General features: G+C 69.5%; 44 protein-coding genes (2 of these 44 running past the window's edge). 21 read left to right on the top strand and 23 right to left on the bottom strand.

The features are described from left to right. Positions 1 to 971, top strand: the 3' portion of a protein-coding gene (locus tag ACQPZQ_RS18340; RefSeq protein ID WP_433297326.1) for an AMP-binding protein. It extends 175 nt beyond the left edge of the window; only the last 971 of its 1,146 coding nucleotides appear in the window; its start codon lies beyond the left edge, outside the window; its stop codon occupies positions 969 to 971. A gap of 100 nt (positions 972 to 1,071) precedes the next feature. On the opposite strand, the gene ACQPZQ_RS18335 is transcribed toward ACQPZQ_RS18340, so the two are convergent. Genes ACQPZQ_RS18335 through ACQPZQ_RS18325 form a run of 3 tightly spaced genes read right to left on the bottom strand, consistent with a single transcriptional unit; the run spans position 1,072 to position 4,644 of the window. Further along, a complete protein-coding gene (locus ACQPZQ_RS18335) occupies positions 1,072 to 3,246 on the bottom strand; it encodes a xanthine dehydrogenase family protein molybdopterin-binding subunit (protein WP_433297324.1) in 2,175 nt (724 codons plus the stop codon). Continuing rightward, positions 3,246 to 4,205, bottom strand: coding sequence for an FAD binding domain-containing protein (locus tag ACQPZQ_RS18330; RefSeq protein ID WP_433297322.1), 960 nt, complete (start codon positions 4,203 to 4,205; stop codon positions 3,246 to 3,248). Before ACQPZQ_RS18330 ends, ACQPZQ_RS18335 begins: the two co-directional genes overlap by 1 nt. Further along, complete coding sequence (locus ACQPZQ_RS18325; RefSeq protein ID WP_241036530.1) at positions 4,192 to 4,644, bottom strand: (2Fe-2S)-binding protein; 453 nt, start codon at positions 4,642 to 4,644, stop codon at positions 4,192 to 4,194. The genes ACQPZQ_RS18330 and ACQPZQ_RS18325 overlap by 14 nt, the downstream gene beginning before the upstream one ends. Positions 4,645 to 4,870: 226 nt before the next feature. On the opposite strand from ACQPZQ_RS18325, the gene ACQPZQ_RS18320 reads away from it, so the two are divergent. Then, positions 4,871 to 5,449 carry a TetR/AcrR family transcriptional regulator gene (locus ACQPZQ_RS18320; RefSeq protein ID WP_433297320.1) on the top strand — a complete coding sequence of 193 codons (579 nt, stop codon included), beginning with the start codon at positions 4,871 to 4,873 and terminating at the stop codon, positions 5,447 to 5,449. Here ACQPZQ_RS18320 and ACQPZQ_RS18315 read toward each other — a convergent pair. Continuing rightward, positions 5,437 to 6,711: an MFS transporter gene (locus tag ACQPZQ_RS18315; protein ID WP_433297318.1), complete on the bottom strand. Its 1,275-nt coding sequence runs from the start codon at positions 6,709 to 6,711 to the stop codon at positions 5,437 to 5,439. The genes ACQPZQ_RS18320 and ACQPZQ_RS18315 overlap by 13 nt on opposite strands. A gap of 196 nt (positions 6,712 to 6,907) precedes the next feature. Between ACQPZQ_RS18315 and ACQPZQ_RS18310 the strand changes: the two genes are divergently transcribed. The 6 genes from ACQPZQ_RS18310 (at position 6,908) to ACQPZQ_RS18285 (ending at position 14,883) form a co-directional block, all read left to right on the top strand. Beyond that, complete coding sequence (locus ACQPZQ_RS18310) at positions 6,908 to 7,858, top strand: lactate/malate family dehydrogenase (protein WP_433297316.1); 951 nt, start codon at positions 6,908 to 6,910, stop codon at positions 7,856 to 7,858. A gap of 149 nt (positions 7,859 to 8,007) precedes the next feature. Beyond that, entirely contained in the window at positions 8,008 to 9,333 is a 1,326-nt protein-coding gene (locus ACQPZQ_RS18305; protein ID WP_433297314.1) for an ABC transporter substrate-binding protein, read from the top strand. 95 nt (positions 9,334 to 9,428) lie between these two features. Further along, positions 9,429 to 10,358, top strand: a complete 930-nt coding sequence (locus ACQPZQ_RS18300; protein WP_433297311.1) for a carbohydrate ABC transporter permease — start codon at positions 9,429 to 9,431, stop codon at positions 10,356 to 10,358. Continuing rightward, positions 10,355 to 11,176, top strand: a complete 822-nt coding sequence (locus ACQPZQ_RS18295; RefSeq protein WP_433297309.1) for a carbohydrate ABC transporter permease — start codon at positions 10,355 to 10,357, stop codon at positions 11,174 to 11,176. Before ACQPZQ_RS18300 ends, ACQPZQ_RS18295 begins: the two co-directional genes overlap by 4 nt. Positions 11,177 to 11,223: 47 nt before the next feature. Beyond that, complete coding sequence (locus tag ACQPZQ_RS18290) at positions 11,224 to 14,052, top strand: family 78 glycoside hydrolase catalytic domain (protein WP_433297307.1); 2,829 nt, start codon at positions 11,224 to 11,226, stop codon at positions 14,050 to 14,052. Positions 14,053 to 14,097: 45 nt separating this feature from the next. Next, the gene (locus ACQPZQ_RS18285; protein ID WP_433297305.1) at positions 14,098 to 14,883 is read left to right on the top strand and encodes a nucleotidyltransferase domain-containing protein; all 786 of its coding nucleotides are present in this window, start codon (positions 14,098 to 14,100) and stop codon (positions 14,881 to 14,883) included. Here ACQPZQ_RS18285 and ACQPZQ_RS18280 read toward each other — a convergent pair whose 3' ends face one another. Together ACQPZQ_RS18280 and ACQPZQ_RS18275 are read right to left on the bottom strand one after the other, a co-directional pair. Continuing rightward, positions 14,884 to 17,484 (bottom strand): glycosyl hydrolase, encoded by a 2,601-nt coding sequence (locus tag ACQPZQ_RS18280; RefSeq protein ID WP_433297303.1) that lies wholly within the window; start codon positions 17,482 to 17,484, stop codon positions 14,884 to 14,886. It lies immediately after the preceding gene. 89 nt (positions 17,485 to 17,573) lie between these two features. Continuing rightward, positions 17,574 to 18,008: an Rrf2 family transcriptional regulator gene (locus ACQPZQ_RS18275; RefSeq protein ID WP_433297301.1), complete on the bottom strand. Its 435-nt coding sequence runs from the start codon at positions 18,006 to 18,008 to the stop codon at positions 17,574 to 17,576. A gap of 129 nt (positions 18,009 to 18,137) precedes the next feature. Here ACQPZQ_RS18275 and ACQPZQ_RS18270 point away from each other — a divergent pair, with 129 nt between their 5' ends. Beyond that, a complete protein-coding gene (locus tag ACQPZQ_RS18270) occupies positions 18,138 to 18,893 on the top strand; it encodes an SDR family NAD(P)-dependent oxidoreductase (RefSeq protein WP_433297299.1) in 756 nt (251 codons plus the stop codon). A 71-nt stretch (positions 18,894 to 18,964) separates the two neighbouring features. On the opposite strand, the gene ACQPZQ_RS18265 is transcribed toward ACQPZQ_RS18270, so the two are convergent. After that, the gene (locus tag ACQPZQ_RS18265) at positions 18,965 to 20,560 is read right to left on the bottom strand and encodes a PLP-dependent aminotransferase family protein (RefSeq protein ID WP_433297297.1); all 1,596 of its coding nucleotides are present in this window, start codon (positions 20,558 to 20,560) and stop codon (positions 18,965 to 18,967) included. A 508-nt stretch (positions 20,561 to 21,068) separates the two neighbouring features. Here ACQPZQ_RS18265 and ACQPZQ_RS18260 point away from each other — a divergent pair. Further along, on the top strand, positions 21,069 to 22,349 hold the full coding sequence (locus tag ACQPZQ_RS18260) for an MFS transporter (RefSeq protein WP_433297294.1): 1,281 nt from the start codon (positions 21,069 to 21,071) through the stop codon (positions 22,347 to 22,349). Positions 22,350 to 22,382: 33 nt separating this feature from the next. Here the strand turns inward: ACQPZQ_RS18260 and ACQPZQ_RS18255 are convergent, their stop codons facing one another. After that, a complete protein-coding gene (locus ACQPZQ_RS18255) occupies positions 22,383 to 22,967 on the bottom strand; it encodes a helix-turn-helix domain-containing protein (protein WP_433297292.1) in 585 nt (194 codons plus the stop codon). Between the two features lie 120 nt (positions 22,968 to 23,087). On the opposite strand from ACQPZQ_RS18255, the gene ACQPZQ_RS18250 reads away from it, so the two are divergent. After that, positions 23,088 to 23,681 (top strand): class I SAM-dependent methyltransferase, encoded by a 594-nt coding sequence (locus ACQPZQ_RS18250; RefSeq protein ID WP_433297290.1) that lies wholly within the window; start codon positions 23,088 to 23,090, stop codon positions 23,679 to 23,681. A 212-nt stretch (positions 23,682 to 23,893) separates the two neighbouring features. Here ACQPZQ_RS18250 and ACQPZQ_RS18245 read toward each other — a convergent pair whose 3' ends face one another. Beyond that, positions 23,894 to 26,599 (bottom strand): helix-turn-helix transcriptional regulator, encoded by a 2,706-nt coding sequence (locus ACQPZQ_RS18245; protein WP_433297288.1) that lies wholly within the window; start codon positions 26,597 to 26,599, stop codon positions 23,894 to 23,896. Between the two features lie 322 nt (positions 26,600 to 26,921). Here ACQPZQ_RS18245 and ACQPZQ_RS18240 point away from each other — a divergent pair, with 322 nt between their 5' ends. From ACQPZQ_RS18240 to ACQPZQ_RS18220, 5 genes are all read left to right on the top strand, one after another. Further along, the gene (locus ACQPZQ_RS18240; RefSeq protein ID WP_433297286.1) at positions 26,922 to 27,953 is read left to right on the top strand and encodes a DUF4331 family protein; all 1,032 of its coding nucleotides are present in this window, start codon (positions 26,922 to 26,924) and stop codon (positions 27,951 to 27,953) included. A gap of 41 nt (positions 27,954 to 27,994) precedes the next feature. Continuing rightward, complete coding sequence (locus ACQPZQ_RS18235) at positions 27,995 to 29,059, top strand: lactonase family protein (protein ID WP_433297284.1); 1,065 nt, start codon at positions 27,995 to 27,997, stop codon at positions 29,057 to 29,059. Between the two features lie 120 nt (positions 29,060 to 29,179). Next, positions 29,180 to 30,391, top strand: a complete 1,212-nt coding sequence (gene manD / locus ACQPZQ_RS18230; protein ID WP_433297282.1) for a D-mannonate dehydratase ManD — start codon at positions 29,180 to 29,182, stop codon at positions 30,389 to 30,391. Between the two features lie 208 nt (positions 30,392 to 30,599). Next, positions 30,600 to 33,026: a GAF domain-containing sensor histidine kinase gene (locus ACQPZQ_RS18225; RefSeq protein WP_433297280.1), complete on the top strand. Its 2,427-nt coding sequence runs from the start codon at positions 30,600 to 30,602 to the stop codon at positions 33,024 to 33,026. Positions 33,027 to 33,365: 339 nt separating this feature from the next. Next, a complete protein-coding gene (locus ACQPZQ_RS18220) occupies positions 33,366 to 34,388 on the top strand; it encodes a DUF4331 family protein (protein WP_433297278.1) in 1,023 nt (340 codons plus the stop codon). Positions 34,389 to 34,413: 25 nt separating this feature from the next. On the opposite strand, the gene ACQPZQ_RS18215 is transcribed toward ACQPZQ_RS18220, so the two are convergent. Then, the gene (locus ACQPZQ_RS18215) at positions 34,414 to 35,760 is read right to left on the bottom strand and encodes an LLM class flavin-dependent oxidoreductase (RefSeq protein ID WP_433297276.1); all 1,347 of its coding nucleotides are present in this window, start codon (positions 35,758 to 35,760) and stop codon (positions 34,414 to 34,416) included. 408 nt (positions 35,761 to 36,168) lie between these two features. On the opposite strand from ACQPZQ_RS18215, the gene ACQPZQ_RS18210 reads away from it, so the two are divergent. Beyond that, complete coding sequence (locus tag ACQPZQ_RS18210) at positions 36,169 to 37,689, top strand: GMC family oxidoreductase (protein ID WP_433297274.1); 1,521 nt, start codon at positions 36,169 to 36,171, stop codon at positions 37,687 to 37,689. 78 nt (positions 37,690 to 37,767) lie between these two features. Here the strand turns inward: ACQPZQ_RS18210 and ACQPZQ_RS18205 are convergent, their stop codons facing one another. The 8 genes from ACQPZQ_RS18205 to ACQPZQ_RS18170 all read right to left on the bottom strand — a co-directional run bounded on the left by ACQPZQ_RS18205 (position 37,768) and on the right by ACQPZQ_RS18170 (position 47,311). Continuing rightward, on the bottom strand, positions 37,768 to 37,971 hold the full coding sequence (locus ACQPZQ_RS18205) for a hypothetical protein (protein ID WP_241036308.1): 204 nt from the start codon (positions 37,969 to 37,971) through the stop codon (positions 37,768 to 37,770). A gap of 274 nt (positions 37,972 to 38,245) precedes the next feature. Further along, positions 38,246 to 39,493, bottom strand: coding sequence for an NAD(P)/FAD-dependent oxidoreductase (locus ACQPZQ_RS18200; RefSeq protein WP_433297272.1), 1,248 nt, complete (start codon positions 39,491 to 39,493; stop codon positions 38,246 to 38,248). Next, positions 39,490 to 39,693, bottom strand: a complete 204-nt coding sequence (locus ACQPZQ_RS18195) for a hypothetical protein (RefSeq protein WP_433297270.1) — start codon at positions 39,691 to 39,693, stop codon at positions 39,490 to 39,492. Before ACQPZQ_RS18195 ends, ACQPZQ_RS18200 begins: the two co-directional genes overlap by 4 nt. A 24-nt stretch (positions 39,694 to 39,717) precedes the next feature. Continuing rightward, positions 39,718 to 42,435, bottom strand: a complete 2,718-nt coding sequence (locus ACQPZQ_RS18190) for an ATP-binding protein (RefSeq protein WP_433297267.1) — start codon at positions 42,433 to 42,435, stop codon at positions 39,718 to 39,720. A gap of 226 nt (positions 42,436 to 42,661) precedes the next feature. Further along, a complete protein-coding gene (locus tag ACQPZQ_RS18185; protein WP_433297265.1) occupies positions 42,662 to 43,021 on the bottom strand; it encodes a cupin domain-containing protein in 360 nt (119 codons plus the stop codon). A 233-nt stretch (positions 43,022 to 43,254) separates the two neighbouring features. After that, positions 43,255 to 43,572, bottom strand: a complete 318-nt coding sequence (locus tag ACQPZQ_RS18180) for a sigma factor (RefSeq protein WP_433299275.1) — start codon at positions 43,570 to 43,572, stop codon at positions 43,255 to 43,257. A 127-nt stretch (positions 43,573 to 43,699) separates the two neighbouring features. Continuing rightward, positions 43,700 to 44,365 carry a nitroreductase gene (locus tag ACQPZQ_RS18175; protein WP_433299273.1) on the bottom strand — a complete coding sequence of 222 codons (666 nt, stop codon included), beginning with the start codon at positions 44,363 to 44,365 and terminating at the stop codon, positions 43,700 to 43,702. Positions 44,366 to 44,479: 114 nt separating this feature from the next. Beyond that, positions 44,480 to 47,311: an ATP-binding protein gene (locus ACQPZQ_RS18170; protein WP_433297263.1), complete on the bottom strand. Its 2,832-nt coding sequence runs from the start codon at positions 47,309 to 47,311 to the stop codon at positions 44,480 to 44,482. Positions 47,312 to 47,698: 387 nt separating this feature from the next. On the opposite strand from ACQPZQ_RS18170, the gene ACQPZQ_RS18165 reads away from it, so the two are divergent. Continuing rightward, complete coding sequence (locus tag ACQPZQ_RS18165; protein ID WP_433297261.1) at positions 47,699 to 50,461, top strand: ATP-binding protein; 2,763 nt, start codon at positions 47,699 to 47,701, stop codon at positions 50,459 to 50,461. A gap of 64 nt (positions 50,462 to 50,525) precedes the next feature. On the opposite strand, the gene ACQPZQ_RS18160 is transcribed toward ACQPZQ_RS18165, so the two are convergent. Then, entirely contained in the window at positions 50,526 to 50,834 is a 309-nt protein-coding gene (locus tag ACQPZQ_RS18160; protein ID WP_433297259.1) for a WhiB family transcriptional regulator, read from the bottom strand. 474 nt (positions 50,835 to 51,308) lie between these two features. Between ACQPZQ_RS18160 and ACQPZQ_RS18155 the strand changes: the two genes are divergently transcribed. The 3 genes from ACQPZQ_RS18155 to ACQPZQ_RS18145 all read left to right on the top strand — a co-directional run bounded on the left by ACQPZQ_RS18155 (position 51,309) and on the right by ACQPZQ_RS18145 (position 54,128). After that, positions 51,309 to 52,199 (top strand): sigma-70 family RNA polymerase sigma factor, encoded by an 891-nt coding sequence (locus ACQPZQ_RS18155; RefSeq protein WP_433297257.1) that lies wholly within the window; start codon positions 51,309 to 51,311, stop codon positions 52,197 to 52,199. Between the two features lie 340 nt (positions 52,200 to 52,539). After that, positions 52,540 to 53,349, top strand: a complete 810-nt coding sequence (locus tag ACQPZQ_RS18150; protein WP_433297255.1) for a class I SAM-dependent DNA methyltransferase — start codon at positions 52,540 to 52,542, stop codon at positions 53,347 to 53,349. Positions 53,350 to 53,792: 443 nt separating this feature from the next. Continuing rightward, on the top strand, positions 53,793 to 54,128 hold the full coding sequence (locus ACQPZQ_RS18145; RefSeq protein ID WP_433297253.1) for a hypothetical protein: 336 nt from the start codon (positions 53,793 to 53,795) through the stop codon (positions 54,126 to 54,128). A 125-nt stretch (positions 54,129 to 54,253) separates the two neighbouring features. Here ACQPZQ_RS18145 and ACQPZQ_RS18140 read toward each other — a convergent pair whose 3' ends face one another. The 4 genes from ACQPZQ_RS18140 to ACQPZQ_RS18125 all read right to left on the bottom strand — a co-directional run. After that, positions 54,254 to 55,279 (bottom strand): methyltransferase, encoded by a 1,026-nt coding sequence (locus tag ACQPZQ_RS18140; RefSeq protein ID WP_433297250.1) that lies wholly within the window; start codon positions 55,277 to 55,279, stop codon positions 54,254 to 54,256. A gap of 201 nt (positions 55,280 to 55,480) precedes the next feature. Continuing rightward, positions 55,481 to 56,134: a maleylpyruvate isomerase family mycothiol-dependent enzyme gene (locus ACQPZQ_RS18135; RefSeq protein WP_433297248.1), complete on the bottom strand. Its 654-nt coding sequence runs from the start codon at positions 56,132 to 56,134 to the stop codon at positions 55,481 to 55,483. Between the two features lie 329 nt (positions 56,135 to 56,463). After that, positions 56,464 to 57,468: an ABC transporter substrate-binding protein gene (locus ACQPZQ_RS18130; protein WP_433297246.1), complete on the bottom strand. Its 1,005-nt coding sequence runs from the start codon at positions 57,466 to 57,468 to the stop codon at positions 56,464 to 56,466. Next, positions 57,465 to 57,671, bottom strand: the 3' portion of a protein-coding gene (locus tag ACQPZQ_RS18125) for an alpha-hydroxy-acid oxidizing protein (RefSeq protein WP_433297244.1). Its footprint extends 93 nt past the window's final position; the window shows 207 of its 300 coding nt (coding positions 94–300); its start codon lies beyond the right edge, outside the window; the stop codon is at positions 57,465 to 57,467. Before ACQPZQ_RS18125 ends, ACQPZQ_RS18130 begins: the two co-directional genes overlap by 4 nt.

Here is a 57,671-nt window from a genome sequence, read left to right as displayed (position 1 = left end):
ATGCGGGAGTGGCAGCCGACGCCGTCGGGATCACGGACCGATTCGCGCTCGGCGAGGCCGATGGCTTCCGTCCGTTCTCCGAACTACTGACGGAGAGGGGCGACCCTCCTCGGCCGGCGGTGGATCCGAGGAGTTCGCTCGCCGTGCTGCCCTTTTCCAGCGGGACGACGGGCCTGTCCAAGGGCGTGATGCTCACCCACCGCAACGTGGTGGCCAGCATCGAGCAGAACAGGACCGGCTGGCCTGTCACCGACGACGACGTACTGGCCGCAATACTGCCCTTCTTCCACGTCGCCGGCTTCACGTGCGTCCTGAATGCGGCGCTGCGAGCCGGCGCGACGGCCGTGACGCTCGCGCGCTACCAGCTCGAGGCACATCTGCAGATGCTGCAGAACCACCGCGTCACCCGGGCCTACCTGGTGCCGCCGATGGTGCTGGATCTGGCCACCGCATCCGTTGTCGACGATTACGATCTTTCCTCTGTCCGGTTCGCTCTCTGTGGTGCGGCACCGCTCGATGTCGACCTCGCGAGGCGGGCCGAGGCCCGGCTGGGATTCCTCATCCGTCAGGGCTACGGCATGACCGAGGCCAGTTCGATCACGAACATGGTGCCCGACGCGGAGTTCGCCACCATCCCGGCCGGCGCGATCGGCCGGTTGGCGCCCTCGACGGAGGCGCGCCTGGTGGATCCGGAAACCGGTGCGGACGTCGCGGCCGGTGAGCCCGGCGAGCTGTGGATCCGTGGTCCGCAGGTGATGGCCGGGTACCTCGTTCCGCACCGCGAAGGCGGCGAGGCTCCCCGAGCTTTCGTGGTCACCTCCGGGCCGATCGACGCGGAAATGCTGATGGCCTGGGTCGCCGAACGGGTCGCGCCCTACAAGAAGGTACGCAGCGTCGAGTTCGTCGACACGATCCCGAAGTCACCGAACGGGAAGATCCTCCGCCGGTTGCTCGCCGCGCAGCCGACATGACGTGGACGGTTCCCGCAGGAATGCCGATGGGCGGCTCCCCGGCGTGGGGAACCGCCCATCGTGCAGTCGGGACGGCACGCGCAGGTGCCGCACCCAGGCGTCACTCGACCAAGAGGTCCTCGATCACGATGGGAATGTGACGGACGCGGACACCGGTGGCGTTGTAGATGGCGTTGGCAACAGCTGCCGCCATGCCGACCGTGCCGATCTCGCCCACGCCCTTCGCGCCGACGGCGTTGTGCAGCGTGTCCGGGTACTGGACGAAATGGACGTCGACCTCCGGGATGTCCGCGTTCACCGGGAGCAGGTAGCCCGCGAAGTCACCGTTGGCCAGCCGGCCGTTCCCCTCGATCTCCATGCCCTCGTGCAGCGCTGCGGACACGCCCCAGATCATGCCGCCCATGATCTGGCTGCGGGCCGTCTTGTCGTTGATGATCCGGCCGGCGTCGAACACGCCGAGCATGCGGGACACCCGGGCCTCGCGCGTCCACTTGTGCACGCGGACCTCGCAGAACTGAGCACCGAACGAACTGAACGAGTGCTTGGTCAGCTCCTCGCCGGGCGCCGACGAGCCGATGGCGGAGATCGACGGGCGGCCCACGGCCCGCAGCACTTCCCCGAACGTCATCGTCCGGCCGCCCGCGAGCACGCGACCGTCCGTGTACGAGACCTCCATGCCATCGAACGGGGAGCCGGGAGAAGACGCCACGGCCAGCAGATCGTCGATCACCTTGGTGGCGGCGATCATGATGGCCGTTCCCGCGCTCGCTGTAGCGGTGGAGCCGCCGGACATGCCACCAGGTGGCAGGGCCGAGTCGCCCAGCCGCGGCGTGATCCGCTCCGGCGGGATGTCCAGCGACTCCGCTCCCACCAGCGAAAGCACGGTCAGGAGGCCGGTGCCCGGGTCCGCGCCGCTGGTGGCGACCACGGCCGTGTCGTCGGCCTGCAGCCTGACCTCGACCGAGGCCGGGAACCGCAAGGCCGGGAACATCGCGGTGGCCGTGCCGAGACCCACGAGCCAGTCGCCGTCGGTGTGGCCGCGCGGCGTCCGGTTCGCCCAACCGAACCGGGCCGCGCCGACGCGGAAGCACTCGTCGAGATGCTTGCTCGACCACTGCAGATCCTTGCCGGGCGGCGCGGTCGAGTCGTTCCGGAGGCGCAGCTCGATCGGGTCCATGTTCAGTGCGACCGCCAGTTCGTCGATCGCGCTCTCCAGCGCGAAGGACCCGGGTGCCTCGCCCGGCGCCCGCATGAACGTGGTCGGCGGGATGTTCAGCGGCACCATCTTCTGGCTGATGGCCAGGTTCGGGGTGGCGTACCACTCCCGCGAGGTGCCGTGCGACGTCGGTTCGACGAACGACCGGTCCGCCGCCGTGCTGCACCACGAGTCGTGACGCACGGCGATCAGCGTGCCGTTCGTGTCCGCGCCGAGGGCGATCTTCTGCACGGTCGCGGCGCGGCCCGCGGTCGCGGTGAAGACCTGCTCCCGGGTGAGCGCGGCCTTGATCGGCCGATCGAGGGCCCTGGCTGCTGCTGCCGCCAGGAACGCGGGCGCGGACGTGCGACCCTTGCCGCCGAACGCCCCGCCGACGAACGGGTTCAGTGCGTGGACCGACGCCGGATCGAGGGCCAGCGCAGCGGACAGCTCCGCAGCCTGGAGATCCGACCCCTGGTTTCCGCTGTAGACGGTCAGTCGCCCGGATTCCCATACCGCGACCGCGGAGTGCGGCTCCATCGCGGCGTGGTTCTGGGTCGCGGTGCTGTACGTCGCCTCGACGACCACCGGGCTCGCCGCCAGCGCGTCCTCGATGGACTCGACTCCGGGGGCGAGAACCGTGTGGGTCTGAGGTGAACCGTCGAAGGCGGGCGGCGCGTCCTCGGCCGAGTCCAGGCCGTCCTCCAGCGAGGTCAGGGCAGGCCGCGGCTGGTAGGTGACCTCGACGAGCATCGCCGCGTCCCGCGCCTGTTCGAAGGTCTCCGCCACCACGAAGCCGATCGGCTGGCCGTAGTACGTGACTTCCCGGTCCTGCAGGGGAACCCAGGTCTCGCCGAAGACCGGGGAGTTCGGCGTGTGCAGCTCGAGCGGGTCGAACGGCGAGTACACGCCGATCACACCGGGCGCGCTCTTCGCCGCCGTGGTGTTCATGGCCTCGATCTCGCCGTGGGCGATCGTGCTGAGCACGATGTATCCGTAGGCCAGGCCGGGGAAGTTGTGGTCCGCCCCATACCTGGCCTGGCCGGTGACTTTCAGCGGCCCGTCCAACCGGCTGACCATCAACGGCTCCCCTCGGTCAGTTCGAGCAGTGCGCGGACAACGGTCCGCTTCAGCAAGGACACCTTGAACTCGTTCTCGGCCAACGGCCTGGCACCGTCGGCCGCGACCGACGCGGCGGCCTCGAAGGCCGTGGGAGTCGCGGGCGCGCCGCGCAAGGCCTCTTCGACCGCGGTGAGCCGCCACGGCACGGTCGCCACGCCGCCGACCGCCACCCGAGCGTCGACGATCTGCGAGCCCTGGATGTCGAGCGCAACCGCGGCGGAGCACAGCGCGAACTCGTAGGACTGCCGATCCCGCACCTTGACGTACGTCGAATGTGACGCCCAGTCCAGGCGCGGCACCAGGACCTCGGCGATCAGCTCTCCGGGGCGCAGGTCGTTCTCCACCTCGGGCGAGTCGCCCGGCACGCGATAGAAGTCGCTCAGCCCGACGGTGCGGCTTCCCGTCTTGCTGACCAGGCGGATCTCCGCTCCCAGCGCGACGAGCGCGACTGCCACGTCGCTGGCGTGGGTCGCCACGCACGAGTCGCTCGTGCCCAGCACGGCGTGCATCCGGTTGGCTCCCGAGATCGCGGGGCAGCCGCTGCCGGGATCCCGCCTGTTGCACGGTGTGGCGACGTCACGGAAGTACGTGCAGCGGGTGCGCTGCAGCAGGTTTCCGCCGATGCTGGCCATGTTCCTGAGCTGCTGGGAAGCGCTCAGCAGCAAGGCGCGCGAGATCGCGGGATACACGCCGGGGTGGACGGCGATGTCGCTCATCCGCTCCAGCGCGCCGATCCGCAGACCGTCGCTGGTGTCGATGCCTCGCAATGGCAGCTCGTTGATGTCCAGCACATGCTGTGGCGTCAGGACGTTGAGCTTCATCAGGTCGACGAGGGTGGTGCCACCGGCCAGGAACGTGCCGGGTGACGCGAGAGCGTCCTCGACGGTGGCCGGTGCTGTGAGTTCAAAGGGACGCATCGGCGTGCCTCGCCTGTTCGATCGCCGCGATGATGTTCGGGTAGGCAGAGCAGCGGCAGATGTTGCCGGACATGAACTCCCGCACGTCCTCGACGCCATCCTTGACCGCGGCGACTGCCGACATGACCTGCCCGGGAGTGCAGAACCCGCACTGCAGGGCGTCCTGGTCGAGGAACGCCTGCTGGACCGGGTGCAACCGATCCCCGTCGGAGAGTCCCTCCACCGTTGTCACCGGCTGCTTCACGGTGCCGGCCAGGGTCAGGCACGAGAGCACGGGCCTGCCGCCGACGTGCACGGTGCAGGCGCCGCATTGTCCTCGGTCGCACCCCTTCTTCGGACCGGTTATGTCGAGCCGTTCGCGCAACGTGTCCAGCAACGTCACACCGGGATCGATACTCAGTTGTTCTACCTTGCCGTTGACTTCGAGTGAGATGTCCACTGGACCTTCATTTCCCCAGATCGTCCATGTTGGAAGCCTGACGGCATGGGTCGCGGTGGCGGCTACGTCGAGCCTCCGCAACACTGAAGCGGATGCTCATCCGCTTCAGCCGTCCAAGCTAGCGGATTATGATCCGCTTCGCAACGAGGGCACGCGGGACCTACTCCGATTCAGGACGTGCTGCACTACATTTTGGACGAACGAGGCGAACGACCCGGGAGAGACGATGACGACGACGGGATCGGTCAGTCCCCGACGTGCGGACACCCGGCGCAACCACGAACGCATCCTCGCCGCAGCCGCCGAGTCACTGCGTAACTCGGACGAGCTGTCCTTCAATTCCATCGCGAAGAAGGCCGAGGTGGGGGTCGGCACGGTGTACCGGCACTTCCCCACCCCGGAGGCGCTCATCCTGGCGGTCTACCAGCGCGAGGTACGACATCTCGTCGACGTCGTGCCGAGCCTGCTCGAGACCCACACCCCCGAGCAGGCCTTCCGCACATGGACGACCGAACACCTGGCCCATTTCCTCATGACCAAGCGAGGCCTGGCCAACGCGCTGCGCGCCGCCACGCCGTCCCACGGAGAACTGCCCGCGAGCGCCTACGAGACCCTGGTCGGCGCGGTCGCCACACTGCTGAAGGCCAACGTCGAGGCCGGAACGGTTCGTGCCGACCTCCACCCCGAAACCGTCCTGCGCGGCCTGGGCGGCCTGCTGTACCTCGACCGCAGCGGCGACTGGAAGAACCAGACCGCGTGTCTCACCGACCTGCTGTGGCGAGGCATGTGCGATCACTCGAATTGAGCGCTCGGTGCGCTTTCGGCCGGTGGCTGGTCGTCGCGGCTTGCTGTGCGGAAGCCGGAGACTCCCAGTAGGAGCGCCACGGTGGCGATGCCGGCCGAGCCGAGCCAGAGCGCGGGTCCTGGACCAGCGGCGTCGGCCAGCAACCCGCCCAGCGGGGCGCCGACCACGACGACGGCGCGGTTGAGCGAGCGCATTGTGGCGTTCGTCCGGCCTTGCAGCCGATCCGGCGTGACGGCCTGGCGGTAAGCGAGCTCGATCGGTCCTTCGGCACCGAATCCCAGTCCGTACACGAGCTGGCCTGCCGCCGCGACCACGACGACGGCGGTCCCTTCCGTCGATCCGGCAAGGGCGATGACCGCGATCCCGCCCGCCTCGAGCACGCGGGAACCCGCGATCGTCCCGGGGATGCCGACGCGGCGGCCGAGCAACTCCGACACGGAACTGCCGAGCAGAGCGCCGACCCCGGCCAGGGCGAACGTCACGCCCAGGCCCGTCGCGCCGATGCCCAGCTCCAGGTAGGCGTAGGGCACGTAGACCGTGACGAACACGGCGTTGAACAGGAACCAGCCGTGCGTGGAGAGCGCGAGCGGCCGCAGCGTGGGGTGCCGGTAGACCCAACTCGCGCCCTCGCGCAGCTCGGCGAGAACCGACATGGCGGTGGGTCGCGGCGCCGGGTCGCGCACGGGAACGGCGGCGATGAGCAGGCCCGACAGCGCGTAGCTCACGGCGTCGACGAGGACGGTGAGCGGTGCCCCGATCGCGGCCACCAGACCCCCGCCGAGCAACGGGCCGGTCGTCTGGGCCACCGCGTCGCTCTGCTGGAGGCGGGCATTGGCGCGCGGCAGGAGTTCGCGCGGCAGCAGGCGGGGCAGGAAGGACTGGTGGGCGGCGGCGTTCAGCACCGACAGCAGACCGAACACCACCATCAGCGCGGCGAGCACCGGAACGTTCAGGTGTCCGGTGGCGGCGAGCAGGGGCACCCCGGCCAGCACGACCGCGCGGCCGAGGTCCGTGCCGACCAGCAGCGGTTTGCGGCGGACGCGGTCGGCCAGCACGCCTGCGAACAATCCCACCGCGAGGTAGGGGACCACGCCCGCGCCTCGGACGATTCCGACGTCGGTGGCCGTGCCCCCGAGGTCGGCGACGATGAGCACACCGACGGCGAAGACGCTGATGTAGGTGCCACCGTCGGAGATCGTGGAGGCAGCCCAGAACCGGCGGAACCCGCGATGGCGGCGCAGCGGCACGGTCTGGTCCGTCATGTGGACCAGCCGATCATGAGGCGAGCGTAGCCGTGCCCGCCGACGACGGGTGCCGGGCCGACGCCGTATGTGTCCACGCTGGACGGCCCGCCACAGGATCTGGGATCACGCAGTCCTCATCGGCGGGTGAGGCACCACCGCTGATGTGGGTACAGCCTTCGAGAGGCGGGTCCGGATACGGGAGGAGCGTGTTGCCGTGAAGGTCGGTGTGGTCGGTGCGGGTGCGGTCGGAGCGGCGACGGTGTTGTCGCTGGTCGAACGCGGCGGGATGTGCCGGGAGATCGTGCTGGTCGACAAGGCCGCCGAGCGGGCCGCAGGCGTGGCCACCGACATGCGCTACGCCGCCCCGCTGTCCCCCGTGGTGGACGTGCGCGCGGGTGGATATCAGGACCTCGACGACGCCGCGCTGGTGATCATCACGGCCGGAGTGAACGAGAAGACCGGCGGCGCCACCGATCGCTCCGATCCGCAGGGCCGCCTGCGCCTGCTGGACACCAACGCGAAGGTCTACGCCGACGTCGTGCCGCGGATCGTCGCGGTCGCGCCACACGCGGTGTTGATGGTGGTCACCGATCCCCCGGACCCGCTCGCGGATCTCACCCGCCACCTGGCCCACCACGACCGGGTCTTCTCCACCGGCACGCTGATCGACAGCCTGCGCTTCCGCGTGCACCTGGCCGATCGGCTGCGGGTTCGCCCGTTGGACGTCCACGCGATGGTGGTCGGTGAACACGGCACATCCGAGGTTCTGCTGTGGTCGTCGGCCGAGATGGGCGGCATCCCCGTCCTCGACCTGCTCGACGACGGCGAACAGCCTCTGGATGCGGTGCGCGCGGAGGTCGAGGAGAGCATCCGATACGCGAACATCACGATCATCGAGGGCACCGGGGCCAGCCAGTACGGCATCGGGGCCGTCTCCGCGCGCCTCGCCGAGGCGGTGCTACGGGACGAACGGGCCGCCCTCCCGGTGGCCGCCTACAACCCCGAGTTCGACGTCACCCTGTCCTTGGTCAGCGTGCTGGGCGCCGGCGGTGTCATCGAGATGCACCAGCCCCGGATGACACCGGAGGAACGGGCCGCCCTCGACCGCAGCGTCTCGACACTCCGCGACGCAACACGCCGCGCCCTCGCCGCCGTCGACCAGTAGCCCTCCCCCGGCGCCAGCGCCCTCGGGTTGGCGGTGGCGATGCGCTGTGTAACCAGATCTTGACCGTTGGACAGGTCCACGCCTAGCATCCCAGGTCACATCTTGAAACGATTCAAGACCGCAGCCACGTCTGACAAAGAGGTCAAACGATGCGCAAGCCAGCGTCCCAGCGAGCGCGGGCGCTCGTCGCCCTCGCGGCAGCTGCCGTCGTCGCCACCGGGTGCAGTGCCGGCAGTCTCACCTCCAGCGGGGGCGACGGTGAAGGCGTCACACTGTCGTTCCTCACCAGCAACGGCCCCGAAGACATCGCAACCGCCGAGGGCCTGGCCAAAGCCTTCATGGCCCAGAACGAAGGCGTGACCGTCGAGGTCGAGCAGCGCCCCCAAGGCACCGAGGGCGACAACCTCGTCAAGACGCGACTCGCCACCGGAGACATGGCGGACGTCTTCGTCTACAACTCCGGGTCGCTCCTGCAGGCCCTCGACCCGGCTCAGACGCTCGTGCCGGTCACGGACCAGCCGTGGACCAAGGACCTCGACAAGACTTTCGTCGACGCGGTGTCCGGCAACGGCCAGGTCTTCGGCGCCCCGGTCGGCACCGTCCAAGCGGGCGCCGTCATGTACAACAAGGCGGTCTACGCGCAGCTCGGCCTCAAGATCCCGCAGACCTGGGACGAGTTCATGGCGAACAACGCGGTGATCGCCGAGCGCACCGACGCCGCGCCGGTGATCCAGACCTACCGGGAGACCTGGACCTCACAGCTGTTCGTCCTCGGCGACTTCCGCAACGTCCTGCAGGCCGAGCCGAGCTTCCCCGAGCAATACACAGCAGGGAAGGTGAAGTACGCGACGTCCGCGGCCGCGTTGCGGGGCTTCCAGCACCAGCAGGCGGTGCACGACGCCGGCTACATGAACGAGGACTTCGGGTCCGCCACCTACAACGACGGGCTGCGGATGCTGGCCGAGGGCACGGGCGTGCAGTACCCGATCCTCACCAGCGCGATCGGCGAGCTCGTCGCCAGCCACGCGGACGCGATCGACAACATCGGCGTCTTCGCGCTGCCGGGCCCCGACGCGGCGACGAACGGCCTCACCGTCTGGACGCCCAATGCCGCGTACACACCGCAGACGACGCAGGGCCCGGTGCGCGACGCGGCGCTGCGCTTCCTGGCCTTCATCGCCAGCCCTGCCGGCTGTCAGGCGATGACCGAGGCTGCAACGCCGACGGGCCCGTACGTGGTGAAGGGCTGCGAGCTCCCCGCGGACGTGCCGCCTGCGGTGCAGGACGTCCAGGAATACCTCAGCCGGGGCGCCGCGAGCCCGGCGCTGGAGTTCCTCTCCCCCGTGAAGGGGCCGAACCTCGAGAACCTCACGGTGGAGGTCGGCTCCGGCATCCGCTCCGCGGAGGACGCCGCAGCTCTCTACGACCAGGACGTCGCTCAGCAGGCCCAGCAGCTCGGCCTCGAGGGCTGGTGACCGGGCCGCGCTGAAAGCCCGCAGACCCGACCGGGTCGTCGAGCCGGCTCGTCCGAGGGCCGGCTCGGCGCCCGGACCCGCGCAGGGAGGCGCACATGGCGACGAACACGATGGTCGAACCTGCGGCGCCGCCCGGCCGCAGCGCCCGACCCGTCAAGGCGGGCGGCAAGCGGAAGAGTCCGTACCCGCACTGGTTCTATCTCCCGGCGGCGATCGTCTACTCGGTGCTCTTCCTGGTGCCGACCTTCGCGTCCTTCTACTTCAGCCTCACCCGTTGGACGCTCTTCGACACCGAGTTCATCGGCTTCGACAACTTCGTCACGTTCTTCGAGCAGCCACAGCTCGTCACCGGCCTGGTGAACACGATGATCTACGCCTTCGTCACGTCCGGGGCGAAGGTGGTGCTGGGCCTGCTCCTCGCGGTGTTCCTCACGTCGCAGATCATCGCCCGCGGATTCCTGCGATCGGTGATCTTCTTTCCCGTGCTCGTGAGCACCGTCGGCGTCGGTATCGCGTTCCAGGTCCTCATGGATCCGCAGGAAGGGCTCATCAACGACTCCCTTGCGCTGCTGGGAATCGACGGACCGGGCTGGCTCACTGATCCCGACCTCGCGCTGCTGTCGATCGCCGCAGTCGACGTCTGGAAGGGTGTCGGCCTGGCGACCGTCATCTACATCGCAGGCATCGTCTCGATTCCGCAGGAGTACCACGAAGCGGCGAGGGTCGACGGGGCCAGCTCATGGCAGAACTTCCGGCACATCATTCTCCCGCTGGCTCGGCCCGCCACCGCCACGGTGATCATCCTGTCGCTCATCGGAGGGCTGCGGTCCTTCGAGCTCATCTGGGCGATGACCCGCGGCGGGCCGGGCTACACCTCCGACGTGATCGCGTCCGTGATCTACAAGCAGTACCAGGCCGGCTTCTACGGAATCTCCACCGCGGGCAACGTGGTGCTGTTCGTGGTCGTCACGGCGATCGTCCTGCCACTGACTCTCTTCCTCAACCGGCGAGAGGTGGAGATGTGAACCGCACCTACCGCTACTGGGCCAGCACGCTCGGACTCGTCCTCACGGGCATCATCTTCGTGGTCCCGTTCGCGTTCATCCTGCTCACGTCGCTGAAGACACGGCAGGAGGCCAACCTCCTCGAGTTCTCCTGGCCCACCGAGATCGCTTTCGTCGACAACCTCGTCGACGTGATCCAGGCTCGCGATCTGATGCTCGTTATTGCCTTCATCAACAGCACGGTTCTGACGGTCGCCAGCGTGGCCGGCATCGTGGTGCTCTCCGCGATGGTGGCCTTCGTGCTGCAGCGGCGGAAGACGCGCTGGAACCCGTTCATCAACTTCCTCGTGCTGTCCGGGCTCATCATCCCACCGGCAGTGGTTCCGACGATCTGGGTGCTCCAGGGGATCAGCCTGTTCGACACCATGCTCGGGCTCATTCTCGTCGAGGTGGCGTTCGGCCTGTCGTTCTCGATCCTGCTCTTCCGGGCCTTCATCTCGACGATTCCGCGGGAGATCGACGAGGCCGCCATCATCGACGGTGCGGGCCCACTGCGGGTCTTCTTCCGGATCATCCTGCCGCTGCTGAAGCCGGTGGTCGTCACGGTGATCGTCGTACAGGCGGTGCAGGTCTTCAACGACTTCGTCAACCCCCTGTACTTCCTCCCCGGCAATCCCACCGTGCAGCTCACGCTCTACAACTTCCAGAGCCAGTTCCAGACGAGCTACAACCTGCTCTTCATGGACATCCTGCTCATCACCATTCCGCCGCTCGTCATGTTCATCTTCTTCAACCGCCAGATCGTCGCCGGGATGACCTCCGGCGCCGTGAAGGGCTGAGCCAGAGCAGCCCACTCCCCCGTCGAGCCGTTCCAGGAAGGACGTCCGTGACCGCTGCGCCGTCGACCCGCGTCATCCGCACCACCGCCGAGCACGCCACCGACCGCAGCACGGTCCCCACACCGACACCGCGCCTGTCCTGGGTGGTCGAGACCGACGTGCCGGACTGGCGGCAGGCGTCCGCCGAGGTGGAGCTCACGCCCACCGGTGGCGGGGACACGACGACCGTCCGGCTCGACGGCCCCGACTCGGTGCTCGTCGGCTGGCCCTTCGAGCCGCTGGCAGCCGGTGACGAGGTGACCGTCCGGGTGCGGGTCACCGGCGCCGACGGTGGAACCTCCGCCTGGAGTGCCCCACTGCCCGTCGTCGCGGGCTTTCTCGCCGACGGTCAGTGGAACGCGCAGATGGTCGGACTCGCCGACCCGCAGCAACCGGCACGACCGGTGCTCGTGCGGCACGCCTTCACCGTCGACCGCCCGGTCCGGCGGGCGCGCCTGTTCGCGACCGCGCACGGCGTCTACCAGGTCGCGGTCAACGGGCACGACGTCGACGACGAGGTGCTGAAGCCGGGCTGGACCGCGTACCAGTGGCGCCTCGTGCACGAGACGACCGACGTCGCCGACCTCCTCGTCCACGGGGAGAACGCCGTCGGCGTCCGCCTGGCGGGCGGCTGGTGGACCGAGCGCTTCGGCTTCCGGGACGCCGCCGCACGCGTCTACGGCGAGCAGCCCGCGGTCGCGGTGCAGATCATCCTGGACTACACGGACGGCACGAGCGAGACGATCGCCAGCGGCGAGGGCTGGCGGGCGAGCGGTGACGGGCCGACGACGCGCAGCGGGATCTATCTCGGCGAACGCTTCGACGCGCGGCTCGAGCCCGCAGGCTGGTCGAGCCCCGGCTTCGACGACCACGCCTGGTCGCCGGTGCGGGTCGACGGGGACGTCCCGGTTCCGCAGGCGCGCCGCTCGCCGGGCGCCCGCCGCGTCGCCGAGCTGCCGGTCCGGGAGGTCATCACGACGCCGAGCGGCAAGACGGTGCTCGACTTCGGTCAGAACCTCGTCGGGTGGCTGCGCCTCACCGCGCGCGGCGAGGCCGGGACCACGATCACGCTGAGGCACGCCGAGGTACTCGAGAACGGTGAGCTCGGCACGCGACCACTGCGCGCGGCCGAGGCCACCGACACGTTCACACTCGCCGGTACGGGAGAGGAGACGTGGGAGCCGTGGTCGACGTTCCACGGGTTCCGCTACGCGCAGGTCGACGGCTGGCCGGGCGAGCTCGACCCGTCCGACGTCGTCGCCGTGGCGGTGAGCAGCGACATGCGCCGCTCCGGCGAGTTCGAGTGCTCCCACGAGCAACTGCAGCAGCTGCACGAGAACATCGTCTGGGGGATGCGCGGCAACTTCCTGCACGTGCCCACCGACTGCCCGCAGCGCGACGAGCGGCTCGGCTGGACCGGCGACATCCAGGTCTTCGCGCCGACCGCCACCGACCTCTTCGACTGCAACGGGTTCCTGGCGAGCTGGCTGCGGGACCTCGCGCTCGAACAGGAAGCGGCGGGCGGCATCGTGCCGTTCGTCGTGCCGCACGTCCTCGGCAGACCCATCCCTGCGGCAGCCTGGGGAGACGCCGCCACGGTGGTCCCGGCGGTGCTCCACGAGCGCTACGGCGACCGGCAGGTGCTCGTCGACCAGTATCCGAGCATGCGCTCGTGGGTGGAGACGATCCTGGGGCTCGCGGGCGAGCGCCGGCTCTGGGAGGGGAAATTCCAGTTCGGCGACTGGCTCGACCCCGCGGCGCCGCCCCAGCGGCCCGGGGAGGCGAAGACCGACCCCGACGTCGTCGCGAGCGCCCACGTCTTCCGCTCCACCGACATCCTCGCCCGCACCGCGGCGATCCTCGGGTACACCGACGACGCACAGCGTTACCGGCGCATCGCCGAGGAGGTGCGCGCCGCCTTCCTGCGCGAGTACGTCACGGGCGCCGGTCGGATGCTCTCGGACACCCCGACCGCGTACGCGATGGCCATCGAGTACGGCATCGCCACCGACCCGCAGATGCGCAGGCAGATGGGAGACCGGCTCGCGGATCTGGCCCGCGCAGCCGGGTACCGGGTGGCCACCGGCTTCGTCGGCACCCCGATCGTCTGTGACGCGCTGACGAGCACGGGGCACGTCGACGTCGCGGGCCGGCTGCTGCTGCAGACCGAGAACCCCTCGTGGCTCTACCCCGTGACGATGGGGGCGACCACTGTGTGGGAACGCTGGGACAGCATGCTCGAGGACGGTTCGATCAACCCGGGCCAGATGACGTCGTTCAACCACTACGCGTTCGGCGCGATCGCCGACTGGATGCACCGCACCATCGCCGGCCTGGCACCCGCCGCGCCCGGATACCGGGAGCTGTGGATCGCGCCGCATCCGATCGCCGGGCTCGACTTCGCCCGGGTCACGCACGAGACCCCGTACGGGCGGGCGGCCGCCGGCTGGGAGCGAACCGCAGGCGGCGTCGTCGTGACCGCGGTGGTGCCGGCCGGCACGACCGCCACCGTTCACCTGCCCGACGGGTCGGACCCGCTGGTCGTCGGTTCGGGATCGCATTCCTGGACGGTCGCCGTGAACGGCCGGTCCGCGCCCGACGGCGCCGTCTCGCTCGACTCCGAGCTCGCCGACATCGTCGACGACCCGGCGGCGTATGCGGCCGTCATGGGCACGCTGCGCGAGTACGACGAGGAGCAGGCGCGGGAGTTCCGCGACACCACCCGGTGGGTGCGTGGCAGCCGGCTGGTCGACGTCATGCGGCGGATCCCGCCGGTCGTCCAGACCGAGGTTGCCGAGGCCCTCGCCGGCGTGACCCGGGCCCGCAGTGTGGGATGAAACGTTCCATCCGTTGATCACGAGCTCCCGAGGCGAGGCCTGAGGGTGCGTCACCACGAGGAGACGCTCGCGGCGTTCGTCGCCGACGTCCGCGGTGAGCCGGACGCCGTGGGTGTCGTCGTCGTGGGGTCGGTTGCCCGCGGCACCGAGCGGGCGGATTCCGACGTCGACGTGTACCTCGTCGTCACCGGCGACGCGTTCGCCCGCGCGGGCGAGCAGAACCGGCTGAGCTACGTCCGGCGGGACGTCGCCACGTACGCGGGCGGGTACGTCGACGTGAAGGTCGCGACGGAGCACTACCTCGCGGTGGCTGCCGAGCGCGGTGACGACCCCGTGCGGGCGTCCTTCGCCGGGGCCCGTGTGGCCTGGTCGCGCCGCGACGACCTCGATGATCTCGTCGCGCGCGTCCCCGTCGTGCCCGACAGCGCGTGGGACGCGCGGGTGGTCTCGTTCATCGCCCAGGCCCGGCTGTACGGGGAGTACTTCCTGCCGCAGGGCGCGAAACTCGCCAACGACTTTCTCCGCCACCACGCCGCCGTCCATCTGGTGACAGCCGCTGGCCGAGCCCTGTTGGCGCACCACCGCGTGCTCTTCCGGGGGCCGAAGTACCTCGAGGAGACCCTCCGGACGCTCGACCGGCTCCCGGAGGACTACCTCAGCCTCATGTCCCGCGTGCTGACCGATCCCACACCGGACGCCGGGGCCGCGCTGCTGGCGGCCGTGGAGGCCTTCCACCCGTGGCCGTTGCCGGCCGCCGAGACGCTGTCGGTGTTCGTCCGCGACAACGAGCTCGCGTGGTTGACCGGCACCCCGCCGCCCGAGTTCTCCTGACTACCGTCGCTCGAACTGCAGCGACGGCACCGCCCGTAGCCCCGACGTCGTGGGCCGCTGTGCGAGCTCCAGGTCCTGCATCGTGAACCGCTTGCCGTCGATCGAGGTCACCGCGTCGACGGTGGTGGCGAGCTCGGTGTTGGCCCGCAGCGCGCCGAGCCCGGTGCCGAGGACGCGCACGACGACGGTGTTCTCGCCTGCGCGCAGCGCGTCGGTGACGTCGACGGCGTAGGGCGGCGCCCACGCCCAGCCGCAGACGACGTCGTTCACGATCACCTGGGCGACCTCGCCCACCGGTGCGGCGACGTCCGCCCGGTACGACGCTCCGCGCAGTGCCGGCTCGCCGGGGACGTCGCGTGGCTCGGCCCTCACGGGACCGAGGTCGAGCAGCACGCGCCCGCCGAGCCGATCGCCGTCGACGATCACGGTCGTCTCGTAGGAGGCGCCACCCGAGTAGTCGGCCCGCCCGGGGTCGTCCTCCCAGCGGTGCGGCACTGCCACGTCGTTCGGCTCCTGGGGAGCGTCCTCGTACGCGACGGTCCACGGCCCGGTGAGGTCGACGGCGTCGGCGGGGCCGTCCGCCGAGGCGGCCGGGACATCCTGGTCGGGCGCGGGCAGCGCGACGAGGACGGCCGCCTCGTACGGCTGAAGGTCCAGCGGCACCCCGCCGTCGACGACATCGACCCGGTGCGCCCGACCGGTGCGCGCGTCCCACCGCTCAAACGCGGCGGCGTCATCGCGGGTGCGCAGCACGAAGGACTGAGGGTGCGGACCGGTGTTCGCGACGAGATAGACGTCGGCCTCCCCGGCACGGCGGTGCACGACGCCGACGTCCGGCGTCACGGGACTCGTCGGGGCGTCCGGCGGCACGACCGCGGCGAGCGCGGGCAGCAGCGCGTCGACGTCGTCCACGGCGACCCAGCCGTCCCGCTGGACGGCGCCGCCCACGGTGACGACGGCACCGCCCGCGGCGACGTGCTTCTCGAGCAGCCGTGCCGTCTCCACCGGCAGGTCCCGGACGAACGGCAGGACGACGACGCCGTACCGGCTCCAGTCGGCCTCTCGCAGCGCGGTGTCGTCGACGAGGTCGTAGTCGTACCCGGCCTCACGCAACGCCGCGGGAAGCTCATCGCCGATGTGGCCTCGGGTCGCGCGCCACAGGTCGAGGTAGCCGCGCGTGCCGGGTTCGAAGCGCAGCGCGGCGTCGCGGCTGGGCACGTAGAGAGCGACGTCGACGACCGGGTGGCCCTGCCGCAGCAGCCAGCACAGGCGGTGCAGGTAGCTCGCGAGCGCGGGCATGGCCGGCCACCACGGGTTCACGTCGCTGAGGGCACCGGCCGCGTAGAAGATCCAGCCAGGTGGCTGCGCGCTCGGCGGCGAGTACGGCCAGCCGTGCCCGATGAGCTGGTTGACGCCCAGGAGCAGGTGCTCGTGCGCCTCACCGACCAGATCGAGCGGCGTCGCGGCCAGCGACGGCGAGTGCACCCAGGTCCAGGTCTCCGACGAGACGACGGGCCGCTGGTACAGGTGCGCCGCCGACGTGGCCCACTTCGTCTGCGTGACCGACCGCCACCCCCAGCCCTCCCCCTCCGGCAGGTCCGCGTGCCGGTACGCGCTCAACGCGCCGGGCGGCTGGCCGTAGCTCTGGATCCGGAACAGGACGTCGTGCCGCTGCGCCCATGCACGCACCACGGCGACGAAGTTCTCCTCGTAGAGCTCCCCGAGCGTCGTCACGACATCGGAGCGGACCCGCTCCGAGCCCGCACCGCGGATGTGCAGCAGCGGCAGCTCGGGCAGGAGGTCGTAGCCGCGACGGGCGCGGAACTCCTCCGGCAGCGAAGGCGTCCAGTCCGCGCCGTACACCTCGAGGCTGTCGCAGAACACCGCGGTGACGAGCTCGCTCGGGACCGCGGCGAGGATCGGGTCGGCGACGGCGCGCAGGTGCGTCTCGGTCGCCGCCCGACTGAGGTGGTCGAGTACCGGTCCTTCCGCGCCGAGGGCCGCCCGCTTGACGTTCTGGCCGGTCGGGCTCGACAGCGCGAGAAGGACGACGCGCGGCCCGGCCCCGTCCGGAATCTCGACGGCGCCGTCCCGGACCGGCAGCTGCCACCACCGCACGGGCGGTTCCTGCAGAGAACCGTCGCCGATGTACGCGGCGATGAACCGATCACCGGGCCAGGGCTGCGCGACGGGGATCCGAGCGGCGCGTGGCGGTACCTCGCGCATGTCCCATCGCAGCTGCCGCGCAGCGGTCTCGTCCGTGATGTGCGGGCCGCCGAACGACCACCCGCTGCCGATCGTGACGTCGAAGCGCAATTCGAGCCGGGATGCCGTCTCGGCGGCGAACCGCAGCCGGGACAGGAACCGCTCGGAGAGGAAGCCGCCGTCCGCCCGGTCCACTTCGGACGTCGACAACGGATACGTCGAGCAGACCTCGACGCCGCCGATGCCTGCGGCCGCCATGGCCTCCAGCTCGCGGGCGAGCTCGGCCTCCTCGACGAAGGGGCCGAACCACCACCAGCGCATCATCACGCGGCTGTCCGGCGGTGGGGCGGCGAAGCCCGCTCGCAGCGTCGGGATGGTCGGCTCGGCAGACGTCATCGTCGCGGGCTCCCTTGATCAGCGTGTGTGAAACGTATCAAGGTCACACTGCGCGTGGCAGGCTCGATCGACGTCTCCGATCAGTACAGCTAGCGAGGCGCCGCGAGGACGTCCCGGACGACGTCCTCCAGCGTCACGCGGGCCAACTCGCGCTTCAGGGTCCCCTCGATGCCCTCGTAGATGCCCTGCATCGCCGGCTGGATGCCGTAGCCCACCGTGCACCCCTGGTCCGGGGTGGCGCGGTGCATCGCGAACAACGGGCCGGGTTCCACCGCCTCGTACACGTCCAGCAGGGTGATCGACTCCAGCCCGCGCGCGAGCACCCAGCCTGCGCCCACACCCCGCCGGGACTCCACGAGCCCCGCCCTGCGCAGCTCGCCGAGCAACCGCCTGATCACCACGGGATTGGTGTTGGCGCTGGTCGCGATCTGCTCGGACGTGGCGACCTCGTGGCCCTGTCGCTGGTAGAGCCCGATCCAGGCGAGAGCGTGAGCGGCGATGGTCAACCTGCTGTTGGCGCTCATGAACCCTCTCTCTCCGCTGCAACGATCCATGTTACGACCGTCCTGTCGTAACAGAAGTTGTTGCGATCGACTGTCGTAACAGCTAGCGTTACGACAGTCAGGGAAGCTCGATCAGCGAGGTGGAAAGAAATGAACAAGCCGCTCACGGGCAAGGTCGCCCTGGTCACCGGGGGATCCCGCGGACTGGGAGCCGCGACCGTACGGCTGCTGGCCGAGCGGGGCGCCGACGTCGCGTTCACCTACGCCAGCTCCGAGAACAAGGCGCAGGCCGTCGTCGACGACGTGCGCGGCACGGGCGCGAAGGCCGTCGCCTTCAAGTCCGACCAGGCGGACATGAGCCAGGCGCAGGTGCTGATCGACAACGTGGTCGCCTACTTCGGCGGCCTGGACATCCTCGTCAACAACGCGGCGATCTCGGCGGGGCAGGGCCACACGGTGGACGACCCGGATGTCGACACTGCCGCGCTGGACCGGATGCACGCCACCAACTACCTCGGCGTGATCGCCACCATCCGGGCCGCCTCCCGGGTGATGCGCACGGGCGGCCGAATCGTCACGGTGAGTTCGGGACTGGGCACCCGGGTCGGTTTGCCGGGCGTTGCCGACTACGCGGCGACCAAGTCGGGGGTCGAGAGGTACACCCTGGGCGTCGCGCGGGACCTCGGGCGTAAGGACATCACGGCCAACGTCGTGGAAGCCGGATTGATGGAGAGCGGAATGGAGCCGCCGGACGCCGAGACCCTCAAGGCCTTGCTCAGCTCCCTCTCCCTGCAGCGCATGGGCCACCCCGACGAAATCGCCGCGGCGATCGCCTTCCTGGCGAGCCCCGAGGCGTCCTACGTCACGGGCGCGGTGCTGGACGCCCACGGCGGCTACAACGCCTGAACCGGAGCCCGGCCCCGCACCTCGAAGGGCATCGCGCCTTCGGGGTGCGCGGCCGTAGGAATCGCCTCGCTCTAAGCGCGATCCGCCCCCGGCGAGATATGGGCCGCAGTCGGCCGCACCGCGGGCTCCGCTCGGGGGAGCACTCGGCACAGCGCGTCCAGCGCGCCGGACCAGGCGCTGTCCGACGGGGTGGCATAGCCCACGACCAGCGCGTCCCCGCGCCGCACGGGCTCACTGCCCGATCCCGGGTCCCCGTCCGTAGCCGGTGCCGCGGCCCCGTCCCGTGCCGGCTCCCGCCCTCCGGTCGACCGGAGGGCGAAGGACCCGAGACCTTCCACGGCGAGACCCTGCGCGGCTGCCGCGGAGACCACGGACCGCTCGGTGCCCGGCGGGAGTTCGACGACGGCGTGCAGCCCCGCCGCGATGCCCGACACGCTGATGCCGGGTGCGTGCTCCGCGATAGCCGCGACCAACTGGTCGCGGCGGCGCCGGTAGCGCAGCCGCATGGCCCGCACGTGCCGGTCGTAATCCCCGGACGTGATGAACTCCGCGAGCGTCAGCTGGTCGAGGGCACCGGGAGCCCAGTCGACGTGCCCCTTGGCCTCGACCGCATCGTGCGCCACCGATCCGGGCAGCACGATCCAGCCGATGCGTAGCCCCGGCGCGAGCGACTTGCTCGCCGTGCCGAAGTACACGACCCGCTCGGGATCGAGCCCCTGCAGCGCACCGACGGGCTGACGGTCGTAGCGGAACTCGCCGTCGTAGTCGTCCTCCAGGACCAGTCCGCCCGTGGCACGCGCCCAGTCGACCGCGGCGGCCCGCCGGTCGGCGCGCAGTGCCCCGCCGATGGGGTACTGGTGCGCCGGCGTCAGCAGGACCGCTCCTGCGCGCTGGAGAGGGAGCTCCTCCGTGCGCGTGCCGTCCTCGTCGAGCAGGAGGGCCTGGGTCCGCAAGCCCGCTTCGGTCAGCAGGTCCTGGTACTGGGGGACGCCGTACGCCTCGATGGCGACGGTTCGCACGCGGCGCGCGTTCAGTACCCCGCCGATCAAGCGCAGCCCGTGTACGAAGCCCGCGCAGATCAGCATGCGGTCGGGCCCGGCGTACACACCGCGGGCTCGGGCCAGGTAGTCGGCGAGGGCAGTGCGCAGTTCGATGCGGCCCCGCGGGTCGCCGTAGCCGAACGCCTCGTGCGGCGCGGCCGTCAGTGCGCGCCGGGCCGCGGCCAGCCATTGTGCACGCGGAAAGCTCGCGAGGTCGGGGTTGCCGGGCAGCAGGCTGTAGGTGGCGCCCGCCGTCCGGATCGGCGAGGGCCGCTGGTGCACGATGCGATCCGCGCCGCTCGCCGGTGCCCTGCGGGGCTCGGCACGCTGGGCGACGCGGGTGCCCGAACCCTGCTGCGAGGTGAGCCAGCCCTCGGCGACCAGCTCGGCGTAGGCATCGGCGACGGTGTTGCGGGCGATGGACAGATCAGCGGCGAGGGTGCGTGACGAGGGCAGCCGGGCGCCGGGCGCGAGGCGGCCCGTGCGGACGGCATCACGCAAAGCGTCCATCAGGGAAGCCCGCAGGCCGTGGCCGCCGCGCAGGTCCAGGTGATCCAGGTACAGATCCGCTCCGAGGCCCTCGGAAGACGCGTTGCCCCCCGGCGAATTGGCCCGCTTCCCTGCCATGGAAATGCACCATACCCCTGGCCCACTGGCCACTTAGCCTGGGAGCCATGACGACGAACGAACGCCTTCCGGAAAGGGTCCGAGAATCGATCTCGCCAAGCCGGCACCCGACGTCTCCAAGGCCCTGATCCGGATGCACACCAAGGACACCCGTCTGATCGGGGTCATCACGGTGATCAATGCTGTCAACCGCGCGGGTGTGACGGCACGGAACGTGCCGTGCTGCTGCACCCCGGCACAGGCGCACTGAGCCGCCCAACCACCCGCGGCGAGCGATCCGCCGCCGTCGTGCCCGGGCCGCGGGAAGCGGCCCCGCACAGCTCATGCAGACAGCTGGGATCTGCGCTCGTCACGCCCCACCGCTGAGAGCCACTCCAGCCTCTGCTGTCGTTCGGTAATTCCGAGGTTCGAATCAATCCCCCTCGGCTCGACCCTGCTCGTTTTCCACCACCTCACCGGCCGTGCCGATCTGTTCATTCCGGCCGCGCCAGTCACCAAGGAGAGATCCATGAGTTCACCCATCGTGCGGGAAACCGTCGGCGAACCATCGCCGGGAATCAGCAGCAAGCTCGCGGTTCTGCTGGCTGTCGCCAGCGGGGTGGCGGTGGCCAACATCTACTACGCCCAGCCTCTGCTTGACCGGATCGGACGCGACCTCGGGGTGGGGCCGGCAGGGCTCGGGCTGGTCACGACCGTGACCCAGGTCGGCTACCTGCTGGGCCTGATCCTGATCGTGCCACTCGGCGACCTGATCAACAGGCGGGTCCTCATCGTGGCGGGGTGCGTGATCGCCGCGGGGGCCCTGGTCGGTGTGGCGGTGTCACCGCAGCCCCTGATGTTCCTCATCGCCAGCGGCGTCGTGGGAGTGGCGTCCGTCGTGCAGCAGGTGATCATCGCCTACGCGGCCGTGCTGAGCAGTCCCGAGTCGCGTGGCCGCGTCCTCGGCATCGTGACCAGTGGTGTGGTCATCGGCATCCTGCTCGCCCGGACCGTGTCCGGTCTGCTCGCCGATGCCCTCGGCTGGCGCTCGGTCTACGTGGTCTCGGCGCTCCTCATGCTCGCGGTCGCGCTCGTCCTGGCCCGCAAGCTGCCGCCGGAAACCACTCGGAGCACTGTTTCGTACCGCCGCCTGATCACATCGGTCGTCAGGCTGACGGTTCACGAGCGCGTGTTCCGCGTCCGCAGCCTGATCACGCTGTTCATGTTCGCCGGATTCGGCGCCCTCTGGGGTTCGATAGCGCTGCCGCTGACGGCGGCGCCGTGGAACCTGTCCACCAGCGCGGTGGGCCTGTTCGGTCTCGTCGGCGCCGCGGGAGCGATCGGGGCCGCACGCGCCGGCACCCTGGCCGACCGCGGACTGGCCCAGTGGGTCAGCGGTGTCTCCCTCGTCCTGTTCCTCGCTTCCTGGGTACTGATCGCCTGGCTGCCGACCTCTCTGATCCTGCTGATCGTCGGAATCATCGTCATCGACCTGGCCGGGCAGGCCATCCACGTCACCAACCAGCAGTTGATCGTGGAGATCGACCCCCATTCCAGCAGCCGCCTCATCGGCAGCAACATGGTCTACTACGCGATCGGCACGGGCCTCGGAGCGATCGCGGCAACCATCGCCTACAGCGCATGGGGCTGGACCGCCGTCTGCATTCTCGGCGCAGGCCTCAGCACCGTGGCACTCCTGATCTGGGCCGTCGACAGGATCTCCGTGAACCGCGGCGAGTCACGAGCGGCTGCGTCTCGGACGGACACCGCTCCTGCCCCGGCCGGACTGCCCGAGAACCGCGCCGCGTGATGAGAGCGCATTTCCCGCAGCACCGGCGAAGGTTCACCGACCAGGAAAGCTGGCAGTGACGTGGAAGCGCTCCCCCTGGGGTCCCAGGATGCTCAAGAACTCCACCGGCCGGTCGTCGGCTCGGCCGAACCAGTGCGGCAGGTGGGTGTCGAACTCAGCAACCTCACCCGGCCCCAGCACGAGATCGTCTGTTCCGAGCACGAGGCGCATCCGCCCGTCCAGGACGTAGAGCCAGTGATACCCGGTGTGCGACCGCGGCCGCGGCTCGGGCTCGTCGGATTCCGGTGTCAGGATGTGTTTGAACGCCTGAAGCCCACCGGGCCGCCGCGACAAAGGGATCACGATCATCCCGTTGCGGGTGACCGGACGCAGGTACACACGGGGGTCACTGGCATCAGGGGCTCGTACCAACTCGTCGAGCGGTACCCGGAACACCTCTGCCAGCGGCAACAAGACTTCCAGACCCGGCTTGCGATGGCCCGACTCCAACCGCGACAGCGTGCTCACCGCGATCCCCGTTCGCGCCGACAAGGCGGCAAGGGTGATCCCGCGACGGCGACGCAACTCCCGCAATCGAGGCCCCACCGCGTCCAGCACCGAGCCGATCAGTTCATTCATACGGCCACGGTGTCCGCCGTTTGCACGTCGCTCAACTTTTGTTGCCGCGGCGACAACGCCGGGTGTAGTCCGCGTCCTGGGTCGATGCGCCGGCGTCGACATCGAGGAGGAGACACGCCCATGGACGCATCCAGGTGGGATCAGATGTACCGCACCCACGGTGACCTCATCAGTGAGCACCCCAACGCGACCTTGATCACCGAGGCCCGCGATCTGCGCCCCGGACACGCTCTCGACGTGGGATGCGGACATGGCGCTGACGCCCGCTGGATGGCCCAGCACGGCTGGGACGTGACCGCGATCGACCTCTCCGGCGTCGCACTCGGCCGAGCCGCCGCGCGAACCGAGTCCGGTGCACGCGTGACCTGGCGGCAAGGGGATCTCCTCAGCATCGACCTCCCGCACCAGGCGTTCGACTTGGTATCAGCCCACTACCTGCCCCTGCCCCGACGAGAGGACCACGCTTCGCTGCGACGCCTACTCGACGCTGTGGCGATCGGCGGAACCCTGCTCGTGGTCAACCACGACCTCGCTGACCTGTCTCCAGAGACCCGCCGAGCAGCCGAGGACCACTACCTCGCTCTCGACATCATCGCCTTCCTCCGTCCCGAGTGGACCGTCGAGGTGCATGAGCGGCGACCACGGACAAGCCCCGCTCCCGCCGGCACGAAGCACACCCACGACATCGTCCTGCGGGTCCGACGTAGCCGATGAGATCCGTCAGCGGGCACTTCCACATCCCGACCAGCCGCGAGTCACCGTTCCCGTTCGGCGGCGACCTGCCCCGGAGCTCCACCGGGAGTTCGACGCGTTCGCCGAGCAGATCGCGACGGTGGACCACCCGTGCGACGGGCGGCTCGCGGTCGGCGTCGGGGCGGGCAGGACGGCATCATCGCAGGTCACGCGGCGGCGGTCGGCGCCTCTGCTCAGCCGCGCAAGTGCTTGCGTGAGGTGATGTTGAGCTTCCCGAAGATCTTCGTCAGATGCCACTCGACGGTGCGCGGGCTGAGGAAGAGCCGGGCGGCGATCTGGGAGTTCGTGAGGTCCTCGCAGACGAGACGGACGATCTGGGTTTCCTGGGTGGTGAGTTGAGCGGTCGTGTCGAACGCGAGTCCCGGGACGGGCTCGCCGATGGCCCGCAACTCACGCGCGGCGCGTTCGGCGAACGCCTCGGCACCCATCGTCGTGAACATCTCGTAGGCAGTGCCCAACTGCTCGCGCGCATCCACACGGCGGTGGTCACGACGCAGCCATTCGCCGTAGAGCAGGTGGGCGCGCGCGAGCTCTCCGCGGACGCGGGTGCGGCCGAGCCGCTCGATCGCCTCGCGGTAGTGGCGCTCGGCGGAGTCATGCTCGGTCACCAACGCTCGCGAGCGAGCCTCGATCCCGAGAGCCCAGTCGGTGCCGCAGGAACGGGTGGTCTCCGTGAGCCGTCGGAGAGCATCGGAGGCACGCTCAGGGGCCCCTGTGCGGGCGGCTGCCTCGACGAGCTCGATCAACACGCCGCACGCCGACATGCCCTCCTCCGAGAGATGCACTTCCGCGTGCGAGGCCGCAGCCATGGCGTCCTGATGGCGGCCGCGACCGTTGTGGATCACCATCCTCGCCCACACGCCGACGGTCAGGCCCGCAGTTTCCTCGCCCGGGTGCGCGTCGCCCATGGCCTCGATGCGCTGATGAACGGCGGCCTCGCGACCCTGCCAGGCGGTGAGCAACAGGGCACCGTCGAGATGGCACCCGGTCACCGCTGTGACCGCCTCCGCCTCGTCGAGCAGCGATGAGGCCGCAGCGAGCTCGCCCGCGAACGTGTGCACGGAGATGCGCATGGACAAGGCCAGCGGGAGCGCAGTGAGTGCACCGGCGTCCCGGGCGAGCCGAACGTGGCGGGTGGCGAGCACATCCCAGGTTTCGTGATCCCACAGGTCCCGCGCAGTGCGGCAAGCCAACCAGAACCATCGCAGCCCCACCTCGTCAGGTAGATCGGGGCTTCGGAAGGCGGCCAACGCGCGTTCGACGATCGGCATCGCCGAGCCGGGCCCGTCGGTGGATCGCACCGCCAGGCCTTCGAGGAGAAGATCAGCGGCGTCCTCCGCCGGAGAAGGCCGGGGCATCGAGCGGGCGAACTCGGCCACCTCTCGAACCCCTCCGCCCCCGGCGAACATCGCTGCAGACAGCGCCTCCAGGCAGGTTGCGCGGGCCAACCGCAGATCGAGCGCCTCGAGCTGCTCGGCGGCCGTGAGCAGCAGCGCGGGCGCACCACATCCCCGACGGTTCACGGCGAAGGCGATCTGGGCGCGCAGCAGGCTCGCGCGGGCGCGCTGAAGCTCGTCCAGCGGGCCCGCCTCGGCCAGTGAGATCAGACCCAGAGCTGCGTCCGGCAGCGCAGCATGGTGCTTGTCGCGGGCCGCGGCCAGCGCGCGTTCCGCCCGGCGTGCCGGCTCGAGGGTCAGCTCGACCGCTCGTTCCAGGAACGCTGCGGCCGCGGCCGGGCCGCCGCGCGCTCGTGCGCGGCCGGCCGAGCACTCGAGCTCGGCCGCGACGTCCTCGTCCGGCCGCGGCGCCGCCTGGGCACGGTTCCAGGCGCGGCGGTCGGGATCAGCCTCGGCATCGGTGACGTCCGCCAGCACCCGGTGCGCGATGCGGCGCTCCTCCGGCGAGGCAGCCCGGTACACGGCCGAGCGCACGAGCGGATGGCGGAACCGCACCTGGGCACCGATCTCGAGCAACCCGACGGCAGCCGCCGGGCTCGCCGCCTCGGCACCGATTCCGAGACGCGCGGCTGCGCGCCACACGAGTACCGGATCGCCGATCGGTTCCGCAGCGGCCACCAGCAACAGCTGCCGTGTCCCTGACGGGAGCTGCGCGACTCGCTGTAGGTAGCTCTCCTCGATACGTCCGGGAAGAGCCCGCGCCGCCTTCATCCCGGACCCGCCCACCAACTCGGTCGGCGTCGACCCATGGGGCAGTTCCAGCAGCGCCAGCGGGTTTCCCCTGGTCTCGGCGACGATCCGGGCGACGACCTGCTCGTCCATCGGCCCACGCAGCGCGGAGCGCAGCAGTGCCCGCGCGTCATCGTCCGGCAACCCGGCCAGGTCCAGACCCGGCAGATCCGTCAGGCCTGTCAGATTCGGGATCTCGCCTGGCGTCCTCGCTGCGAAGACCATCGCCACCGACTCGGCCCCCAGCCGGCGCGCGACGAAGGCCAATGCCTGAGCGGATGCGCGATCGAGCCATTGAGCATCATCGACCACGCACACCAACGGCTGTTTCCGGGCGACCTCGGCGAACAGGCCCAGTACCGCCAGTCCGACCAGGAGACGATCCGGTGCAGGCCCGGCACGGAGACCGAGCGCCGTGCGCAGTGCATCGCGCTGATGGCCGGGGAGAGATTCGGCCCGGCCCAGCATCGGCGCGCACAACTGGTGCAGCCCCGCGAAAGCCAGTTCCATTTCCGATTGGACACCCGCGGCCCGCACGACCCGCCCCGATGCTCGTCCGACCAGGTACTCCAGCAGAGCCGTCTTTCCCACGCCCGACTCGCCCCGAATCACCAGAGCCCGGCTCTCACCTGCTCCGACGGCTTCGAGCAGCCGGTCAAGAACTTCGCACTCACTGCGCCGACCGCGTAACACCCGGTTACACCGCCACCAGCACAAATCCCTGTGAAGTCACTCAGAAAGTATCCGTACGCCACCAGGCCGAAACCGGGCCTTGTGGTGGCCCTCACGACCGGTCCGGGGGGTCCGAGGATTCTCCTGGCGGACAACTCGCACAATCCGGGCGCATTCACCGGAAAGATCTTCGGTTTCGGCTGATTGAAACGGTATCCCGGGATATCGGGCCACGTCGGTCCGGGGGGTGTCCGGGGGGTCCTGGGGGTCCCACTGGTCGCAATTCAGTCGATCATGATCACGCGACACGCGGCAGCTTTCCGTTTCGAAGAAATGTGAGAAGATGTCTCATCATTTGGATTCTCCGATCGCCCGCACCGACGTCCGACTGGACATCACGGACGTCTATCTGTTCCGAGGCGAGCGGGGCACGGTGTTCGTCATGAATGTCGGCCACTCCCTGGCCGGACAGGACGTACGGGGGTTCCACACGGAGGCCATGTACGAGTTCAAGATCGACGGCGACGGCGACGCCGTCGAGGACCTGACCTATCGCGTCACGTTCGTCGACGGCGACGCGGTGGGGCACCAGCGCATGCAGTTGCGGCGCATCTCCGGCGTGGAGGCCGTCGACCCGCTCGCACCCGGCGTCGTACTCGCCGAGGGCACCACGGAATCCACTGTGGATGGCGTGGACGGTTCGCGGATGTGGGCGGGTAGGGCGGGCGACCCGTTCTGGGTCGAGCCGGACGTGCTGCAGGCGGTCGGTGAGGCGTTCCAGCGCGGCAGGAGGATCAATCTGTACGGCTGGGACCCGAAGCAGGCGAGGAACCTGTTCGCCGGACAAACCGTGTACTCGCTGGTGCTGGAGGTGCCGGACGCGGTGCTGGTGCCGGTCGCGGCACGCGATCAGCGAATCGGGGTGTGGGGGCTGACCACATTGGCCACCGACGCCGGCGGCTGGCGGCCGATCAACAGGGCCGGCCTGCCGATGATCCACCCACTGTTCGCCCAGCTCAATGAGGACCTCGGCAACCGGCTCAACGTCGGGCGGCCCGCCGAGGACCGGCAGAACTTCGGCAAGACGATCATCGACATGGTTGCAGGGGTGGTGGCCGCGAACGGCACTGCACAAGATCCGCACGCCTACGCCGAGATGGTCACGTCGAGGATCCTGCCCAACCTGTTGCCGTACACGATCGGCACGCCGGCCGCGTTCGGCTTCGCCGGCTGGAACGGCCGCTCGCTGACCGACAACGCGCCGGACGTGATGTTCTCCTTCGCCGGCAACTCGGCAGTCAGCATGGGCATCGGGAGGGAGTCGGTCACCTCCAAGCCCTCCGGCACCTGGCCGTACGTGTCGGTGGGGTCCTGAAACACAGCCCGGGCTCCGGGACGACATCGAGAGGAATCAGCGTGAGGGATGGCAGGCGGGCGTTCATCGGGTCGTTCACCTCGTCGGGGGGTCGCGGCATCATCGTCGCCGAGGTCGACGACGCGACCGGCGCTTTGCAGGAACGCAGCGTCACCGACGTCGTGGCGAACCCGTCCTTCCTCACGCTCTCGCCCGACGGCACGGTGCTCTACGCGGTCTCCGAAGACGACGAAGGCGCTGCCGCAGCGTTCAGCACGAGCGGCGTGGGCGGCGCTGACGACGAGGCGTCGTGGACGCTGCGGCTGCTGGGCGAACAGGTTCCGGTTGACGCCGCGGTGCCCACTCATCTGACACTTACCGCCGGACATCTCCTCACCGCCAACTACCGCTCGGGCAGCGTGACCGTGCTGCCCCTGGGAGCCGACGGCGCCTTGCGACCCGCAAGCGGCATCCGGCAGCACGAGGGAAGCGGGCCGAACGCCGATCGGCAACGCGGGCCACACGCCCACCAGGTGGTCACCGACCCCACCGATCGCTGGGTTCTCAGCGTCGACCTCGGCACCGACTCCGTGTGGATCAGCACCCTCGACGCCACATCCGGGGCACTCACACCGCACCGCGAAACGCCGCTGCGGGCCGGCTCAGGACCCCGCCACCTCGCCTTCCACCCCGCCGGCGATCACGCGTACGTGATGAACGAACTCGACCCCACCATCACCGTCTGCCGCTGGGATCCCCGGACCGGCACCCTCGACCCGGTGCGGGAGACCCGTGTCCTGCCCGACGACGTCTCGGTCCAGAGCTATGCCTCCGAGGTCGTCCCGTCGGTCGACGGCAGGTTCGTCTGGACCGCCAACCGCGGGCCCGACAGCATCTCCGTGCTCGCACTCGACCCCACCTACGAGCATCCGCAGTTGATCACCACCGTGGAGTACGGCGGGCGCTGGCCCCGCCACCTCACACTCGGACCCACAGGCCGGCACCTCTACGTCTCCGATGAGCACTCGGGCGACGTGACCTGGTTGGACATCGATCCGGACACCGGTGTCCCCTCCGTTGCCGGGTCGCTCGCGGCTCCCGCCGCATCCTGCGTGGTCTTCGGCTGATCCAGGTCGTCCAGTCAGGACGGGCGAAGATCGAGGAGCATGGGCGTGCAGGCTGGGCTTCGGGACCCGAGCCTCGCGCGACGCTCATGAGTCCCAGCTCCTCTCCACGGAAGGAACCCCATGCGGATCACCGGTGCGGACGTCGTCGTCACCAGCCCGGGACGCAACTTCGTCACCCTCGAGATCACCACCGACGACGGGCTGACCGGCTACGGCGACGCAACGCTGAACGGTCGCGAGCTCGCGGTGGCGAGCTACCTCTCCGACCATGTCAGCCCGCTGCTGATCGGACGTGACGCCCACCGGATCGAGGACACCTGGCAGTACCTGTACCGCGGCGCCTACTGGCGGCGCGGCCCCGTGACCATGGCGGCGATCGCCGCGGTGGACGTGGCGCTGTGGGATCTGAAGGCGCAGGTGGCGGGACTTCCGCTGTACCAGTTGCTGGGCGGGGCGAGCCGCAACGGAATTCGCGCCTACGGGCACGCGAGCGGGCGCGACCTGCCCGAACTGCTCGACTCGATCAGGGAACGCCATGAGCAGGGCTTCCGGTCCATCCGGGTGCAGTCCGGCGTACCGGGGCTGGAGACGATCTATGGCATCTCCGCTGCCACCGAGCCTGCCGGCGATCACGGGCGTCACCCGCAGCCGTCGGAGGAGACCTGGGACACGCAGGCCTACCTGCGTCACCTGCCGACAGTGTTCGAGGAGGTGCGCAACGAGTTCGGCCCGGAACTGCCGCTGCTGCACGACGTGCACCATCGGCTCACGCCGATCCAGGCGGCGAAGCTGGGTAAGGCCCTCGAACCCTACGACCTGTTCTGGCTGGAGGACTGCACGCCCGCGGAGAACCAGGACGGCCTGCGGCTCGTCCGCCGGCACACCACCACCCCGCTGGCGATCGGCGAGGTCTTCAACTCGGTGGTCGACTACCAGACACTCATCCGCGAACAGCTGATCGACTACGTGCGCTCGGCGGTCACGCACGCAGGTGGCGTCACCGCCATGCGCAAGCTGTTCGACCTCGCCGCGCAGTATCAGATCAAGTCCGGTATCCACGGCCCCACCGACATCTCCCCCGTGGGGATGGCCGCCGGGCTGCACCTCGACCTGGCGATCCACAACTTCGGCATCCAGGAGTTCATGCCGCACAGCGCGGAGACCTACGAGGTGTTCCGGCACTCCTACACGTTCAGCGACGGCTACCTGCACCCCGGCGAGACGCCCGGACTCGGCGTCACCCTGGACCGGGCGGCAGCGGCGCGGTTCGAGTACCGCCCCGCGTATCTGCCGGTCAACCGGCTGCGGGACGGCACCATCCACGACTGGTAACAACCGAGAACCGCAACCGCCGGACGCGGACGGGACCTACCATGCTGTGGTCGGCGACACATTTCTCACGGCGCTGCCAGGGCTTTGCCCCGGCCGAGCACCGCACCCGGCTCGTCCGGACGCTGGCCGTCGCGGCCCGCTGGCCCCGTCGCCGACGGCGGGCACCCGGCGTCACCGCCACCCGCCTGACGGGAAGGGCGACCTTGACGTGCGCAAATCGTCATCCACGAAGCCCGCCGCCGCCCGACGACGGCGACCTGTGCTGTGGGCAGGGCTCTCGCCGCGGCGGCGGCTCGTCGGGGCGCTGACCGGGCTGGCCGTTCTTCCACTGCTCCCACTGGCTCTGGCCCGGCTCCGCGGCGTCGTGGACCTCGTCGCGGGCGCGGTCAGCTCGATCGTCGGCCTGGCCGAACGCCGCCGTGGGGCCACGATCCTCGCAACCGCGAACGCCGAGAGCGGCGAGGAGTTACGCCGGCTCGCCGAGGAGCAGGCCGCACTGCGCCGCGTGGCCACGCTCGTCGCCCGCGGGACGCCACCGGCCGAGGTACTCGCGGCCGTCGCGCACGAGGTCAGCGACATCCTCGGTGCCGACGGCACCAACATCCTCCACCTCGATCCCGACGGCGGGACGACCGTCGTGGCCCGCGTCGGCGCCTACCCCGCCGAGTTCCCGATCGGCAGCCGCTGGAGGCCCGAGCCGCCACTGGCGCTGGCGGCCGCCCTGCGCACCGGCCGCTCGGCCCGCATCGACGACTTCACGAACGCCGTCGACCCGTACAGCGACGCCGTCCGCCGGCTGGGACTCCAGTCAGGCATCGCGGTGCCGATCATCGTCCAGGGGCGTCTCTGGGGCGCGATCGCCGTCGGGACGCGGCACGAACGTTTCCCGGCCGACACCGAAGAACGCATGGCCGGCTTCACCGAGCTCATCGGCACCGCGATCGCCAACGCCGAGGGCCGCGCCCAGCTCGAAGCCAGCAGCGACGAACTCCGCCGGCTCGCAAAGGAGCAGGCCGCACTGCGCCGGGTCGCCACACTCGTCGCCCGCGGGACGCCACCGGCCGAGGTACTGGCGGCGGTCGCACACGAGATCGGCCTCGTCCTCGGGGCCGAGGCCACGACCATCGCCCGCCTCGATCCCGACGGCAAGATGACCATCCTCGCCGTCGTCGGCGCTCACTCCGAGGAGCTGGCGGTCGGAAGCCGCTGGAAGCCCGAGCCGCCGCTGGCACTGGCAGTCGCCTTGCGCACCGGCCGCGCGGCCCGCTGCGACGACTACAGCGAAGCCTCCGGAGCGTTCGCGGACGCCACCGTCCGCCGGATGGGCATCCGCTCATCGGTCGCGACCCCGATCGTCGTCGAGGGGAATCTCTGGGGCGCGACCGCCTGCGGGACGCGGCACGAGTCCCTCCCGGCCGACACCGAGAAGCGCATGGCCGGCTTCACCGAGCTCATCGGCACTGCGATCGCCAACGCCGAGGGCCGCGCCCAGCTCGAAGAGAGCAGCGACGAACTCCGCCGGCTCGCACAGGAGCAAGCGGCACTGCGCCGGGTCGCCACCCTGGTCGCCCGCGGAATGCCACCGTCCCAGGTGTTCTCGGCCGTCGCGCACGAGGTCGGCAGCGTCTTCGGCGCCGACGGAACGGTCATCGTCCGCCTCGATCCCGATGGTGCGACGACTCTCGTCGCCAGCGTCGGCGCACACCGCACCGCGCTCCCGGCGGGGAGCCGCTGGAAGCCCGAGCCGCCCGTGGCCGTGGCGATCGCCATGAACACGCGCCGCCCGGCCCGATGCGACGACTACAGCCACGCTCCCGGCGAGTACGCCGACGCCGTCCGCCGGCTGGGGCTCCGCTCATCGGTCGCCGCGCCGATCGTCGTCGAGGGGAAACTGTGGGGCGCGATCGGCGCCGGAACACAGGGCGAGTATTTCCCGCCCGAAACGGAACAACGGATGGCCGGGTTCACCGAGCTCGTCGGCACCGCGATCGCCAACGCCGACAGTCGCGCTCAGCTCACCGCCTCCCGGGCCCGGATCGTCGCCGCGGCCGACGATGCCCGGCGCCGGATCGAGCGCGACCTGCACGACAGCACCCAGCAGCGCCTGGTCGCGCTCGGCCTCGCGCTGCGCCTGGCCCAGGACACCGTGCCCCCGGAGCTGCTCGAGCTCCAGAGGGAGATCGGCCGGGTCGCCGACGAGCTCGACGGAGCGCTGAACGAGCTGCACGAGATCGCGCGCGGCATCCACCCGGCGGTCCTGTCCGAGGGCGGACTCGGTCCGGCCCTGCGCAGTCTCGCCCGCCGCGCGGCGCTCCCGGTGGAACTCGACATCCGGACCACGATCCGAGCGGCGGACCCGATCGAGGTCGCGGCCTACTACGTCGTGTCCGAGGCGCTCACCAACACCACCAAACACGCCCGCGCGACGTGCGCGCAGGTCACGGTCGAAAGGCGTGACTCGATCCTGCACTTGTCGATCAGCGACGACGGAGACGGCGGCGCCGATCCCGCGGGAGGCTCCGGGCTGATCGGGCTTCGCGACCGGGTGCAGGCCCTCGGAGGGTTGATCGAGGTCAACAGCCGCCCAGGGGAAGGGACGGCGATCGTCGTCGAACTTCCGCTGCAGGCCAACTGACCGACGGCCGCTCTGCACCCTCTGCAGCATCCCCAGGTCAGCCGAATCGCGGGTCGGGCTAGCCGGTATCCCGGATTTCCAGCTAGCAGGGGCGAAGGACTGCAGCGCCGCGAGAAGGCTGGCGTTCGGTCCGAGCGCCGTCAGATCGCGCTCCTCGCTGTTCGATCACCGCCGGCGAGGAGATCCGGACCTCGGCACGACCTTCACAGCGCGGTGGTTCCGGGGGGCCTGTCAACTCTGGGGCACCGATGCGCCTGCGACAGCGACGGCTACCGACCGCCCGATTCGCGACGAACCGAACGCCGACCTTGCCGCTTCATGGAGAGAACGGATTGCCCGATGTCCCATCACCTTGACACACCTCTGGCGAGCCAGACGGGCCAGCTCTTCATCGACGACCTGTACGTCTTTGCCGGCGCCGACAGCACCGTTTTCGTCATGGACGTCAACTCGACCATCACCGGCGCCCATGCCGAACCGGCCTTCCACCCGGAAGGGCGCTACGAGTTCAAAGTGCACGCCGACGGAGCCGATTTCGAAGACCTGACCTACCGGCTGTCCTTCGGCGAAGCAGACTCCGACGGACGACAGGCCCTGCAACTGCACACCCTCACCGGCCGCGACGCACGCGATGACTCGGCAACCGGCGAACTCGTGCTCGAAGGCAGGACCGGCGAGACCGCGACCGCACCCGACACCCGGCTCTGGGCCGGGCGCATCGCCGACTGCTTCTACATCGACCTCTCGCTGCTCGGCATCATCAACTCCGCGGTGAACAACGGCACCGCTGTGGACCTGTCGGAATGGCGCCCGGAGAACGCGCAGAACAGCTTCGCCGACACGACTGTCGAATCCATCGTGCTGGAAGTCGCCCACCAGCACCCACAGCTGAAGCCCGGCACGCGCATCGGCGTCTGGTGCGCCACCAAACTCGCCACCGACGCCGGCGGCTGGCGGCAGATCAACCGCGCCGGACACCCCATGATGTGGCCGATCTTCTGGCCGACCGACACGGAGTTCACCCACCCCTCCAACACCCGCCACCCCTCCGAGGACTTCGACGCCGACGGCGCCTACACAGCGGACCTCATCGCGAAGACCGTGGCGGCCACGGGCACCTGCGACGACCCCCAGGGCTACGGCCGGACGGTGGCCCGCAAGCTGTTCCCCGACGTCCTGCCCTACACCGTCGGAACGCCTGCGACCTACAGCTTCGCCACCTTCAACGGCCGGACACCGGCCGACAACGCCCCCGAAGCGATGCTCTCCCTCGTGGTTAACACAGCCGTGCCCTCAGGACTGAAACCGACCACGACGAAGCACCTGCGGGACAAGAACTTCCCCTACGTCGTGCCGATGTGACCGCGTCGGGAGCGATCCTGCTCGCTCACACCGTCTGAGGTGTGAAGTGCGGGTTGCTCGGCACTCGCAGGCCGAGCTCCTCTCGCAGCGTCGCCCCCGAGTAGTCGTCGTGGAAGATCCCGCGTCGCTGCAGCTCGGGCACGAGCAGGTCGACGACCCGTTCGAGCCCGAGCGGCAGCGTCGGGACGCTCAGCATGAACCCGTCGCACGCCCCGGAGCGGAACCAGTCCTCCAACTCGTCGGCCACCTCGGCCGCGGTGCCGGTGAACGGCGGGGTGTCGTCGGCGGCGAGCAGGCGCTGGTAGGTCTGGCGGATCGTGAGGCCCTCCCGTGACGCCATCTCCCACACGCTCTGCCGACGGCTCGTGATCCCGTTGACCTCGGCGGACAGGTCGGGCAGCGGGCCGTCGAGCGGGTACGGGGCCAGGTCTTCCTTGACCATGCTCGACAGGTACTGGACACCGAGCGCGGGCGACACGAGAGCGTTGAGCTCCCGGTAGAGGGCGAGCGCCTCGTCGCGGGACTCTGCGACGTTGACGCGGACGCCCGGGATGATCTTCAGCTCATGCGGCTCCCGGCCGTACGTGGCCATCCTGCCCTTGATGTCGCGGACGACCTCGATGCTCTCTTCCTTGGTCTGTGCCACGGAGAACAGGCAGTCGGCGTGCTGCGCGGCGAGCTCTCGCCCCGACTCGGACTGGCCCGCCATGAACAGCACCGGGTAGCCCTGCGGGCTGCGCGCGAGGTTCAACGGCCCGCGCACGGTGAAGTTCTCGCCGTGGTGGTCGAGTGTGTGCACACGGCCCGAGTCGAGGAACTGGCCGGTCGTCTTGTCCTGCGGGAAGGCGTCGGGAGCCCAGCTGTCCCACAGCCCCTTGCAGACCTCGACGAACTCCCGCGCGCGCTTGTAGCGGTCGGTCTTCTCGGGGAAAGCGCCGCCGAAGTTCACGGCGTCGCCCGGGTAGGAGGTGGTCACGACGTTCCAGATCGCACGGCCGCCGCTGATGTGGTCGAGCGAGGAGAACTTGCGGGCGAGCAGGTAGGGCTGCTCGTAGGTGGTCGTCGCCGTGGCGAACAGCCCGACGTGCTCGGTGTGCTGCGAGATCGCGGCCATGAGGGTGGTCGGCTCGAACGACGCCGGACGATCCGACGGGGCAGAGGCTTCGAACAGCGCCGTCTTGTCCATCTGACGCACGGCGTTGCCGTCGGCGAGGAACAGCGCCTGGAACTTGCCGCGCTCCGCGGTGCGGGCGAGATCGATCATGGCGTCCAGGTTCATGACGATGTCGGGGTATGCGGTCGGGTGCCGCCATCCGGCGAGGTGCCCTCCCACGGGGTACACGCCGGTGACCAGGATCATCCGGTTGTCCATGCCTGTCCTCTCGGGTCGAGCCGGCGACCGTTGCCGAGTGGGGAACGGGGGTTGCCTGGGTCGGACACCCTATGGTCCCTCGCCGCGTGTCGCCGGAGTGTGCGTTGCGGTAGAGGCCACGGCGCAGCGGAGCCGAGTGGCCCGTGCGGGGCTCTTCGCCACGATGTGGACATCCGTACCGAGAGTGCTTTCGCGCATCCATCATTCGGGGAGAACCCGCCTCGCAGGCCGGCCGGTCGAAGCGTCGGGCCGAGAAGATGCCGCGTTCGAAAATGGCAACAGCGTTGCTTTCTGCTGATCACCTCTGCGACACCGATGAACGTGAGCCAATTCACCGATCCGACCGATTTACTGAGCACCGGCGGTGGAAGGCTGGCAGGGCATTCGGCAATTCACCGGAGGGGGATCGTGACCACAATCAGGACTCGCCAACCAGCGCACCGGGCCGAGACCACCGGCGCGGATGTCGTGATTGTCGGTGCGGGTTCAGCCGGCGGGGCGCTCGCCGCGCGGTTGTCACAGGACCCCTCGCGATCGGTGCTGCTGCTCGACGCCGGCGTCGATTTCGGTCCCGCCGGTGAGAGCCAACCCCCGGCTGTGGCCGACGCATTCGACAGCTCGGCGAGAGCGACGTATGGCTGGGAGTACGCGGGAACGGCGACCGCTCTGGGCCGGTCGGTGCCGGTACACGCCGGGCGGATCGTCGGTGGCAGTTCAGCGATCAACAGCGTCATGGCACTGCGCGGTCACCGCGCCGTCTACGACGGGTGGGCCGCCGCGGGCTGCTCGGGATGGTCGTTCGACGACGTGCTCCCGGCCTTCCGCCGCCTCGAGCACGACCAGGACTTCCACGACAACTCGCACGGCACCCGCGGGCCGGTCCCGATCCGCCGCTATCCCGAGCTGTCCCGATCTCAGCAAGCGTTCCTCGAAGCGTGCAAAGCGGCCGGACACACACCGGTGCCGGACCACAACGCCCCCGGCGCGGTCGGCGCGGGCAGGCTGCCGGTCAACGAACTCGACGGGCTGCGGGAATCCACCGCGCTGACCTATCTCGCCCATGCCCGGGACCGCCCGAATCTCACCATCCGCGGTGAGAGTGCCGTCGACCGAATCCTGCTCCACGGCGGCGACGCCACCGGGGTGATCCTCGCCGACGGCAAACAGATCACCGCCGACACCGTGGTTCTGGCCGCAGGAGCCGTGGGCACCCCGGCGATCTTGCTGCGCTCTGGCATCGGACCCGCCGACGACCTCTCCGCCCTGTCGATCCCGGTCGAAGCGCACCTGCCCGGCGTCGGCGCGAACCTGCAGGACCATCCCCTGCTGCGCGTAGGGTTCGTCGCCCGCGCCGAGCCCCAACTCCCCCCGCGCCAGACGCTGCTCACCACGCACACTCAGCCCGGACTCACCCCGCCCGACCTGCAGGTATTCCCCAGCGGACCCGTCGCGGGCAACGGCGCGCCCACGCTGGCCCTGCTCATAGCGCTACTGACGCCCATCTCACGCGGCACCCTGCGCCTGAGCGGCCCCGAGCCCGACATGCCACTCCGGATCGAGCCCGGCTACCTCGCCCACCCCGACGATCTGCCCCGGCTGGTCGCCGGCGTGCGGCTGGCGCGGACGCTCGCGAGGTCCGCACCGCTGGCTGAACACCTCGCCGAGGAAGCCTGGTCCGGCGCAGGCGTCACCGACGACGACGACCTCGGTGGCGCGGTGCGCGCGAACCTCGTGCCGTACCACCACTACGTCGGCACCTGCCGGATGGGACCAGCTCACGACCCCGAGGCCGTGGTCGACGCCACCGGCAGGGTCCACAGCACCAGCAGCCTGTGGATCGTCGACGCGTCGATCATGCCGACGATACCCACTGCCAACACCAACCTGGCCACCCTCATGATCGCCGAACACCTGGCAATGACCATCTAGGTATCGGCGGCAATCCCGTCCAGCTCTCGAACCTTCACGCGATGAGGCTCGTCCGGGCGAGGAGCAGCCCGCGGCTCATCACCGCGGGGGGTTCTCAGCGCGTATCCGGTCGCATGTCTTCTCCACCTCGGTCCATGCCTGCCGTACGGCGGGATCGGCGGACATCCATCGTTCCGCCGCCGAGGCCGCAGCACTGTCGCCACTCGCGGCGAGAACGTGCAGCTCGACGAGCTCGTCCAGCCAGTCCCGATTCGGCACTTCGTGCGCGTGTGCAGCACCCATGGTCACAACGGTTGCGCAACCGCAATCAAGAGGAAAGTCGGAACGCCCCGAATGTGAGCGATGTCTCTCTCACTCCTCGGGAGTCTGTGCTAGTTCCTACTGCCCGGTCGCGGCGGTCATCCGATTCGTCAGAGGAGCTGGTCACTTCGACGCCCTCCCGGCGCCCGAGCAGGTGAACACGCCGCGAACAGCGCTCTCCAGCACACCCGCGACTACGCCGAAGGCGCACCGGCGAGTGCCTCGATCTCAGCTCCCGCCGCTGGTGGGTGAGGTTCTACTGGCTCGGCGACAGGCTCGACAGCGGGACGTCGGGGTCGGCGAGCCTGCTTGCGTCGACCTGCGCACCGGAACGGATCAGGTCTCCGATCGGCTCGGTCACGTCCCATATGTTGACGTTCATCGCAGCCGTGAGACGTCCGTCCTTCAGCCAGAACGCGATGAACTCACGGGCTGCCGTGTCGCCTCGGACCACAAGCTCTTCCTGGCCGTCGGGATCCGTGTACCCGGTGTATTCCATCCCGAGGTCGTACTGGTCGGTGAAGAAGTACGGCAGCCGGTCGTAGCAGGCCGACTCGCCCAGCATCGTCCTGGCAGCGACCTCCGGTTGGTGCAGCGCGTTCGCCCAGTGCTCGACTCGGATCTGCCTGCACAACAGCGGGTGGTAGGCGTTTGCGACGTCGCCTGCGGCGAGAATGTCGTCGTCGGAGCTGACAAGGTGGCTGTCGACGAGGATGCCGTCGTCGACGTTCAGACCGCAGGATCGCGCCAGTTCGACGTTCGGGGTGACCCCGATGCCGACCACCACGGCGTCGGCGGCGAGCTCGGTGCCGTCGGCGAGCAACACGGAACCGGCACTCGACGGGTTCTCGTCCGTGGGCCGGATGGCGCTGACATCGACCCCGAACCGCAGGTCGACGCCGTGGTCGCGGTGCAGGTCGGCGAACACCGTCGCCATCTCCCGCCCCAGGACGCGCAGCAGTGGCAGTTCGGCGGTCTCGAGCACGGTGACCTCGGCGCCGGCTGTGCGGGCAGCGGCCGCCGTTTCCAGGCCGATCCATCCCGCTCCGACGATCACGACGACGGCGCCGGGGCGAAACGCAGCCTTGAGGCGGTCGCTGTCGCCGAAGTCGCGCAGGTAGTACACGCCGTCGAGGTCGGCACCAGGCACCGGGAGGCGGCGTGGTGTGGCGCCGGTGGTCAGGAGCAGCTTGTCGTAGGCCAGCCGGTCCCCTTCGCCGATGACCAGTTCGTGGGCGCGGCGGTCGATCTCGGTGACGGTGGTGCCGACACGGAGCTCGACCCGATGCTCCGGGTACCACTCCGCCGGGTGCACGTAGGCGCTGTCGCGGTCGGCGTTGCCCAGGAGGTAGCCCTTGGACAGGGGCGGCCGCTCGTAGGGCCGATGAGACTCGGTCCCGAGCAGGACGATGCGTCCGTCGAAGCCCTCGACGCGCAGCGCTTCGGCCGCCTTCGCTCCGGCGAGTCCCGCGCCGACGATGGCGAACGTTCGTGGATCAGTCATGCCGGATCGTCCTCATCTCCGCCGCTGCATCTCGCGGCCGCGAGCATCGGCTTCTCCGCCACATCGTCGTGGTCGATGCCGACGTCGACGAGCGTAACCATGACCGCGGCGGCGGCGCCGGAGCCGCAGCGGGTCGTGTCGCCGCGCTCGACGCCGTGGCCGAGCGAGACCGCCACTCCGGCGCTGGTCAGGCCACTCATCGGGTCAGCCCGTCGAGCCAGATGTCACAGCTGTCGACGCGAGGTGATGTTCAGCTTGCTGAAGATCCTGCTGAGATGCCATTCGACGGTGCGCGGGCTGAGTATCAGCCGGACGCTGATCTCGTTGTTCGTGAGGCCCTCTCGGACCAGGCGCGCGATCTGCGCCTCCTGGGTCGTGAGCTCGGTATGGGACTCGACGGGGCGATGGCGGGCGGTTCCACCGGCAGCCTGAAGCTCGCGGGTGGCGCGCTGGGCGAATGCCTCCATTCCCATCGCCGCGAACATCTCGTGGGCGGTGAGCAGTTGCTCGCGGGCATCGAGGCGGCGGCGCTCACGGCGGAGCCATTCGCCGTAGACCAGGTGGGCACGGGCGAGTTCGCCCCGGACGCGGGAGCGGGCGAACCGGTCGATCGCCTCCAGGTAGGCGGTCTCGGCGACGTCCCCGGTGCTGAGCAGGGCAGCGGAACGGGCCTCGATGCCCAGCGCCCAGTCGGTGCCACTCGCACGGGTCATCTGTGAGAGCAGTGTGAGGGCGTCGGCTGCCTCTTCCGTTTCACCGCTGCGAGCGGCTGCTTCGATGAGCTCGACGAGTGCCTCCCAGGCGGCGGCACCCTCAGCCGTCTGTTCCCGGGCATGCCGGGCCGCGGTCAGCGCGTCCTCGTAGCGGCCGAGGCCATTGCAGAGCAACGCCTGCGCCCACCCGGCGATGGTCAGCGACAATCCTTCGCCACGATTCAGGGCCTCCGCCGTGATGTCGTCGATCAGCTGAGCCGTCTCGGCTTCGCGGCCCTGCCAGGCGACGCGCATCAGCGCGCTGTGGGATGCGTGCCGGCTTCCGGTCGCTTCGGTGAGCGTCTCCTGCTCCTCGGCCAGCGCCGCCGCCTCGTTCAGTTGACCGGTGTACGTGTGCGCAAGGCTGCGTGCGGCGAGGGCCAGGTGCATCGTGGTGAGGGCGCCTGCCTCGCGTGCCAGTCGAAGCAGCCGCCCGGAGAGCAGATGCCAGGTCTCGTGGTCCCACAGATCCATCGCGATCATGCAGACGAGGTGGAACCGGTGTAGTCCTTCCTCGCCGGAGATGTCGGCGTCGCAGAAGGCGCGCAGCGCCCGCGTCGTCATCGGTGCCGCAGCCGCGTATCCGTCGGTGTATCGCACGGCCAGTGCGTCGAGGAGCAGATCGGCTGCTCGTGGCGGGTGCGGCGCCGGGGGCGCTCCTGCCGCAGCTTCGGCCATCTCGCGCACGCTGACGCCACGGCCCAATGCACCGGCGAACCTGGCGGCCCGCAGCGCGTCGAGGTAGGTCTCGCGAGCCAGGGGTACGTCGAGCGGCTCGAGCCGGCGGGCGGCCTCGAGCAGCAGCGGAGATGCGTCGCGGCTGCGCTGCTGAGCGAAGACGATCTGTCCACGCACGTACAGAACGTCGGCGCGGGCGAGTTCGTCCAGCGGACCGGCTTCGGCGATCGAGAGCAGGTTCAAGGCCGTGTCGGGCGATCCGGCCTGATGTGTGGCCTTCGCCGCGGCCAGCGCGCGTTCGGCCCGGCGTTGCGGATCGGGGGTCAGCTCGACGGCCCGCGTCAGGAACGCGGCAGTGGCGGCCAATCCGCCACGGGCTCGTGCGCGCCCGGCCGATTGCTCGAGGTCGGCGGCGATGTCCTCGTCGGGCCCCGGTGCTGACTGTGCCTTGTGCCAAGCCCGGCGGTCGGGCTCCGCCTCGGGGTCGGTGGCTTCCGCCAGGGCGCGATGCACGTTCTGTCGCTCTTGCGGGGTGGCGGCGTTGTAGATCGCCGCGCGCACCAGCGGATGCCGGAACCGCACCTGCGCCGCGATCTCCACGAGCCCGGCCGCCGGCATCGCTGCCGCAACCGTGATGCCGAGACCCTGGGCCGCCCGCCACACCAGAACCGGATCCCCCACCGGCTCCGCCGCTGCGACCAGCAGTAGCTCCCTCGTGTCGACGGGCAACGGAGTCAGCTGCCGCCGGAAGCTGTCCTCGATCTGCTGAGGAATCGCGGTCGCGCGCGGTGAACCGAACCCGCCGGCCAGTTCGGCGGGGGTCATCCCGCGGGGCAACTCCAGCAACGCCAGCGGGTTGCCCCTGGTCTCGGCGACGATCCGGTCGAGAATCCGGTTGTCCACGACCCCGGGCACTGCGGCGTTCAACAGTGCCCGGGCCTCGTCGTCGGGGAGGCCGGCGAGGAGCAGTTGCGGTAGCCCGGACCACTCCGCGGACACCTCATGTGTGCGGGCCGCGATGAGCAGAGCGACGGATTCGGCTCGCAGCCGGCGCGCGGCGAAGGCCAGCGCCTGCGCGGAGGCGTGATCGAGCCAGTGTGCGTCGTCGATCACGCAGATCAACGGCCGCTCCTCCGCGACCTCGGCCAACAGGCCGAGCACGGCCAGCCCGACGAGGAACCGGTCCGGCGCCGGTCCGGCACTCAGCCCGAATGCCGTGGCCAGGGCGTCGCGCTGGGGTGCGGGCAGCCGCTGCAGGCTCCCCAGCATGGGCGCGCACAACTGGTGGAGACCCGCGAAGGGCAGTTCCATCTCCGACTGCACTCCTGCAGCCCGCGCCACCCGACATCCCGGGGCACGCTCGACCACGTACTCCAGCAAGGACGTCTTGCCCATTCCGGCCTCGCCGCAGATCGCCAGCGCACGGCTCTCTCCCGCTCGAACCGCCCTGAGCAGCCGCTCGAGTGCCTCGCACTCAGCTTGCCTGCCCCGCAACGCCAGACGCCGTTTCACCTCAGGATGTCCTCGCGCCCGCTGTGAAACAGCACTTTCACCATATTTCGCGCTTTGAGGCGGCGATTCAGAGCCGGTCCGGCCGCCCTCTGGGACGTTCGACGACAACACCGCTCCGGCCACGTCACATCCGATCCACGGGAGACCGGGCCGACAATACCCCCTCGGCAATTCTCGGCCCCGGCCCACAGAGATCGGTCCGGGCGGACCGGTCAGGCGTCGCCGCCTAGATCCGATTGCCCGCCGGGTCGATCCGATACTGCACGTTGGGCTCCGCCTTTATGATCATCACCAGGCACTCGTCGATCGAGGTCTCCACGTGCTCCTCGCCGTCGGGCACGAAGTAGAAGTCACCCGCGCCGACCTTGCGTTCCTCACCGTCACTTTCCCATTTCATGGTTCCTTCGACGAGGTAGACAGCGACCCACGATTCATGCTTGTGCAAGCCGAGATCGTAGTTCGGCGGCAACTTCACGAAGGAGAACGAGATCGTGTCGTCACGCCACAGAGTGCACCGATCGATGGCGTGACCCACCACATCCTCGTGGATCCACTGACGTTCGTCGACGGACGTGAACTCGGACATTACTCTCCCTAGGTCGTGGAAATTGCTCAGGCGGCGGTCGATGCAGCTCGGCGATCACAGAGCAGGGCATCGGCCCTTGCAGTCGGTGCAGTCGAGCCACCGTCACGGCGTCGCGATTGCGCGGCCCGGGCGTCTCTCGCCGGCCCTCATCGTCCCCCGCCAGGCCCCAGGGGGGACCTGTGGTGCCCCCTGGAATCACCCCGGGTCCCGGATTCCGGCTGTATCCGACCTCGTCAGCAGACCGGGATCGCGAGACCCGAATGAGCGGGTTTCGCCCACATCAGTCCGGATCGTCCGCTCTCGACGTCCCTGGTCAGCGTGGCTGCACTTCGATCTCTTGCAGTAGCATCCGCAATGCCCGTAATGCGTGGTGCGTGCGCGACTTCACGGGGGGGGGCCGCAGCGAACAGCCACCCACGTAGCGCGTCGGAGCCGGGGTCGAGGTGCTCGGCGCGGCGCCAGGCGCGTACCAGTACCTCCTGTACGACGTCCTCGGCCAGAGTGCGGTCTCTCGTGAGCCGAAGAGCGAACGCGAACAACGGCACGGCCATTTGCTCGTACAGCATACGGATGAAGGCTTCGACTTCCTCTTCTTCATTTCCAGCGCAGGGTCCGATGGGGATCCACTCCTGATTTCAGGGCACAGCACAGGCGCCTCTGAGGTGACCGGATCCCCAGCTAGCCGTCGATGAACGTGACCGTCTCGTCGAGCGGCGCCCGGCCCGTACGAGGGTGATGCACCGTGACGTCTTCGAACCCGATCGACATGCCGCAGAAGAGGATGAGCTCGGCCGGGGGCGAGAGGACCTCCGCGACGGTCTCGTGAAACTTCGCCCACGCCATCTGCGTGCAACAGTGCAGGCCTTCGGCGCGGAGCAGCAGCATGATGGTCTGCAGGAACATGCCGACGTCGGACCATTGGGGCCGGCACATGTCGCGGTCGATGTAGCAGAACAGGGCGGCGGGTGCCCCGAAAGCGTCCCAGTTCGCGGAAGCCGCCCGCTGGCGCGCCTCCACGTCCTCACGCGGAATACCGAGTGCGCCGTAACGCTGCTCGCCGAAGGCCTCTCGGCGCTCGCGATAGGGAGACTTCAGCGCAGACGGGTACTGCTCGTACTCCGGTTCGTCCCAGGGGTCTCCTGCGGCTATGCGCTCGCCGGCGCGTTTCTTCAGCTGGGTCAGCGGCGCCCCGGTCAGTACGTAGGCATGCCAAGGCTGCAGGTTCGATCCGGACGGCGCCCACGCCGCGGCGGACAGGACGCGCTGCAGCACCTCCCCCGGAACAGGCCGGTCGGTGAATCCACGCACCGCACGCCGGCTCGTTACCGCCTCATAGACGTCCAAGTCGCCTACCCCCATCTGCTCAAGGTGTCACCAGATGGACAGGGGAGGACCGGAGAATGTGACAGGGAGCCACGATCTCCTGAGCGACGCCGTGGCCGGCCCCGCGGCCGCCCGTCAGGTGTCGGCCAGCGCGCCGCGGAGCTGGCTGCGCGAGTTCACGGCGAGCTTGGTGAACACCTTGTGCAGATGCCATTCGACGGTGCGCGGGCTGATGAACAGCTCGGCGCCGATCTCGGAGTTCGTCAATCCATCGCCGGCGAGCCGGGCGATCTGGGTCTCCTGCGCGGTGAGGCCCTCACGTGTCTCGGCCGCGCGCCGGCGTACCGACTCACCTGTTGCCAGGAGTTCGCGGCGGGCGCGCTCGGCGAAGGCTTCGGCACCGAAACGGTGCAGCATCTCGTGGGCGGTTCGCAGTTGGTCGCGTGCGTCGAGACGCCGGTTCTCGCGACGCAGCCACTCGCCGTACACCAGGTGGGCGCGGGCGAGGTGAACGCCGACCCGGGTTCGCTCGAGGCGCTCGATGGCCTCGCGGTACAGCACGTCGGCGGCGCGGCCTGTGCTGAGCAGTGCTCTCGACCGGGCCAGAACGCCGAGGGCCCACTCCGTGCCGCTGGCGCTGGTTCGTTCCTCGAGTCGTTGCAGGGCGCTCGCGGCCACGTCGGGAACGCCGCCCAGGGCGCCGGCCTCGACGAGCTCGGCGAGGGCGAAGCCGAAGCCGCCCAGATCGTCGTGCTCGCACGCCCGTTCGGCGCTGGCCAGGGCGACGTCGTACCGACCGAGGCCGTTGTACAGCACGGCGATCAGGTAATCGCCCAGCCCGATGGCGCGTCCCTCGCCCCTGACGGCGGCTTCGTCGACATCGGCCTGGATCAGCGCCGACCCCTCGGCGTTACCACTGCGCCAGGCGACGAACAGCAGCGAGCCGTACCTCAGAGGCGCGTTGCCCGTCGCCTTCGTGATCGCGTCGGACTCCTCGATCAACGCAGAGGCTGCGGCGAACTCCCCGGCGTGCACGTGCACAACAGCGCGGTAGGTGAGGGCAAGGGGAAGGACATTGAGCGCACCCGTGTCGCGAGCCCGACGGACCACACGGGTGGTCAGCTCGTGCCACGCCTCGTCGTCCCACACATCGGCGGCGACAAGCCACGTCAGCCAGAGCCAGCGCATGTTGTCGTCCTCGTGACGCCCGGCGTCCTGCAGGAACGCCTGTAGAGCGCGCCGCATCGGCTCCACACCTGCGACGTAGCCCTCGGCGAACCGCGTGGCCAGACCTTCCAGGAGCGCGTCCATCAGCCGTGGTGGCTGCGGGCCCGGCAGAGCAGCGCGGGCAGCGTCGGCCACCTCCCGCAACTCGCCCCGTTCGTTGAGGCGTCCGGCGAAGATCGCTGCGCCCAGTGCTTCGAGGTACGCCTCACGTGCTTGACCGGCGTCGAGCCGTTCGAGCCGGTCGGCCGCACGGAGCAGCAGCGGAACAGCATCACTGTTGCGCATGCGGGCGAAGACGACCTGGGCGCAGAGCCGGGCCAGCTGCGCGCGCTGAAGCTCGGTCAACGGGCCGATCTTCGCGGCGGCGAGGAGCTCGAGCGCCGCATCGGGGGCCCCGGCCTCGAGGCTGGCACGGGCCGCGGCCAACGCTCGCGCTGCGCGCCTGGCCGGATCCGGCGTCAGCTCGGTCGCACGCCTCAGGAACGCGGCCGCCGCCGCGATACCGCCACGGGCATGGGCACGGTCGGCCGAGCGTTCCAACTCGCCGGCCACGGCCTCGTCGGGTTCCACCGCCGCGTGGGCCCGATGCCATGCCCGGCGATCCGGGTCTGATTCGGGATCGGTCGCCTCGGCCAGCGCACGATGCACCTCCTGGCGGTCCCCGGGCCCTGCCGCGCGATAGGCCGCCGAGCGCACCAGCGGATGACGAAACCGCACCCGCGCGCCGAACTCGATCAAGCCGGCGGCCTCGGCCGCCATCACGGCCTCCGGCCCGATGCCGAGCCGCTCGGCCACACGCCTCAGCAACGGCACGTCCCCCACCGGCTCTGCGGCAGCCGCCAGCAGCAACCGTTGCGTCGCGATCGGAAGCGAGCCGATACGCCGCAGGAACGTCTGCTCGATCTGGCTCTCCAGTGGCCGCGCGTCAGGACGCCCGAACCCACCGGCCAGCTCCGCCGGCGTCAAGCCCCGTGGCAACTCCAGCAGGGCCAGCGGATTGCCGCGGGTCTCGGCCACGATCCTGTCCTTGACGCGCTTGTCGAGCCGGCCGTGCACCACCGAATCCAGAAGCGCACGCGCATCGCCGTCGCGCAGGCCCCGGACCACGAGCTCCGGCAGCCCCACCAGCTGGTCCTCGGCCGGTCCGTGCATCGGTCCGCGCACCGCGAACACCAACGCCACCCGTTCCGCCAGCAACCGTCGTGCGACGAAGGCCAGCGTCTGTGCGGAGACCCGATCAAGCCATTGAGCGTCGTCCACCACGCAGACGAGCGGCTGCTCCTCGGCCATCTCGGCCAGCAGGCTGAGTACCCCCAACCCGACCAGGAAACGATCGGGCGCGCTACCCGAACTCAGACCGAACGCGACGGCCAACGCGTCACGTTGCGGGCCGGGAAGGCATTCGAGATTACTCATCATCGGCGCGCAGAGCTGGTGCAACCCGGCGAAGGCCAACTCCATCTCGGACTCGACGCCTGCCGCCCGCGCGATCCGACATCCTGCCGCGCTCTCCACCAGGTACTCCGCCAACGCGGACTTGCCGACACCCGCCTCGCCGCGCAGGACCAGTACCTGACTCTGGCCGGCCCGGACGCTCGCCACCAACCGATCCAGTGCCGCGCACTCACCACGCCTGCCGCGAAGCTTGCGCCGAGGGTCGCTGTTCGACAACACCACCACCGCGTCGCTCCCCGCCGACGGCCCCAAGGCGCCCTTCACGACGTCCTCGGCGTCAGCCACACCCAGCGTCCGATACGCGATCGCGACGGCGCAAGATCCGGTACGGGAGGACGACGTGGTGCTGCGACCACGAGCAGCGGCGATACCCCCATCTGCGGGGTGATCCACACGCAACGTCGGGTCAATGGTCCGAAATACCCGATCTCGACCAGCGGCCCGGAGCCGTGTGGCCGCGGCCGGGGCTGGCCGACGTGGCGATGCTCACGGACACCATGGCCTCGATGAGCCGGATTTCCGTCATATGTCCGAATGAAGCGGCGGCCCTCTCCGGCGCCTCGACCCACATTCCGACCACTACCCACAGCGTGATCCTGCACCGATCGGAATCTGATCGTCGGGCGGGACGCAGTCGTTAGACTGACGGCCTGTCTAACGGCGGCGGAGGCTATGTCGAGGGGTGATCGCGGGCCGAGCCTGCGTGGTCGCCGCAGCGAGTGCGAGTCACTGGAACAGCTCATCGCGAGTGTCCGCACGGGGCAGAGCCGCGTACTCGTCCTTCGCGGCGAAGCCGGGATAGGCAAGACCGCGTTGTTGGACCACCTGGCCGGTAGGGCAGCCGAGTGCCACGTCGCGCGTGCCACAGGCGTCGAGTCGGAGATGGAGCTCGCGTTCGCCGGGCTCCACCAGCTCTGCGCACCGTTCCTGGACCGACTCGATCGGCTTCCCGCCCCCCAGCAGGACGCGTTGGGAACGGCGTTCGGCATGCGGGACGGCAGTACACCCGACCGCTTCCTGATCGGCCTGGCCGTGCTGAGCCTGCTGTCCGACGTCGCCGAGGATCGCCCACTGGTCTGCCTCGTCGACGACGCACAGTGGCTCGATCAAGCCTCCGCGCAGGCGCTCGCATTCGTCGCCCGCCGTCTGTTCGCTGAGTCCGTAGCACTGGTCTTCGCGACCCGATCGACCGCTGATGATCAGGCGTTCCGGCAGCTTCCGGAGATGCTTGTCCGTGGCCTGGGTGACGCGGATGCCCGAGCGTTGCTCCGCACGGCACTCCGTGGCCCACTCGACTCGGCCGTGCGCGACGAGATCATCGCCGAGGCGCGCGGCAATCCGCTGGCATTGCTGGAGTTACCGCGAAGCCGCACCCCGGCGCAGCTGGCGTTCGGGCTCGGGATGCCCGTTGCGATGCCGCTGGTGAGTCGCATGGAACAGGGGTTCCTTCAACGGCTCGCACCGCTCCCGGTCGACACCAGACGGCTCCTCCTCACGGCCGCCGTCGAACCGGTCGGCGACGTCACCGTGTTATGGGGTGCGGCCGAGCGGCTCGGTATCCCACCGGGCGCGGCGACCCCGGCTGCCGAGGCAGGTCTGATCGAGTTCGGTGCCCGGGTCCGGTTCCGTCATCCACTGGTGCGCTCGGCAGCATGGCGGGCGGCCGACGTCCGTGAGTTGCAGGAGGTGCACGGCGCGCTGGCCGAGGCGGCTGAGCTCGATCCCGACCGCCGGGCATGGCACCGCGCACAGGCCAGCTCGGGACCGGACGAGGCGGTCGCGACCGAACTCGAGCGCTCGGCCGACCGCGCACAGGCCCGCGGTGGATTCGCCGCGGCAGCCGCCTTCCACGAACGCGCGGCCGAGCTGACCCCCGATCCGGTGGACCGTGCTGCCCGCGTCCTGGCGGCGGCACAGGCGAAACTCCAGGCCGGCGATTTCGACCCGGCCCTGGACCTGCTCGCGACGGCCGAGGCAGGACCGCTCGACGATCTCGGGCGGGCGAGGGTCGATCTGATGCGTGCCCAGACCGCCTACGCGTCGAGCCGCAGCAACGAGGCGCCCCGACTGCTGCTCGCGGCCGCCAAGCGACTCGAGCCGCTCGATATCGAGCTCGCCCGTCAGACCTACCTGAGCGCTTTCTCGGCTGCGTTGTACGCCGGCCGCTTCGCCCGCGCCGCAGACCTGGCGGAGTTGGCGGCCGCCGTACCGCGAGCGACGACGGGCCAGCGCCACCGAGGCGACATCCTGCTGGAGGCCCTGGCTTCCCTGGTCAGGGACGGCTACTCGGCTTCGCTGCCGATCGCACGGCGAGCGTTGCGGGCGTTCCGCACCGAGGAGATCTCGGTTGCCGACGGCCTGCGGTCCCTCTGGGTCACGTCGGTGGTCGCGGCCGATGTGTGGGACGACGAGAGCTTCCGCATCCTCTCCACCCGCTACGTGCAGATCGCCCGAGATGCCGGTGCCCTCAGCGAGCTTCTCCTCGCCCTCAACGCGCACCTCATCATGCTGATATTCGTCGGCGACCCGGAAGCGGCGGCGTCGGTCGTCGATGAGGCGAGGGCGGTGAGGGAGGCGACCGGAAGCGAACGCCCCCTCTACGAAGTCATGGTCCTCGGCTCGTGGCAGGGCCGTGAGGAGTACGCCCTCCCGCTGATCGAGGCGAGCATGACCGACGTCGTGAGCCGCGGCGAGGGTATCGGGGCGAGCGTCGCACAGTGGGCGAGCGCGCTGCTCTTGAACGGCCTGGGCCGGTACGAGGAAGCACTGATCCCGGCTCGAGCGGCCGGTGACTGCCCGCAGGAACTGGCCGCGGCGAACTGGGGTTTGGTCGAGCTGATCGAGTCGGCGGCCCGCAGCGGCGCCACCGACGTCGCGGCCGATGCGCTCGAACGGCTCTCCGCGATGACGCAGGCCAGCGGCACCGACTGGGCACTCGGCGTCGAGTCGCGCTCGCGTGCGTTGCTGAGCGAGGGCGACGCCGCGGAGCGGCTCTACCGGGAGGCGATCGAACGGCTGAGCCGCACGGCGGTCCGGGCGGAGCTCGCCCGGGCTCGTCTGCTCTACGGAGAATGGCTGCGCCGCGAAGGCCGACGTCTCGACGCGCGCGAGCATCTGCGGGCGGCTCACGAACTGTTCACTGCCATGGGCGCTACGGGATTCGGCGAGCGGGCTCGTCGCGAACTGCTGGCCACGGGCGAGACGGCGCGCAAGCGCACCGTCGAGACTCGCGACGACCTCACAGCCCAGGAGGCGCAGATCGCCCGGCTCGCCGCGCGTCAGCGTACGAACTCGCAGATCGGTGCCCAGCTGTTCATCAGTCCACGCACCGTCGAATGGCACCTGCGCAAGGTGTTCACGAAGCTGGGCGTCAGCTCGCGCAAGGAGCTCTCCGGGGTGCTGCCCGACGCTGCTCAGGCGTCCGCCCCGGTCTGACGAAACCCGCCCGACGCTCCCGCCGGAGACTGCGGCACAGGGATCCGCGATCTCGCAGACGTCGTCAACGCGGGACACGACGAGCAGCACCGGGCTCGTCGGACGGTTGCGATCCCGCATGCAGCTCGTGAAGGGGCGGATCCGTGTGATCGTGCCGTCGCATCGCGCGGCGCTCACCCGCGCTCAAGCCGCCCCACACCCCGGTCTCCTGGCCCGTCGAGAACGCCCACATGCGGCACTGGAACAGCACCAGGCATCGTCGGCACACCGCCTTGGCCTCCGCCAGTTGACGCAGTGCCGGCCCGCTGGAACCGATCGGAAAGAACAGCTCCGGGTCCTCCGTTCGGCAGGCGGCTCGGAAACGCCAGTCCACCTCGACCCCCTTCTGGGAATGGCTCCTGATGTCGCGCGGCCGTCGGTCGTCCGACACCGGTACACAGGCCTGGGCCGGGCGCCCATCAACCGAGATCACCGTCGCGCCGACGAGCCGCTGATCGCACCAGGGCAGGCCCCTGGGGGCCCCTGGTAGTCCGCGCAAGACCCCCGTGCCGCCCGGTCCCGCGACATGGGCCCATATCGCTGCGTCACGCGTCCGAGTCGCGGCTGGCTCGTGCTGCCGAAGCTGCGGGCATCGACCGGTGCCCCGGGGACCCTGGCCCGGGGTAGGCCCGGACCTCCGACGGGCGCGATCGCAACCCGGGCAAAGCGACGGTAGCTGCGTCACCACCTCGGTCGGAGAGGAAAGCCGCTCCCCGGGGCCTGAGCCCGAACGAACAGGAATCTCCTCATGCGCTTGTCCGACGTCGACGTCATAGCGAGCTCAGGTCCGTCGGAGGCAAGCAGAACGGTGGACGCGGCGACGTCTGTTCATCCGGTCATCGCGGAGGTGGTCACACCCGAGCCGATGGCGGCGGATGATCCGCCCGTCCCCGCAGTGGCCGAAGGGGTGGCGGACTTCGAAAGCGTTCGGCCACGCCTGTTCGGGATCGCGTACCGGATGCTCGGCGGTGTGGCCGATGCCGAAGACATCGTCCAGGAGGTCTGGCTGCGCTGGCAGACCGCAGACCGGGCAGGCGTCCGTGATCGAGTCGGGTTCCTCGTGACGATCACGACGCGGCTTGCACTCAATGCAGCCACGTCGGCCCGCGCCCGTCGCGAGGTCTCGGTCGGCCGCTGGCTGCCGGAGCGTGCGTCCGATGCCGCCGAGGACCCTCCGTCGAGAGCAGAACGGATCGAGGCGCTGGAACTCGCCGTCCGGCTCCTGCTCGAGCGGTTGTCACCGATCGAACGCGCCGTCTACATCCTCCGGGAGGCATTCGGATACCCGTTCTGCGAGATCGCCACCACGCTCGTCATCGGCGAGTCCAACGCACGACAACTCGCGCGGCGAGCGCGCATGCATCTCGCCGAACAACGGCGCATGCCGGTCGATCCCGAGGATCGCGGGCGCCTGCTGGCCACCTTCATCATCGCGGCACAGGCCGGTGACATGACGCGCCTCAAGTGCCTGCTCATCGACGACATCGATTCCTACCGAGACCGTAATGGGCACATGCACACACGTCATTCGCCGATGCTGACTGCGGGGCATGGCGCGATGGGGAAACAACCCGGCGCAGCAAGGCGCCATCCCCAACCCAACCGGCACAGCAGGCACGGCATCGCTCGCCCGCACACCACCCATGGCGGACGGCGGCATGCGAGTTCGGGTGGACACAGCCCTCTCATGGAAGCATGACCAGCGAGCGACTCAGCCCTCTCGCCCTTTGCTGCCGCAGGCGAATTGGCGCATCCTAGACATCCACAGCAATAGAGGCGAGCCGTTCGTGATCTTCATCACTGATACCGGACATGTCTTCGTCGATTTCCACAGAATAGCGATGATCTTCCTGAGGCCGGCCCCGTTGCCAACATTTTCTTTGCACCCTACGGAGCCAGCCGGATTACAGACCTCGTTGTATGGTCAATCCAAGTAGACGGATGTGTGGCGAGTGGCCGGGAGTATGGCCACTACAGCGCTTCGACCGGCGCCTGGGTCGCGCTTCCGTTGTTTCTCGGCGAAGACCTTCGGAGGCGCTATGACCATCGTGAACTCGAACCGACTCGACCTGCCCGGAGTCACGCCATCGGCAGATTTCGAGGTATTTCTTCCCGAGCTCGACGGTGACCTGCTCCTCGACCAGGACGAGGAGTGGTGCGAAGTACTGGTCGACGGACGGCGCGATCGCATCCGGTTCCACGACTACCACCGGATCTACGACATCCCCGGAATGTATGAGCGCCTCTTCTACGACATGCTCGAATGCGTCTCCCCCCGCCTGGTCCGCGACCTGCTCGCCACAGCACTGGCCGACCACGCGATGAACCCCGAGAACCTGCGCGTGCTCGACGTCGGCGCAGGCAACGGCATGGTCGGCGAAGAGATCCGCACACTCGGCGTCGAGACCGTGCACGGCGTCGACATCCTCGAAGAAGCCGCCGCCGCTACCCGACGCGACCGCCCGAACGTCTACGACGACTACCTCGTCGCCGACCTCACCGATCTCACACTCGAACAACACGACGTCCTCGTCCACGCCGACCTCAACACGATGACCACGGTGGCCGCCCTCGGGTTCGGCGACATCCCACCCGCAGCCTTCGTCGGCGCCTTCAACCTCATCGAGACACCCGGCCTGCTGGCATTCACCATCAAGGACGACTTCCTCCGCGACAACGACCCGAGCGGCTTCAGCCGGCTGATCCAACGCATGCTCGCCGAGAAGACGATCGTGCCCCTGGCCGTCAAGCACTACCGGCATCGACTGTCGGTGCACGGCAAGCCACTGGACTACATCGCCTTCGTCACGCGCAAGACGGGCGACGTCCCGGCAGCCTGGATCCTCTGAGCAGCTCTGCCACTCGCCTCCTCCGGGCACCCGTCGGCCCGGAGCACGGCACCCCTGGATCTCCACATCGTAGTGATCCGCAGCACGTCGTCCAGCTCGCACGCCCCTCGGTCGCTCGGCGGTGGTACCGCGCGCGGACGAATGCCGACCGCCTAATGGAGTACCCGGGCCGGCCACGGTAGACGCGCCGGCACATCAGCGGTCGTAAAGCTCCGACCAGCGGTTACGGCACCGGGAACAACCCGGCCGCATGATCTCGGCGTGGAGCAATCAGACCGGAAGCTCCCTCGGCGAGCGCCAACGGCCGTCAGGCGCCCAATGGGTCACAGGCGCCGTGATGCCGACAGTTGCTGTGTCAGGCTGGTCGGTAGGCAGGTCAGTCCCGCAGGGGTCGACGAGATCCTGCCCTTGCGCCGGTCTGAGGAGCCACTACGACGGAATACATGGACGTGAACGGCACGCTCACTCCGGATGAGCAGCTCGCGAAGCAGAGCATTGAAGACTTCGGGCGGTTCAGAACGGGCGACGAGTTGGCGGCGTTCTTGCTGAGTGAAGGAATCAAGGGTGCGCGGGTCAAGGGTGCGTGCCCCGTCGCAACATATATCCGTGGATTCACCAACCGCGTCCGGATACTGGTCAGTGCCACGACAACCCAGATTTGGTCGAAGAACCTCACAACGGTCACCAACCCGCAGGCTCTGACCGAATTCATCGCCGATTTCTACGCGGGACATCACCCTGAGCTTCTCCGGTCGTGGTTGCCCGCAACCGACCGATGAGAGCCTGCTGAGAAGCGCGGGGCCGGCGTCCGCAGTTCGGGATCGACTCCGGCGCCGAGGTAACGGGCGTCCTCGTCGTGCGGTGCACCGGGCAGCACCCTCCCGCTGCCCGGTGCACCGGAGTCTCAGGCCGCTGACGCGCTGATCAAGCAGGAGCGGTGCGCCGGTCGTGCCAGTCGGGAGACACCGGTCAGCTCCAGGCCGGCCGCGGTGAGCAGTTGCTCGAAGTCCGTTCTGGTGCGCTCCCTGCCGGTGACCAGAACCAGCATGTTCAGATCCCGAATCATGGTGACCGCGTCGAACTCCGCCGGGTCATCGGGAACCACCGTCTCCACCAGGTACAACGCGGCGTCCGGCGGCATGGTCTCCCGACAGTGCCGCAGGATCGTGACGGCGTCCTCGTCGCTCCAGTTGTGGATCACATGCTTCAGGAGGTACGCATCGCAGCCACCGGGAACCGATTCGAAGAAGTCGCCGGGAACGATGTCGCAGCGCTCGCGCACCCCGGCCGCCGAGACAGTTGCCTCGGCGCCGCTCAGCCCGGATTCGGTATCGAAGAGTAAACCCTGCATGTGAGGGTTCGCGGCGAGCACGCCGGCGATTATGGCGCCACTTCCCCCTCCCACGTCTGCCAGTCGGGCAGATCCGGCGATCTCGGGGACATCGCTCAGGACGTGCGCGATGCTGCCGCTGGTCGCGGCCATCGCTTCATTGAAGATCTCCTCCTTGTCCGGGTGTTCCGACAAGTGTTCGAACAAGCCACGACCGAAGACATGGTGAAAAGCGTCCTGCCCGGAGCGGACGCTGTTGTCGAGTTTTCCCCAGGACAGCGATTTCTCGCCGGACCCGTACCAGAGGAGGGGGTTACGCATCGAGCCCGGCACGTCAGCGCGCAGCAGCTCGCCGCGCGTGGTGAGCCCGAAGCGAGCACCGTCGACGGTCACGGTGCCGGTGGTGATCGCAGCCCGGAGCAGGCGGTTCAGCGACGCCGCGTGAGTTCCCGACCTCTCCGCGAGTTGTTCGGCGCTCACCGGCCCGTCCGCGAGCAGATCCGGAATACCCAGTCGGACCAGGGCGCACAGAACCAGCGGCTTGTGGGATTCCCACATCATCGAAGCAAGGTGGACACGTTCCTCGTCGATCTGATTCATGGCTACGTTCCTAGCACGCTCGCCAGTCTCATCTCGCGAATTCACTTTTTGATCTGCAACACAGGTTCAGCATGTGGAAATCGGCCACACTCTCTTTTGACCCGATTCACCCACATCGTTCGACCACCGCTACTCCCGCATGAAATCGGTTACGGCGGAAGCGGCGCGATCGCCCTCATGAGCACCGCGGATCATTCGTGGTCAGGCCGGATTCGGCGGAGGGAGGCGATCCCGCAGAACCGCGGCGCCCGCGCCTGTCAGGTTCGCAAGGATCACGTGGCGTCCACAGGCAGCCATCAGCAGGTCGATGCCCCGGCCTTCGATGGTGGCGCCGTCACCCCACGTCCAGTCCAGGTCCGTGGCCACGAGCCGCAGCCCGCGCAACCGGCCTCGGGGCACGAAGCCGACCGGGCGCCCTGTGGTGACGAACTCCAGTGCGGGACGGACGTGCGCGGGGTCGGGCGTGTGGGGTAGACCGAGCGGAAGGCGCATGTCGCCACCGTGGACGAGCACGTCGGTCAGCGGCCCCCGCGCGCCCACGAAGGGCGGTGCGAACCGGCTGTCCGCGTTACGCCGTAGGCGCGTGGCGAGCTCTCCGGCGGGCTCGGCAGCCGCGATCCGCCGCGCGATGGTGTCGTTGGTCGCGTGCGCATCACCGCGATGTCGAAGCAGTTCGCCGACGAACGACAGCTTCGATGGCGTGGTCGCTGCGACGAGGTGGGCGGCAACGGTGCGGACGGTCCAGCCCTCGCACAGGCTCGGCGAGCCCAATTGATCGGCGTCGAGCTCGTCGATCAGGTCGGCGATGCGGCGCCGCTCACGACCCGAGGCCACGTAGACCACATCTGCGTTCACGCGATCACCGCGACGACGGCCACCGTGCCCATGTGGCGGACAACCCGATGTCGATCTCGATCCACCAGCAAGCAGGTGGTGACCGTGGCAACCCGGCACGTCATCGAGTGGTCCGCCTCCTTGCGTCGGTCCTCCGGTCTGTAGGACCCGCTCGTGAGGTTGATGATCTCGGCCGCCGGGTGTTGCAGTCCAGCAATAAAAGACTGCTGTCATCACCCCATCGTTCGTCCGAATACGGAATGTCGACTGGTAGTGCGGCTACCAGCAGCGGTGCCGCTCCGCTCTCCGGGATGTCCCCGTCAGCGTGTCCAGCAGGAGCCGCTCGACCATCAGCGCACCGTCGCCGTGCCCAGGATGGCCGGCGGGAAGCTGAGATCCAGCGCGTCCATCGTCTTCTTGTTGATCACGAACTGCACTCCGGTCGGGCGACCGAACGGGACCTCACCCACCGGCGTCCCGAGCAGGACCGTGGCCGCGACCCGGCCGGTCAGCACACCGACGGCCGGATAGTCCGGCCCGATGCTCGCGAGGACGCCATCGACGCTCGCGCCGCCGCTCGACACGTAGACCGGAACGCCGGCCCCGCCGACCGTGGAGCCCACCGCCGGAAGGCCCGCCAACACCGCCGCGTCCGGCCCGACGAGCACCGCGTCGGCGCGTCCGACGAGGCTGCGGGCCCCGCTCGCGACATCGGCAGGCCCCGAGATGGTCGCCTCCACCAACTGGAGCCCGGGGTGCGCAGCGACAGCCCGGCGCAGGGCGTCGATCCACACCACCATGTTCTGGTTGGACGGGTCGTACACGGTGCCCAGCCGGGTCGGCGCCGGCCGGACCGTCATGATCGGGTTGAGGAGCCACGCCGGGTCGACGTAGTCGACGCTGCCGGTGACGTTCCCGCCGGGCCAGTCCAGGCTCTCCGCGACGCCGGCGCCGACCGGGTCGCCCATGGCGATCGCGATGACCGGCCGATGAGTCTCCTGCCGGGCCAGCGCGATCACGGCGGGCGTCCCGATCACCGCGAGGGCGTCGTCGGCCGAGCCGGCGAGATCCCGCGCCGCGCTCGCGATGCGGCTCTGATCGCCCTGCGCATCGATCACGTCGAACGTGACCGGCTTCGGTGCCATCGACCTGGACAGCTCGTCCTGGAACGAGCGCACCGTCGCATCGAGCACAGCCGCCGGGGCAATCTGCAGCAGGCCGATGTGATAGCTGTCGCGCTCGGCAAGCGGCCTCGCGTCACCCTGGGCCTCTGCAGCGCACCCGGCGACAAGCGACGGAACCAGCAGAAAAGCGGCAACCGCGGGCATCGTGCGGCGCCAGAAACGAGAGGTCACCTTCGCACGTCCGAGTCGAGCCACAAAGGAGTTTTCGGGCATCCGCAGTCCTGGCACATCCCCAACAATTCGCTTCGGTTCAGCCCCACTGAACCGCAATGTGAGCAAACTCCGATCACGGCGGCGATCTCGGGCAGTTGGTCGAGTGCGGCGGGTGTGCCGTCGAGCCGGCGTCCGCCGTGGTTGGACACGAGCACGGCCGA

Origin of the sequence: Pseudonocardia sp. CA-142604, assembly GCF_050948475.1 — a bacterium.
Taxonomy (GTDB): domain Bacteria; phylum Actinomycetota; class Actinomycetes; order Mycobacteriales; family Pseudonocardiaceae; genus Pseudonocardia; species Pseudonocardia alaniniphila.
This window is presented reverse-complemented; position numbering and strand designations above follow the sequence as displayed.

Coding starts and splice junctions, on each gene's coding strand:
- ACQPZQ_RS18240 (WP_433297286.1), top strand. CDS start 26,922: ATGTCTCATCATTTGGATTCTCCGATCGCCCGCACCGACGTCCGACTG.
- ACQPZQ_RS18200 (WP_433297272.1), bottom strand. CDS start 39,493: ATGACTGATCCACGAACGTTCGCCATCGTCGGCGCGGGACTCGCCGGA.
- ACQPZQ_RS18265 (WP_433297297.1), bottom strand. CDS start 20,560: ATGGCAGGGAAGCGGGCCAATTCGCCGGGGGGCAACGCGTCTTCCGAG.
- ACQPZQ_RS18145 (WP_433297253.1), top strand. CDS start 53,793: ATGGACGTGAACGGCACGCTCACTCCGGATGAGCAGCTCGCGAAGCAG.
- manD (WP_433297282.1), top strand. CDS start 29,180: ATGCGGATCACCGGTGCGGACGTCGTCGTCACCAGCCCGGGACGCAAC.
- ACQPZQ_RS18205 (WP_241036308.1), bottom strand. CDS start 37,971: ATGGGTGCTGCACACGCGCACGAAGTGCCGAATCGGGACTGGCTGGAC.
- ACQPZQ_RS18330 (WP_433297322.1), bottom strand. CDS start 4,205: ATGCGTCCCTTTGAACTCACAGCACCGGCCACCGTCGAGGACGCTCTC.
- ACQPZQ_RS18150 (WP_433297255.1), top strand. CDS start 52,540: ATGACCATCGTGAACTCGAACCGACTCGACCTGCCCGGAGTCACGCCA.
- ACQPZQ_RS18255 (WP_433297292.1), bottom strand. CDS start 22,967: ATGAATGAACTGATCGGCTCGGTGCTGGACGCGGTGGGGCCTCGATTG.
- ACQPZQ_RS18275 (WP_433297301.1), bottom strand. CDS start 18,008: ATGAGCGCCAACAGCAGGTTGACCATCGCCGCTCACGCTCTCGCCTGG.
- ACQPZQ_RS18300 (WP_433297311.1), top strand. CDS start 9,429: ATGGCGACGAACACGATGGTCGAACCTGCGGCGCCGCCCGGCCGCAGC.
- ACQPZQ_RS18185 (WP_433297265.1), bottom strand. CDS start 43,021: ATGTCCGAGTTCACGTCCGTCGACGAACGTCAGTGGATCCACGAGGAT.
- ACQPZQ_RS18335 (WP_433297324.1), bottom strand. CDS start 3,246: ATGGTCAGCCGGTTGGACGGGCCGCTGAAAGTCACCGGCCAGGCCAGG.
- ACQPZQ_RS18195 (WP_433297270.1), bottom strand. CDS start 39,693: ATGAGTGGCCTGACCAGCGCCGGAGTGGCGGTCTCGCTCGGCCACGGC.
- ACQPZQ_RS18260 (WP_433297294.1), top strand. CDS start 21,069: ATGAGTTCACCCATCGTGCGGGAAACCGTCGGCGAACCATCGCCGGGA.
- ACQPZQ_RS18180 (WP_433299275.1), bottom strand. CDS start 43,572: ATGGCCGTGCCGTTGTTCGCGTTCGCTCTTCGGCTCACGAGAGACCGC.
- ACQPZQ_RS18215 (WP_433297276.1), bottom strand. CDS start 35,760: ATGGACAACCGGATGATCCTGGTCACCGGCGTGTACCCCGTGGGAGGG.
- ACQPZQ_RS18165 (WP_433297261.1), top strand. CDS start 47,699: ATGTCGAGGGGTGATCGCGGGCCGAGCCTGCGTGGTCGCCGCAGCGAG.
- ACQPZQ_RS18315 (WP_433297318.1), bottom strand. CDS start 6,711: ATGACGGACCAGACCGTGCCGCTGCGCCGCCATCGCGGGTTCCGCCGG.
- ACQPZQ_RS18305 (WP_433297314.1), top strand. CDS start 8,008: ATGCGCAAGCCAGCGTCCCAGCGAGCGCGGGCGCTCGTCGCCCTCGCG.
- ACQPZQ_RS18220 (WP_433297278.1), top strand. CDS start 33,366: ATGTCCCATCACCTTGACACACCTCTGGCGAGCCAGACGGGCCAGCTC.
- ACQPZQ_RS18270 (WP_433297299.1), top strand. CDS start 18,138: ATGAACAAGCCGCTCACGGGCAAGGTCGCCCTGGTCACCGGGGGATCC.
- ACQPZQ_RS18280 (WP_433297303.1), bottom strand. CDS start 17,484: ATGACGTCTGCCGAGCCGACCATCCCGACGCTGCGAGCGGGCTTCGCC.
- ACQPZQ_RS18250 (WP_433297290.1), top strand. CDS start 23,088: ATGGACGCATCCAGGTGGGATCAGATGTACCGCACCCACGGTGACCTC.
- ACQPZQ_RS18320 (WP_433297320.1), top strand. CDS start 4,871: ATGACGACGACGGGATCGGTCAGTCCCCGACGTGCGGACACCCGGCGC.
- ACQPZQ_RS18140 (WP_433297250.1), bottom strand. CDS start 55,279: ATGAATCAGATCGACGAGGAACGTGTCCACCTTGCTTCGATGATGTGG.